Annotated in this window: 46 protein-coding genes and 2 pseudogenes (2 of these 48 cut by a window edge); 33 read left to right on the top strand and 15 right to left on the bottom strand. The window is 71.5% G+C overall.

Annotation, left to right across the window (positions count from 1 at the left end; genetic code table 11):
* The 3 genes in view from CG719_RS29170 to CG719_RS29160 are tightly spaced (at most 25 nt apart) and all read left to right on the top strand, a layout consistent with a single transcriptional unit that may run on beyond the window.
* Positions 1-890: the 3' portion of an ABC transporter permease gene (locus CG719_RS29170; RefSeq protein ID WP_199836822.1), read on the top strand. The gene continues 784 nt to the left of window position 1, outside the view; only the last 890 of its 1,674 coding nucleotides appear in the window; its start codon lies beyond the left edge, outside the window; it ends in the stop codon at positions 888-890.
* Positions 891-1,910, top strand: coding sequence for an ABC transporter ATP-binding protein (locus CG719_RS29165; protein WP_100571707.1), 1,020 nt, complete (start codon positions 891-893; stop codon positions 1,908-1,910). It begins immediately after the preceding gene.
* A gap of 25 nt (positions 1,911-1,935) precedes the next feature.
* Complete coding sequence (locus tag CG719_RS29160; RefSeq protein ID WP_100571706.1) at positions 1,936-2,730, top strand: maleylpyruvate isomerase N-terminal domain-containing protein; 795 nt, start codon at positions 1,936-1,938, stop codon at positions 2,728-2,730.
* A 57-nt stretch (positions 2,731-2,787) separates the two neighbouring features.
* Here CG719_RS29160 and CG719_RS29155 read toward each other — a convergent pair whose 3' ends face one another.
* The 6 genes from CG719_RS29155 to CG719_RS29130 form a co-directional block, all read right to left on the bottom strand.
* On the bottom strand, positions 2,788-3,543 hold the full coding sequence (locus tag CG719_RS29155; protein ID WP_100571705.1) for an LAETG motif-containing sortase-dependent surface protein: 756 nt from the start codon (positions 3,541-3,543) through the stop codon (positions 2,788-2,790).
* Between the two features lie 250 nt (positions 3,544-3,793).
* Positions 3,794-4,201 carry a VOC family protein gene (locus CG719_RS29150; protein WP_100571704.1) on the bottom strand — a complete coding sequence of 136 codons (408 nt, stop codon included), beginning with the start codon at positions 4,199-4,201 and terminating at the stop codon, positions 3,794-3,796.
* 132 nt (positions 4,202-4,333) lie between these two features.
* Positions 4,334-5,992 (bottom strand): pentapeptide repeat-containing protein, encoded by a 1,659-nt coding sequence (locus tag CG719_RS29145; protein WP_100571703.1) that lies wholly within the window; start codon positions 5,990-5,992, stop codon positions 4,334-4,336.
* Positions 5,974-6,717 (bottom strand): ABC transporter ATP-binding protein, encoded by a 744-nt coding sequence (locus tag CG719_RS29140; protein ID WP_100571702.1) that lies wholly within the window; start codon positions 6,715-6,717, stop codon positions 5,974-5,976. Before CG719_RS29140 ends, CG719_RS29145 begins: the two co-directional genes overlap by 19 nt.
* A 256-nt stretch (positions 6,718-6,973) precedes the next feature.
* The gene (locus CG719_RS29135) at positions 6,974-8,353 is read right to left on the bottom strand and encodes an aspartate aminotransferase family protein (protein ID WP_100571701.1); all 1,380 of its coding nucleotides are present in this window, start codon (positions 8,351-8,353) and stop codon (positions 6,974-6,976) included.
* Positions 8,338-8,847: an Lrp/AsnC family transcriptional regulator gene (locus tag CG719_RS29130; RefSeq protein WP_199836821.1), complete on the bottom strand. Its 510-nt coding sequence runs from the start codon at positions 8,845-8,847 to the stop codon at positions 8,338-8,340. The genes CG719_RS29135 and CG719_RS29130 overlap by 16 nt, the downstream gene beginning before the upstream one ends.
* A 181-nt stretch (positions 8,848-9,028) precedes the next feature.
* On the opposite strand from CG719_RS29130, the gene CG719_RS29125 reads away from it, so the two are divergent.
* The 3 genes from CG719_RS29125 to CG719_RS29115 all read left to right on the top strand — a co-directional run bounded on the left by CG719_RS29125 (position 9,029) and on the right by CG719_RS29115 (position 12,421).
* Positions 9,029-10,477, top strand: a complete 1,449-nt coding sequence (locus tag CG719_RS29125) for a gamma-aminobutyraldehyde dehydrogenase (protein ID WP_100571700.1) — start codon at positions 9,029-9,031, stop codon at positions 10,475-10,477.
* A 188-nt stretch (positions 10,478-10,665) separates the two neighbouring features.
* Positions 10,666-11,856, top strand: coding sequence for an ABC transporter substrate-binding protein (locus CG719_RS29120; protein ID WP_100571699.1), 1,191 nt, complete (start codon positions 10,666-10,668; stop codon positions 11,854-11,856).
* A 13-nt stretch (positions 11,857-11,869) separates the two neighbouring features.
* Complete coding sequence (locus CG719_RS29115; RefSeq protein ID WP_100571698.1) at positions 11,870-12,421, top strand: HXXEE domain-containing protein; 552 nt, start codon at positions 11,870-11,872, stop codon at positions 12,419-12,421.
* On the opposite strand, the gene CG719_RS29110 is transcribed toward CG719_RS29115, so the two are convergent.
* The 3 genes from CG719_RS29110 to CG719_RS29100 all read right to left on the bottom strand — a co-directional run bounded on the left by CG719_RS29110 (position 12,414) and on the right by CG719_RS29100 (position 15,578).
* On the bottom strand, positions 12,414-13,616 hold the full coding sequence (locus CG719_RS29110) for a serine hydrolase domain-containing protein (RefSeq protein WP_100571697.1): 1,203 nt from the start codon (positions 13,614-13,616) through the stop codon (positions 12,414-12,416). The two genes, CG719_RS29115 and CG719_RS29110, sit on opposite strands and share 8 nt — an antisense overlap.
* A 148-nt stretch (positions 13,617-13,764) precedes the next feature.
* Positions 13,765-14,463, bottom strand: coding sequence for a glycerophosphodiester phosphodiesterase (locus CG719_RS29105; protein ID WP_100571696.1), 699 nt, complete (start codon positions 14,461-14,463; stop codon positions 13,765-13,767).
* Positions 14,464-14,492: 29 nt separating this feature from the next.
* Positions 14,493-15,578, bottom strand: a complete 1,086-nt coding sequence (locus CG719_RS29100; protein ID WP_376494109.1) for an adenosine deaminase — start codon at positions 15,576-15,578, stop codon at positions 14,493-14,495.
* A 211-nt stretch (positions 15,579-15,789) separates the two neighbouring features.
* Here CG719_RS29100 and CG719_RS29095 point away from each other — a divergent pair, with 211 nt between their 5' ends.
* A complete protein-coding gene (locus tag CG719_RS29095; RefSeq protein ID WP_100571695.1) occupies positions 15,790-16,473 on the top strand; it encodes a DUF4190 domain-containing protein in 684 nt (227 codons plus the stop codon).
* 369 nt (positions 16,474-16,842) lie between these two features.
* Here CG719_RS29095 and CG719_RS29090 read toward each other — a convergent pair whose 3' ends face one another.
* On the bottom strand, positions 16,843-17,412 hold the full coding sequence (locus tag CG719_RS29090) for an NADAR family protein (RefSeq protein ID WP_100571694.1): 570 nt from the start codon (positions 17,410-17,412) through the stop codon (positions 16,843-16,845).
* 211 nt (positions 17,413-17,623) lie between these two features.
* Between CG719_RS29090 and CG719_RS29085 the strand changes: the two genes are divergently transcribed.
* The 8 genes from CG719_RS29085 (at position 17,624) to CG719_RS29050 (ending at position 27,480) form a co-directional block, all read left to right on the top strand.
* Positions 17,624-19,156, top strand: a complete 1,533-nt coding sequence (locus tag CG719_RS29085) for a gamma-aminobutyraldehyde dehydrogenase (RefSeq protein ID WP_100571693.1) — start codon at positions 17,624-17,626, stop codon at positions 19,154-19,156.
* A 50-nt stretch (positions 19,157-19,206) separates the two neighbouring features.
* Positions 19,207-20,454 carry a polyamine ABC transporter substrate-binding protein gene (locus CG719_RS29080; protein WP_100571692.1) on the top strand — a complete coding sequence of 416 codons (1,248 nt, stop codon included), beginning with the start codon at positions 19,207-19,209 and terminating at the stop codon, positions 20,452-20,454.
* A 5-nt stretch (positions 20,455-20,459) separates the two neighbouring features.
* On the top strand, positions 20,460-21,614 hold the full coding sequence (locus tag CG719_RS29075; RefSeq protein WP_100571691.1) for an ABC transporter ATP-binding protein: 1,155 nt from the start codon (positions 20,460-20,462) through the stop codon (positions 21,612-21,614).
* Complete coding sequence (locus tag CG719_RS29070) at positions 21,614-22,537, top strand: ABC transporter permease (protein WP_100571690.1); 924 nt, start codon at positions 21,614-21,616, stop codon at positions 22,535-22,537. The genes CG719_RS29075 and CG719_RS29070 overlap by 1 nt, the downstream gene beginning before the upstream one ends.
* Positions 22,538-23,338, top strand: coding sequence for an ABC transporter permease (locus CG719_RS29065; RefSeq protein ID WP_100571689.1), 801 nt, complete (start codon positions 22,538-22,540; stop codon positions 23,336-23,338).
* A gap of 49 nt (positions 23,339-23,387) precedes the next feature.
* Positions 23,388-24,815 (top strand): NAD(P)/FAD-dependent oxidoreductase, encoded by a 1,428-nt coding sequence (locus CG719_RS29060; protein ID WP_100571688.1) that lies wholly within the window; start codon positions 23,388-23,390, stop codon positions 24,813-24,815.
* A gap of 253 nt (positions 24,816-25,068) precedes the next feature.
* On the top strand, positions 25,069-26,907 hold the full coding sequence (locus tag CG719_RS29055; protein WP_442802754.1) for a chitinase: 1,839 nt from the start codon (positions 25,069-25,071) through the stop codon (positions 26,905-26,907).
* Positions 26,908-27,024: 117 nt separating this feature from the next.
* The gene (locus tag CG719_RS29050) at positions 27,025-27,480 is read left to right on the top strand and encodes a hypothetical protein (RefSeq protein ID WP_100571686.1); all 456 of its coding nucleotides are present in this window, start codon (positions 27,025-27,027) and stop codon (positions 27,478-27,480) included.
* Here CG719_RS29050 and CG719_RS29045 read toward each other — a convergent pair.
* Together CG719_RS29045 and gabT are read right to left on the bottom strand one after the other, a co-directional pair.
* On the bottom strand, positions 27,404-28,156 hold the full coding sequence (locus CG719_RS29045) for a phosphatase PAP2 family protein (RefSeq protein WP_234375810.1): 753 nt from the start codon (positions 28,154-28,156) through the stop codon (positions 27,404-27,406). The genes CG719_RS29050 and CG719_RS29045 overlap by 77 nt on opposite strands.
* A gap of 431 nt (positions 28,157-28,587) precedes the next feature.
* On the bottom strand, positions 28,588-29,922 hold the full coding sequence (gabT, locus tag CG719_RS29040; RefSeq protein WP_100571684.1) for a 4-aminobutyrate--2-oxoglutarate transaminase: 1,335 nt from the start codon (positions 29,920-29,922) through the stop codon (positions 28,588-28,590).
* A gap of 280 nt (positions 29,923-30,202) precedes the next feature.
* Here gabT and CG719_RS29035 point away from each other — a divergent pair, with 280 nt between their 5' ends.
* The 5 genes and pseudogenes from CG719_RS29035 (at position 30,203) to CG719_RS29015 (ending at position 36,971) form a co-directional block, all read left to right on the top strand.
* Positions 30,203-32,623, top strand: a complete 2,421-nt coding sequence (locus CG719_RS29035; RefSeq protein ID WP_100571683.1) for an ATP/GTP-binding protein — start codon at positions 30,203-30,205, stop codon at positions 32,621-32,623.
* A 208-nt stretch (positions 32,624-32,831) separates the two neighbouring features.
* Positions 32,832-34,502, top strand: coding sequence for a PucR family transcriptional regulator ligand-binding domain-containing protein (locus CG719_RS29030; protein ID WP_100571682.1), 1,671 nt, complete (start codon positions 32,832-32,834; stop codon positions 34,500-34,502).
* Positions 34,503-34,652: 150 nt separating this feature from the next.
* Entirely contained in the window at positions 34,653-36,098 is a 1,446-nt protein-coding gene (locus CG719_RS29025) for an aldehyde dehydrogenase family protein (protein WP_100571681.1), read from the top strand.
* A gap of 171 nt (positions 36,099-36,269) precedes the next feature.
* Positions 36,270-36,582, top strand: a pseudogene (locus CG719_RS29020) (M48 family metalloprotease); the annotation flags it as partial.
* A complete protein-coding gene (locus tag CG719_RS29015) occupies positions 36,579-36,971 on the top strand; it encodes a YccF domain-containing protein (RefSeq protein WP_100571680.1) in 393 nt (130 codons plus the stop codon). The pseudogene CG719_RS29020 and the gene CG719_RS29015, both read left to right, overlap by 4 nt.
* A 134-nt stretch (positions 36,972-37,105) precedes the next feature.
* Here CG719_RS29015 and CG719_RS37600 read toward each other — a convergent pair whose 3' ends face one another.
* Positions 37,106-37,261, bottom strand: coding sequence for a hypothetical protein (locus tag CG719_RS37600; RefSeq protein WP_159024974.1), 156 nt, complete (start codon positions 37,259-37,261; stop codon positions 37,106-37,108).
* 664 nt (positions 37,262-37,925) lie between these two features.
* Between CG719_RS37600 and CG719_RS29010 the strand changes: the two genes are divergently transcribed.
* The 3 genes from CG719_RS29010 to CG719_RS29000 all read left to right on the top strand — a co-directional run bounded on the left by CG719_RS29010 (position 37,926) and on the right by CG719_RS29000 (position 41,094).
* A complete protein-coding gene (locus CG719_RS29010; RefSeq protein WP_100571679.1) occupies positions 37,926-38,882 on the top strand; it encodes a GlxA family transcriptional regulator in 957 nt (318 codons plus the stop codon).
* Positions 38,883-38,988: 106 nt separating this feature from the next.
* On the top strand, positions 38,989-39,987 hold the full coding sequence (gap, locus tag CG719_RS29005) for a type I glyceraldehyde-3-phosphate dehydrogenase (protein WP_100571678.1): 999 nt from the start codon (positions 38,989-38,991) through the stop codon (positions 39,985-39,987).
* Between the two features lie 96 nt (positions 39,988-40,083).
* Positions 40,084-41,094, top strand: a complete 1,011-nt coding sequence (locus CG719_RS29000; RefSeq protein ID WP_100571677.1) for an NAD(P)H-dependent glycerol-3-phosphate dehydrogenase — start codon at positions 40,084-40,086, stop codon at positions 41,092-41,094.
* A gap of 271 nt (positions 41,095-41,365) precedes the next feature.
* On the opposite strand, the gene CG719_RS28995 is transcribed toward CG719_RS29000, so the two are convergent.
* On the bottom strand, positions 41,366-42,880 hold the full coding sequence (locus CG719_RS28995) for an MFS transporter (protein WP_100571676.1): 1,515 nt from the start codon (positions 42,878-42,880) through the stop codon (positions 41,366-41,368).
* Positions 42,881-43,044: 164 nt separating this feature from the next.
* Between CG719_RS28995 and CG719_RS28990 the strand changes: the two genes are divergently transcribed.
* The 4 genes and pseudogenes from CG719_RS28990 (at position 43,045) to CG719_RS28975 (ending at position 45,855) form a co-directional block, all read left to right on the top strand.
* Positions 43,045-44,019 carry an Lrp/AsnC family transcriptional regulator gene (locus CG719_RS28990; RefSeq protein ID WP_100571782.1) on the top strand — a complete coding sequence of 325 codons (975 nt, stop codon included), beginning with the start codon at positions 43,045-43,047 and terminating at the stop codon, positions 44,017-44,019.
* A gap of 238 nt (positions 44,020-44,257) precedes the next feature.
* Positions 44,258-45,138 (top strand): annotated as a pseudogene (locus CG719_RS28985) (helix-turn-helix domain-containing protein).
* Positions 45,135-45,329, top strand: a complete 195-nt coding sequence (locus tag CG719_RS28980; RefSeq protein ID WP_100571675.1) for a DUF397 domain-containing protein — start codon at positions 45,135-45,137, stop codon at positions 45,327-45,329. Before CG719_RS28985 ends, CG719_RS28980 begins: the two are co-directional and overlap by 4 nt.
* A 241-nt stretch (positions 45,330-45,570) precedes the next feature.
* The gene (locus tag CG719_RS28975; protein WP_100571674.1) at positions 45,571-45,855 is read left to right on the top strand and encodes a hypothetical protein; all 285 of its coding nucleotides are present in this window, start codon (positions 45,571-45,573) and stop codon (positions 45,853-45,855) included.
* A gap of 50 nt (positions 45,856-45,905) precedes the next feature.
* On the opposite strand, the gene CG719_RS28970 is transcribed toward CG719_RS28975, so the two are convergent.
* Positions 45,906-48,773 carry a glycoside hydrolase family 3 C-terminal domain-containing protein gene (locus CG719_RS28970; protein ID WP_100571673.1) on the bottom strand — a complete coding sequence of 956 codons (2,868 nt, stop codon included), beginning with the start codon at positions 48,771-48,773 and terminating at the stop codon, positions 45,906-45,908.
* A gap of 333 nt (positions 48,774-49,106) precedes the next feature.
* On the opposite strand from CG719_RS28970, the gene CG719_RS28965 reads away from it, so the two are divergent.
* The 6 genes in view from CG719_RS28965 to CG719_RS28940 are tightly spaced (at most 38 nt apart) and all read left to right on the top strand, a layout consistent with a single transcriptional unit that may run on beyond the window.
* Positions 49,107-50,801, top strand: coding sequence for an extracellular solute-binding protein (locus tag CG719_RS28965; protein ID WP_100571672.1), 1,695 nt, complete (start codon positions 49,107-49,109; stop codon positions 50,799-50,801).
* A gap of 28 nt (positions 50,802-50,829) precedes the next feature.
* A complete protein-coding gene (locus CG719_RS28960; protein WP_100571671.1) occupies positions 50,830-51,864 on the top strand; it encodes an ABC transporter permease in 1,035 nt (344 codons plus the stop codon).
* Positions 51,861-52,796 carry a carbohydrate ABC transporter permease gene (locus CG719_RS28955; RefSeq protein WP_100571670.1) on the top strand — a complete coding sequence of 312 codons (936 nt, stop codon included), beginning with the start codon at positions 51,861-51,863 and terminating at the stop codon, positions 52,794-52,796. Before CG719_RS28960 ends, CG719_RS28955 begins: the two co-directional genes overlap by 4 nt.
* A gap of 10 nt (positions 52,797-52,806) precedes the next feature.
* Positions 52,807-54,768 (top strand): beta-galactosidase, encoded by a 1,962-nt coding sequence (locus CG719_RS28950; protein ID WP_100571669.1) that lies wholly within the window; start codon positions 52,807-52,809, stop codon positions 54,766-54,768.
* The gene (locus tag CG719_RS28945) at positions 54,765-56,963 is read left to right on the top strand and encodes a glycosyl hydrolase family 95 catalytic domain-containing protein (protein WP_100571668.1); all 2,199 of its coding nucleotides are present in this window, start codon (positions 54,765-54,767) and stop codon (positions 56,961-56,963) included. The genes CG719_RS28950 and CG719_RS28945 overlap by 4 nt, the downstream gene beginning before the upstream one ends.
* A gap of 38 nt (positions 56,964-57,001) precedes the next feature.
* On the top strand, positions 57,002-57,671 hold the 5' portion of the coding sequence (locus CG719_RS28940; protein WP_100571667.1) for a glycoside hydrolase family 12 protein. 44 nt of this gene lie beyond the right edge of the window; the window shows 670 of its 714 coding nt (coding positions 1-670); the start codon lies at positions 57,002-57,004; its stop codon lies beyond the right edge, outside the window.

The raw sequence follows: 57,671 nt of genomic DNA, 5'->3' as shown, positions 1-57,671 counted from the left end.
CGGTGGGCGCGATCCTCGCCGTGCACGCCTGGACCGTACGGCGCCGGGAGACCGCGCTGAAGCTGGTGGACGCCTCGCTGACCGCCCGCCGGCCGCGCGGCGCCGGACAGTGGACGCTGCTGGCCGGCGTCCTCGCCACCGTCGCCGTCCTCCTCGTGCTGCCGCTCGCGGTACTGGTGCAGCGGTCGCTCGCCGCGCCCGGCTTCGGCTACTACCGGGCGCTGACGAACGCGGACGGCGGCACCTTCCTGGTCGCGCCGATCCACGCCGTCGGCACCTCCCTGAGCTACGCCGCCGCGGCGACCGCCATCGCCGTGGTGATCGGCGCGCTCGCCGCCGCCGCTCTCACCCGCCGGGACGCCGGCCGGCTCGTGCGCGGCTTCGACGCGCTGCTGATGCTGCCGCTCGGGGTCTCGGCGGTGACCGTCGGCTTCGGCTTCCTGATCGCCCTGGACCGGCCGCCGCTGGACCTCAGGCAGTCCTGGATCCTGGTCCCGCTCGCGCAGGCCCTGGTCGGCGTGCCCTTCGTCGTACGGACCATGCTGCCCGTGCTGCGCGCGGTGGACGTACGGCTGCGGGAGGCTGCGGCCGTGCTCGGGGCCTCGCCGTGGCGGGTGTGGCGGGAGGTCGACCTGCCCCTCGTACGGCGGGCGCTGCTGATCGCCGCCGGGTTCGCCTTCGCGGTGTCCCTGGGGGAGTTCGGGGCGACCGTGTTCATCGCGCGGCCCGAAAGTCCGACGCTGCCGGTCGCCGTGGCACGGCTGATCGGCCGCCCGGGCGACCTCAACTACGGCCAGGCGATGGCCCTGTCGACGATTCTGATGGTGGTGTGCGCGGTGGCGCTGCTGGTGCTCGAGCGGCTGCGCACCGACCGGAGCGGGGAGTTCTAGATGCTGCTGAGCCTCGATGCCGCGACCGTGCGCTTCGGCGGACGGGCCGTGCTGGACGCGGTCGACCTGTCGGTCGCCGAGCACGAGATCGTGTGCGTGCTCGGACCCAGCGGCAGCGGTAAGTCGACGCTGCTGCGCGCGGTGGCCGGGCTTCAGCCGCTGGACTCCGGACGGGTGCTGCTGGACGGGCGGGACCAGTCGGGGGTGCCGGTGCACCGGCGCGAGGTGGGGCTGATGTTCCAGGACCACCAGCTGTTCCCGCAGCGGGACGTGGCCGGCAACGTCGGCTTCGGACTGCGTATGCGCGGCTCGGCCAAGGGAGAACGGGACGCCCGGGTCGGGGAGTTGCTGGAGCTGGTCGGGCTGCCCGGGGCCGGGCGGCGTGCCGTGGCCGCGCTCTCCGGCGGGGAGCAGCAGCGAGTGGCCCTGGCCCGGGCGCTCGCCCCCCGGCCGCGGCTGCTGATGCTGGACGAGCCGCTCGGCCAGCTCGACCGCTCGCTGCGGGAGCGTCTCGTCGTGGAACTGCGTGACCTGTTCGGGCGGTTGGGCACGACCGTGCTCGCCGTCACGCACGACCAGGGCGAGGCCTTCGCCCTCGCCGACCGGGTCGTGGTGATGCGGGACGGCAGGATCGCCCAGTCGGGGACGCCACTTGAGGTGTGGCAGCGGCCGGCCGATGCGTTCGTGGCACGTTTCCTCGGCTTCGAGAACGTGGTGGAGGCGAGCGTGGACGGAGAGGCCGCGGTCACCCCGTGGGGCAAGGTGCCGGTGCCCGGCGGCTCGGCCCAGGGCTCCCGCACCCTCCTCGTCCGGCCCGCCGGAGTCCGCCTGGTCCCCGCCGACGAGGGCCTGCCCTGCACGGTGACCGCGCGCACCTTCAAGGGCACCCACGTCACCGTCCACCTCCAGCCCGCCAACGCCCCGCGTCTGGAGGCCGCCTGCGCCCTGCGTACGGCACCGGAGGTCGGGGACGGGGTGGCGGTGGAGTTCGACACGGCCGAAATCCTGGTGATGGAATGATCGCGCGGCACCTAGTGTGCGGAGCATGACGCTACTTGCCTACAACCGTTACTGCGACCAAATCGCCTACCAAGTCGACGAGTTGAGGTCCCTGGTCACCTCCGGGACCGACTTGTCCAGCACTGTGCCGACCTGTCCGGACTGGACACTGGAGAAGCTGGTCCGGCACGTGGGCGGCGCCCTGCGCTGGACCGAGGCGCTGGTCAGGACCCGCGCACAGGAGAACATTCCGCCCACGGAGATCCCACTGGCCGGGGGCCCCGAGGCGCAGGGCGACCCGGCCGCCCTGGACGCCTGGCTGGCGGAGACCGGCCGCATCCTCGTCGAGGCCCTCCGTGATGCCGGACCGGACACGAAGGTGTGGACCTGGGCCGGAATCCTCGACGCCGGCTTCTGGGCCCGCCGGATGACCCACGAGATCACGATCCACCGTGCCGACGCGGCGCTCACCGCGGGCCGGCCCTACGAGGTCGCCGCGGACGTGGCCGCCGACGCCGTCGACGAGTGGCTGCAGATCGTGCAGTTCATCCAGCGGAGCAACGCGCGCCCGGGCATCCAGGAGCTGCGCGGGCCGGGCCGCAGCATCCATCTGCACGCCACCGACGCCGATCCCGGGCTGAACGCCGAGTGGGTCGTCGAGCTCGCCGAGGACGGCGTCGTCTGGCGCCGCGGTCATGAGAAGGCGACCGTCGCCCTGCGCGGGCCGCTCACCTCCGTGCTGCTCGCGTTCTGTCGCCGGCTTCCCCTGGACAGCCCCGGCTTGGAGGTGCTCGGCGAGCGCGAGGCGCTGGAGTTCTGGCTGGAGCGGGCGGCCTTCTGAACGACCGTGGCCCGCCCCCGAACTCGGGGGCGGGCCACGGATGGTGTGCGCGGGGCGTCAGCGGTTGCTGTTCGCTCCACGGCGGCGCATGCCGAAGAACACGGCGCCACCGCCGACGACGACCAGGGCGGCCGCGATGCCGGCGATCATGCCGGTGTTGGAGTCGGCACCGGTCTCGGCGAGGTTGGAGTCACCGACCGCGGGCGACGGGGCGTTGGCCTCGGCGCCCGCGGGGGCGGTGGTGCTCTCCGAGGCGGACGGCGCCGAGGACGCCTCCTGCGACGGGGACTCCTCCGACTCCGGGGCGGACTCCGACGGGGCCGGCTTCTCCGTCTCCGTCTCCGTCGGAGACGGCGTGGTGGAATCGGTCGGCTCCTCGGTCGGCTCCTCGCTCGGCTTCTCGGACTTGCACGCGGTCGCCGGAGCGGTCAGGTTGCCCTTGATGTCCGCGTTGACCTTGAACCGGCTGTTCTTCGCGGTCTCGACGTGGACCCGGTAGACCGCGTTCGGCTGCCAGTCCTCGGCGAAGGTGATCGTGGTCGCACCCTGGATCGGCTTCTCACCGATCTTCTTGGCGTCGGCACCCTTGTCCTCGAGGAACACGGTGACCGTGGCCGGGGTTTTGGAGGTGTCGGTGCTCTTGACGACGATGACACCGTTCTCGCCGTCACACTTGGCTTCGGCGGAGAAGTCCTTGATGTCACAGGCGAGTGCGTTACCCGCAGCGCCGAGAGCGAGAGCGGCGGACGCGGAGGCGACACCGAGGATGCGCACGGTACGTGCGGTACGGCGGGATATGGACAAGATAGCCACTTTGCCCTTCACGGGATGCCCAATTGCGGGGGGTTTGGGGGGCGTTGGGGCGGCGACGAGGCCGAACCCACAGAAACCCCAGGAGGCTCAGATTTATAAGTGCTCCAGCGGGAGTGTCAATCCGAAAGCCTCCCACCGGCGTTGACTTTACCGCATTATTAACTAGGCAAATGTTTCAACGTGTTGGCAGACGTCGGGGCGGGTGCCGACGCACCCGCCCCGATCGTGGTGAGCCTCCGCCCCCGCGGGCTCAGCCCTGCACCGCTGCCGGGTCCATCCACATGACCTCCCAGGTGTGGCCGTCGAGGTCGTCGAAGGCGCGGCCGTACATGAAGCCGTGGTCCTGTGTCTCGCCGCTCACGGTGCCACCGGCCGCGACCGCCTTGTCCACCAGCTGGTCGACCTTCTCGCGGCTCTCCGCACTCAGACAGATCAGCACCTCGCTGGACCTGGTCGAGTCCGCGATCTCCTTCTTGGTGAAGTTGGCGTAGTGCTGCTTGCTGAGCAGCATCGCGACAATGGTGTCGCTGATGACGACGCAGGCGCAGTCGTCGGTGGAGAACTGGGGGTTGATGGTGTAGCCGAGGTCGGTGAAGAACTTCCCGGACGCGGCCACGTCGTTCGTCGCCAGGTTCACGAAGATCATCTGCTGGTACATGGCGGGTCTCTCCCATCGCGGTTCTTTGCCGTTCGCAGGGGTAGACCCGGGGCCGGCGCGGAACTCATCGGGGCCCCGGGACTTTTTTGTACGTCTTCTCCGGGCCCGGCGGCGAGCCGGTGGGCCGGTGGCTCAGGGGAGCAGCGGCAGTGCGGCGAGGTCGGCGACCACCAGGGTCAGCGGTACGAACAGGGCCAGCAGGGCGCCGCAGCGCAGGAGGGCGGCCGAGCGCAGCATCGTGACCGGCGCGCCGAGCCGCCGCAGCGCCGCGGTGGTGTCGGCACGGGACTGCCTCGCCTCGACGGCGGCGATCAGGAGGGTGGTCAGGGCGCAGCCGGTGACGAGCACCGTGCCCAGTGCCGTCAGCGGGCCGAGCGGCCGGGCGGAGCCGTCGTAGGCCGCGATCATGGCGTACGTCCCCGACGCCACCGCGCAGACCACGCCCAGCGGGCGGCCGACGCGGCCCGCCTCCGCCATCAGGACGCGTCCGGCCAGGAGCCGCAGGGCTCCCGGGCGCGCGGCCTGGAGCACACGGCCGCACAGGTGGGTGAGGCCGGGGCCGGCCAGGGCGAGGCCGAGGGCGGTCATCAGCCAGCCGACGAGCACCGTGGCGGAGTCGGCCGCAAGCCCGCCGGGCAGGGTCGGTCCCGGGGCGGCCGCGGAGTCGGCGGACTGTCCGGCGTACGCCTCCACGGCCAGCCCGGCGGCGAGCACGGCGATGCCCCAGGGGAGCCCGGAGGGCACCTGCCGCGGTGCCGGTGGCCGGTGGGGATCGGAGCCGTCACGCACACCTTCGCCCCCATGGGCGCCGGACGCCCCGGCCGGCTCCGCCCCGGCCAGGTCGGCTTCGGTCAGGCCGGCCCTGGTCGGGTCGGTCTCGGTCCGGTCGGTCTCGGCCAGGTAGGTCCCGGTCACGTCCGCGCCGGTCAGGCCGTGCCTGCTCGGGTCGGTCCGGGCGGGGTAGGTTCCGGTCGGGTCGATCCGGGTCCGGTCGGTCCCCGTCAGATCGGTCCCGGTCGGGTCGGGGCCGGTCAGGCCACTCAGGGGCAGGTCAGTACCCGTCAGGTCCGCCCCGGTCAGGTCTTCCCCGGTAGGGCCGTCCCCGGTTCGCACCGTGCTGACGGCCGTGTCCCGGGGCCGGGTCGCGCAGGCCGTCGCCGAGTCGCCCCGGCGCGTGGCGGTGCCGTCGCCGAGCCGGGCGCCGAAGCGGCCGTACGCACCGAACGTCTCCGGCGTGCCGGTGCGGCGGTACGCGCCGAAGCGGCCGAACCGGCCCGGAGGCCGGGGCGCCGAGGGCCGCGCCTCGCGGGGGTACAGCACCAGCGCGACCGCCACGGAGGCGAGGACGGGGACGACGGCCAGCAGGGTCAGCACCGCCGGCACCGGCAGCGGCTCCCCGGCCGCGAGGAACGCCTGCGCCGCGCCGACGCCGCGCAGGGACATGAAGACCAGCAGCGCGAGCAGCGAGCCGAGCCCGCAGGCCAGGGCGGTGGTGGCCGCCGAGACGGCCATCAGCCGGCCCTGGCCGAGGCCGAGCGCCGAGAGGCCGGGACGGGGACGGGTCCCCGGGTCGGTACGGGCCACCGCGACCGCGAGGTACAGCGTCGCGGCCAGGGGCAGCACGCACCAGGACAGCCGCAGTGCGGCCGCGGCCGCGTGCTCCGGGTGGCCGAGCGCGTAGCCGAGGCTGGACAGCAGCAGGAAGCCCGTGCCCGCCGACGCCGCGGCGACCGTCAGGCGGCGCAGATGGACGCCCGGGCGGGCGACGCGGATCAGACGGAGAGCGAGCACGCGGCCCGGCCTTCCGCCGTGTCGCCGACCGGGGGCAGATGCACGGTCCTCACACACCGCCCGTCGAGCACCGGCACCGTCCGGTCGGCGAGGGCCGCGGTCGCGGGGTCGTGCGTGGCGAGGACGACCGTGATGCCGTGCGAGCGCGCCGCGGTGGTGAGCGTGCGCAGCACATGGGCGCGGTCGGCGCGGTGCAGCGGGGCCGTCGGCTCGTCGGCGAACAGCACCGTGGGGAAGGGGGCGAGCGCGCGGGCGATGCAGACGCGCTGGCGTTCGGCCTGGCGCAGCCGGTGCGGGCGCATCCGCGCGAGGTCGCCGACGTCGAGGCGCTCCAGCCACTCCAGGGCGGCCGCCTTGGCCCGCCGCCGGCTGGTGCCCCGAAGCATCAGGGGCAGGGCCGTGTTCTCCCAGACGTTCAGCTCCGGTACGAGCACGGGCGCGGGGTCGACCCAGCCGAACCGGTCCCTGCGCAGCCGTTCACGGGCCAGCGGGCCGAGGCTGTGCAGGGGGACGCTGTTGAACCAGACCTCGCCGCGCCGCACCCGCGTCATGCCGGACAGGCACCGCAGCAGGGTGGTCTTGCCGCTGCCGCTCGGCCCGCTCACGGCGAGGATCTCGCCCTGCGCCACACCGAGGGAGACGCCGCCGAGAGCGGGCGAGCCGTCGTCGTGGGTGTAGTGCAGGGCCCGCGCCCAGAGCACCTCGTTCTCGGGTGGGACGTCCATGGGCGTACACCTCGGTTCTCATCGGGAATGCCGTGCCGTGTCCCCCGTACGGGCGAACGAGTTTGAAGACCTCGGGTCACGGAGCCGGTCCGACGCAGAGTGACGCGTCAACAGCACGCTAGGCAGCCCCTGTCAGGAGCCCGGACAGCACACGGCCCCGGGCCGCCGTTTCTCACTCGAACGGTCGGCACCGGGGCCGGTGATGATCAGCTGATCGCAGGTGTGCGCCTTTCGCGCGGCGGTCGGGCCGCCGCGGTCACAGCTTGGTCCACGCCTCCGTCAGGGTCGCGCGCAGGATCTGCTCGATCTCGTCGAAGGTCTCCTGGTTGGAGATCAGCGGCGGGGCGAGCTGGATGACCGGGTCGCCGCGGTCGTCGGCACGGCAGTACAGACCGTTGTCGAACAGCGCCTTGGAGAGGAAGCCGTACAGGACCCGCTCGGTCTCCTCCTCGTTGAAGGACTCCTTGGTGTGCTTGTCCTTCACCAGCTCGATGCCGTAGAAGAAGCCGTTGCCGCGGACGTCGCCGACGATCGGCAGGTCGTGCAGCTTCTGCAGGGTCGAGAGGAAGGCGCCCTCGTTGTCCAGCACGTGCTGGTTGAGGCCCTCGCGCTCGAACAGGTCGAGGTTGGCCAGGCCCACCGCGGCGGAGACCGGGTGGCCGCCGAAGGTGTAGCCGTGCAGGAAGGTGTTGTCGCCCTTGTAGAACGGCTCGGCCAGGCGGTCGGAGATGATGCACGCGCCGATCGGGGAGTAGCCCGAGGTCATGCCCTTGGCGCAGGTGATCATGTCCGGGACGTAGCCGAACTTGTCACAGGCGAACGTGGTGCCCAGGCGGCCGAAGGCGCAGATGACCTCGTCGGAGACGAGCAGCACGTCGTACTGGTCGCAGATCTCGCGCACGCGCTGGAAGTATCCGGGCGGCGGCGGGAAGCAGCCGCCGGCGTTCTGCACCGGCTCCAGGAAGACCGCGGCGACCGTGTCCGGGCCCTCGAAGAGGATCTGCTGTTCGATCTGGTCGGCGGCCCAGCGGCCGAAGGCCTCCGGGTCGTCGCCGAAGATCGGGGCGCGGTAGATGTTGGTGTTCGGCACCTTGTGCGCGCCCGGAACCAGCGGCTCGAACGGCGCCTTCAGGGCCGGCAGGCCGGTGATGGACAGGGCGCCCTGCGGGGTGCCGTGGTAGGCGACCGCGCGGGATATGACCTTGTACTTGGTGGGCTTGCCGGTCAGCTTGAAGTACTGCTTGGCGAGCTTCCAGGCGGTCTCGACCGCCTCGCCGCCGCCGGTGGTGAAGAAGACCTTGTTCAGGTCGCCCGGGGCGTGGTGCGCCAGACGCTCGGCCAGCTCGACGGCCTTGGGGTGGGCGTAGGACCAGACGGGGAAGAACGCCAGCTCCTGCGCCTGCTTGGACGCGGTCTCGGCCAGCTCCGTGCGGCCGTGACCGGCCTGGACCACGAACAGACCCGCGAGACCGTCGAGGTAGCGCCTGCCCTTGTCGTCGTAGATGTAGGTGCCCTCGCCGCGCACGATCGTCGGCACGGGGGCGTTCTCGTACGAGGACATGCGGGTGAAGTGCATCCACAGGTGATCGTACGCGGTACGGCTGAGGTCCTTGCTCACGGTTATCGGGTTCCCCACATGTAGGTCTGCTTCTTGAGCTTGAGGTAGACGAAGCTCTCGGTGGAGCGCACGCCGGGCAGCGCCCGGATGCGTTTGTTGATGACGTCCAGCAGCTGGTCGTCGTCCTCGCAGACGATCTCGGCGAGGATGTCGAACGAGCCCGCGGTCATCACCACGTACTCGACTTCCGACATGCCGGTCAGAGCGTCGGCCACGGACTCCGTGTCGCCTTCGACGTTGATCCCGACCATCGCCTGCCGGCGGAAGCCCACGGTGAGCGGGTCGGTCACGGCGACGATCTGCATCACGCCCTGGTCGAGCAGCTTCTGGACGCGCTGGCGCACGGCGGCCTCGGACAGGCCGACGGCCTTGCCGATGGCGGCGTACGGACGGCGGCCGTCCTCCTGCAACTGCTCGATGATGGCGAGGGAGACGGTGTCCAGGTTCGGGCTGCTGCCGTTCCTGGACTCGCGGGAGTCCCTCTGCTCTGCGCTTCGACTGGGCACGACCATACTCTGCACGACGTATCGACAGTTCCGCAAGGCCGGGGCGATGAAATTCGTTGTTTGCGACACCGAGACGTGCGGATTTCGCAGAACTCGCGCTGACAGGGGTGTTGAAAACGTGGCACCGCGGACTAGGGTGGGTGCCTCAGCGATGGGACATCTTGAACAGGACCAGGAGGGCCGGGCAGTGAGCACCGAGCTGGGACGGCTGCGCAAGCTCCGTAACTACATCGACGGCGAGTTCCGCGACGCCGCCGACGGACGGACCACCGAGGTGGTCAACCCCGCGACCGGCGACGCGTACGCGACCGCGCCGCTCTCCGGGCAGGCGGACGTCGACGCCGCCATGGCCGCCGCCGCCGCGGCCTTCCCGGGCTGGCGCGACACCACCCCGGCCGAGCGCCAGAAGGCTCTGCTGAAGATCGCGGACGCCTTCGAGGAGCGCGCCGAGGAACTGATCGCGGCCGAGGTGGAGAACACGGGCAAGCCCATCGGGCTGACCCGCTCCGAGGAGATCCCGCCGATGGTCGACCAGATCCGCTTCTTCGCGGGTGCGGCGCGGATGCTCGAGGGCCGCTCGGCCGGCGAGTACATGGACGGGATGACCTCGATCATCCGCCGCGAGCCGATCGGCGTCTGCGCGCAGGTCGCGCCGTGGAACTACCCGATGATGATGGCCGTGTGGAAGTTCGCCCCGGCGCTCGCCGCGGGCAACACGGTGGTGCTGAAGCCGTCGGACACCACCCCCGCCTCCACGGTCCTGATCGCCGACATCATCGGCTCGGTCCTGCCCAAGGGCGTCTTCAACGTCATCTGCGGCGACCGCGACACCGGCCGTCTGATGGTGGAGCACCCGACCCCGGCGATGGCCTCCATCACCGGCTCCGTGCGCGCCGGCATGTCGGTCGCCGAGTCGGCCTCCAAGGACCTCAAGCGGGTCCACCTGGAGCTGGGCGGCAAGGCCCCCGTCGTGGTCTTCGAGGACACCGACATCGACAAGGCCGTCGAGGACATCTCGGTCGCCGGCTTCTTCAACGCCGGCCAGGACTGCACGGCCGCCACCCGCGTCCTCGTGCACGAGTCCATCCACGACGCGTTCGTCTCCGCGCTCGCCAAGGCCGCGGCCGAGACGAAGACCGGGCAGCCGGACGACGAGGACGTCCTGTTCGGCCCGCTCAACAACCCCAACCAGCTCAAGCAGGTGGCCGGCTTCATCGAGCGGCTGCCCGCCCACGCCAAGGTCGAGGCCGGCGGCCACCAGGTCGGCGACAAGGGCTACTTCTACGCCCCGACCGTCGTCTCGGGCCTGAAGCAGGACGACGAGATCATCCAGAGGGAGGTCTTCGGCCCGGTCATCACCGTGCAGTCCTTCTCGGACGAGGACCAGGCCGTGGAGTGGGCCAACGGCGTCGAGTACGCGCTGGCCTCCTCGGTGTGGACCAAGGACCACTCCCGCGCCATGCGGATGTCCAAGAGGCTCGACTTCGGCTGCGTGTGGATCAACACCCACATCCCGCTGGTCGCCGAGATGCCGCACGGCGGCTTCAAGAAGTCCGGCTACGGCAAGGACCTGTCGGCGTACGGCTTCGAGGACTACACGCGCATCAAGCACGTCATGACGTCGCTCGACGCGTGACACGCTGACCGGGCGGTTCGCCCGCTCGCGGCCCCGGACGGAGGACGGACCGTCCGGGGCCGCGGTGTGTCCGGGGCAGGAAGCCCGGGGTGCGGCCGGGCGTTGATCGACAAGGTGTCGGATCCCTCCCGGCGTGCTCGACGCTGCGTCGATTGTCCGGCCACGGACACGGACGGCATCCTTGGTCGGTGCCCAAGACTCCGAAGACGCCCCCGCTCTCCCGCCGGTCCCTGCTGCGCGCCCTGGGCGGCACGGCCGCGCTCGGTGCGCTCGCCGGCTGCGGGGTACCCGCCGCCTACGTCCAGCCCGGTGACCGCGCCATCCCGGACGCCTCCGCCACCGATCACCGGCTGATCTGGGCGAACTGGCCGCTCTACATCGACACCGACGACAAGCACCCGAACAGGCGGCCCACGCTGGAGGCCTTCGAGAAGCGCACGGGCATCGCCGTCGACTACGTCGAGGAGATCAACGACAACGACGAGTTCTTCGGCAAGATCAGCCCGTCGCTGATGAACCATCAGGACCCGGGCCGCGATCTCGTCGTGATCAGCGACTGGCTGTGCGCGCGGTTCGTCCGGCTGGGCTGGGTGCAGGAGATGGACCGTGCCCGTCAGCCGCAGGTGGCCAAGTACCTCGACCCGCTGCTGCGCGACCCCGCCTTCGACCCGGGACGCAAGTTCACGATGCCGTACCAGTCGGGCATCACCGGCATCGCCTACAACCGCCGCAAGCTCGGCCGCGAGATCCGCCAGGTCTCCGACCTGTGGGCGAGCGACCTCAAGGGCCGCGTCACCCTGCTGTCCGGCCTGGACGAGGCGTTCGCCCTGCTGATGCAGGCCAACGGCGTGGACATCACCAAGTGGAGGACCCGCGACTTCGACAAGGTCTGCGACCAGGTGGAGCGGCAGGTCCACAAGGGCCAGATCCGCCGCTTCACCGGCAACGACTACACCAAGGACCTGGTCAGCGGGGACGTCCTGGCCTGCCAGGCCTACTCGGGCGACGTGATCCAGCTCCAGGCCGACAACCCCGACATCCGCTTCGTCGTGCCCGAGGAGGGCGCCGAACTGTGGTCGGACTCCTGGATGATCCCCAACCGGGCCGGCCACATGGCCAACGCGGAACGCCTGATCGACTACTACTACGACCCCGAGGTGGCCGCGGAACTCGCCACCTGGGTCAACTACGTCTGCCCCGTTCCGGCCGCCCAGGGCGTGCTCGCCGACTCCAAGGACAAGGACACCGCCGAACTCGCCGAGAACCCGCTGATCTTCCCCGACGCGACCATGCGCAAGCGCCTCGCCATCGCCCGCGACATGTCCTCCGAGGAACGCGTGGACTTCGCCAAGCGCTGGAACGCCATCGTGGGTCTATAGCAGACTCACCTGCGTGACACACACGCCGAGCGACCAACAGGTGGGCTCCACCGTCACGTTCGGGCTGCTGGCGGCCTGGGCCCTGCACGACGCGGAGGAGTTGGCCACCGTGCGGCGGTCGTTGCGACGCCATGTACCGGTGTTGCGGGAGCGGTTCCCCCAGGTGCCGGAGGCGGTGTGGCGACGGCTCGAATCCGTGGACACACGGGAATTCGCGGTGGCCGTGGGGCTGGTGGGCACGCTCGTCGCCGCCGCGTCCGCCGCGGGCCGGGCGACCGGCGGGCGTTCCGCCGTGTACCAGACGACGCTGAACGCCTTCGGGCTGCACGGCCTGGTCCACCTGGCCCAGGCCGCGGCGGTGCGCGGTCACACCCCGGGCTCCGCGACCTCGCCCGTCGTGGTCGTCCCCTTCACCCTCTGGGCCCGCGCCCGCCTGCGCCGCGCCGGTGTCCTGCGCCCCACGCGCCCCCGGGACCTGGCCCTCGGCCTGGCCCTCGCGGGCGGGGCCGCGCTGGCCTCGCACGCGGCGGCCCACCGGCTGCTGGGCGGACGATCCGCTACCTGAGTGCCGCCAGCGCGATGCGTTCGGCCACCGGGTTCATGGACTCGCCCTTGGCGTCGGTGGAGTTGACCGAGTAGACGAGGGTGCGGCTCAGATCGCGGGTCGCGCCGAGCACGGCGCTGTAGCCGTACCGTGCGCCGCTCTTGATCCAGTACACCCGGCCGTCGTACTCGAAGCGCTGGAGGCCCGCGCTGTAGGTGGCGCCCTCGATGCCCGCCGGGACCGTGAACATCTCCCGCAGCTGCGGCCCCGGCACGATACGGCCGCGGAACAGCGAGTGCAGGAGCCGTTCCAGGTCGGCGGTCGTGGAGATCATGTCACCGGCCGCCCAGCGGTCCGCCTGGTTCCAGTCGGTGACGTCGACGAAGCGTGTCGTGCCGTCGGCCCCGCGCACCGCCTGGTAGCCGTGATTGTGCGGGCCGCGGATCCGCGGGTCGGTGCCGGGGAAGTAGGTGTCCCGCATACCCGCGGGGCGCAGGACGAGCCGCGTGGCCTCGGAGGCGTACGAGTGACCCGTCACCTTCTCGATGAGCAGGCCGAGGATCGTGTAGTTGATGTTCAGGTAGTCCTGCCGGCAGCCAGGCCCGAACTCCGGCCCCTTGGCCGCCGCCGACGCCACCACCTGGCGTGGCGTCAGTGTGTCGAAGCGGTGCGCGTACTGCTCCTCGAAGTCGTCCCCGAAGCCGTCACCGGCCTGGATGCCACTGGTGTGGTTGAGCAGCTGCCGTACGGCGATGGGCTGGAAGTCCCTGGTGAGCAGGCCCGGAAGATACCGCTGGACCGGCGCGTCCAGGTCGACCCTGCCCTGTGCGGCGAGCCGCAGTACGACTGCCGCCGTCACCACCTTCGTCGTCGAACCGGCCCGGAACCGGGCGTCCGGGTCGGCCGGCCGGCCGCCGCGCAGATCGTGCACGCCCGCACTGCCGCGCCAGGTGCCGCCGGTGCCGCCGACGCGGACCAGGGCGGCCGTGGCGTCCGCGTCGGGCAGCGCGGCGATGGCGGCACGCAGCGCTTCGGCGTCCGGGCCGGCCGGGGCGCGGCCGGCGGCGGGGGAGTCCCGGCCGGAGAGGACGTGGCAGGCAGCCGGTGCGGGTTCGGCGGGGGCGGGTGCGGCCAGGGCCGGTGCGGCGGCGATCGGTGCGGTGACCAGGGCGAGGGCGACGGAGGCGGCCGTCAGGGCCGTTGCGCGTGAGTGCATCGGTGCTCCCGGAGGGTGTTCGGTGGGCTGGTGCCGAACATCCTTCAGGCATGCGGCGGTCTGTGGATCGTCGCCGGGGAGGGCAACCGCCCCCGAGGTGACCCGGAGCAAGTTCCGGGCCGTCTCGGGGTGTTGTGGGGGCCGGCCCCTACGGTGCCGCCGTTTGCCCGGTGCGCAGGGTGTGCAGCAGATCGACGCGATTGGTCGTGATCGAGTCGACGCCCAGGTCGAGCAGACGGCGCAGGGAGCGGCGGGTGTCGGGGGTCCAGACGGACAGCAGGTAGCCGTCTCGGTGGACGCGGGTGGCGAGGTCCCGGTCCACCAGCGTGAAGCGGTAGTTCAGCCACCGGGGCCGCACCGCGTCCAGCAGCCCGGCCCGCGGCGGCGCGAGGGTCGTCCAGGTCAGCGCGATCTCGGCGGCCGGGTCGGCGGCGCGCACCGCGAGCATGGCCTCGGCGCCCGCGCAGTAGTACACGCGGTCCCGGGCCCCGCACGCCTCGACCACGTCGACGATCCGCCGCACCGCCCGCGGGCGGGCCGGGCCCGGCAGGTCGATCATCACCCGGCCGTCGCCCGTCGCGGTGAGCGCGTCCTCCAGCGTGGGCACCAGACCGTCCGTCACGTCGCGCACCTCCGCCGCGGACAGCGCGTGCAGCGGCCGGTCATGGTCCCACAGCCGCTTCAGCGACTCGTCGTGGAGCAGCACCGGAACACCGTCCCCGGTCAGCCGTACGTCGATCTCGACCGCGTCCGCGCCCTGGTCGAACGCGGAGCGCAGCGAGCCGACGGTGTTCTCGCGGAAGCGGTAGGGGTCGCCGCGGTGTGCCACGGCGGTCACGGTCTGCATGTGCCCCATTGTGTCCCGCCGGGTCCCGCTCAGGGCGCGAGCCACCGTGCGGTGTAGGCGTCGATCTCCTCCACGACGCGTGCCTTGCCGGTCGCGTCCATGAAGGAGGCGTGCACCGCGTTCTTGGCCAGCTCGGCCAGACCCCGCTCGTCGAGGTCGAGCAGCCGGCCGGCCACGGCGTACTCGTTGTTGAGGTCCGTGCCGAACATCGGCGGGTCGTCGGAGTTGACCGTGACGAGGACCCCGGCGCGGGCGAACTCCTTGATGGGGTGCTCCTCGATGGTGCGCACCGCCCGGGTGGCGATGTTGGAGGTCGGGCAGACCTCCAGCGGGATGCGGTGCTCGGCGAGGTGGGCGAGCAGCTTCGGGTCCTGGGCGGAGCTGGTGCCGTGGCCGATGCGCTCGGCACGCAGCTCGGTCAGCGCGTCCCACACCGTCTGGGGCCCGGTGGTCTCGCCGGCGTGCGGAACGGAGCGCAGCCCGGCGGCGATCGCCCGGTCGAAGTAGGGCTTGAACTGGGGCCGCGGTACTCCGATCTCGGGCCCGCCGAGCCCGAACGAGACCAGGCCCTCCGGGCGCAGCCGGTCGTCGGTGGCGAGGCGGGCGGTCTCCTCGGCCGACTCCAGTCCGGCCTCGCCGGGGATGTCGAAGCACCAGCGCAGCACGGTCCCGAACTCTGACTCCGCCGCCTTGCGGGCGTCCTCGATCGCGTCCATGAAGGCGCGCTCGTCGATGCCCCGCCGGGTGGAGGAGAACGGCGTGATGGTGAGCTCCGCGTAGCGGACCTGCTGCCGGGCCAGGTCGCGGGCCACCTCGTAGGTCAGCAGCCGGACGTCCTCCGGGGTGCGGATCAGGTCCACGACGGACAGGTACACCTCGATGAAGTGGGCGAAGTCCGTGAAGGTGAAGTAGTCGGTCAGGGCCTCGGGGTCGGTGGGCACCTTGGAGTCGGGGTGGCGGGCGGCCAGCTCGGAGACGATCCGGGGGGAGGCGGAGCCGACGTGGTGCACGTGCAGTTCGGCCTTGGGCAGTCCGGCGATGAAGGCCTGCCGGTCACGCGGCGCCTGCGGGTCGAGCAGCGTGTGCGGGTCACGGGGTGCGTACTGGTCGGTCAAGGGTTCCCTCCCGGGAAGGGCGCCGCGGGCCCTGGGGCGCGGCGCGGGTGATCGGCTGATCGGTGAGCACCGTCATCGTAGGCGCATGCCTCGCCGCCGCCCCCGGGCCGCCTCCCGGAGCGGAGGGCGGAGCCGCCCGGTGCCCGGCGGTCCGCCCGCGCCGGCCAGGCCTTAGCATGGCGGGGCGATCGATCGAGGGGGAGACGAGGACATGACGGACGGAACGCAGGCCGGCGGTGGCGCGGGAGCCGAGGATCCATGGGCGCCGCCCGGTAACGGACCCTCTCTGGAGAAGAACCCGTCGGCCCCGGCCCAGCCTTTCGGGCCGGAGCAGCCGTCCGGCTTCCCCCCGCCCTCCGTGCACGACCAGGAGACGATGATCTCGGCGCCGGGGGCCGGCTTCCCGCCGCCCGGCTTCGGCGCCCCCACCGCGGGCTCCGTACCGCCGCCGCCCGTCGCGCCCACCGGTCCGGGCGTGCCCACCGGCCCGGTCCCGGGCGGGTACGGCTACCCCGCCTATCCGGCAGCGGGCCAGGGCTGGCCCGGCATGCCGATGCCCGCGCAGAACGGGATGGGCACCGCCGCCATGGTGCTCGGCATCCTGTCCTGCGTGATGTTCTGCGTCTACGGCATCTTCAGCGTGGTGCTCGGTGTCCTCGCCGTGGTCTTCGGCGTCAAGGGCCGCCGGAAGGCCGATCGCGGCGAGGCCAACAACCGCGGCCAGGCCCAGGCCGGCCTGATCACGGGAATCATCGGCATCGTCCTCGGCCTCGCCACGATCGCCCTGGTGATCCTCGGCGTCGTCTATGTCAACAACGTCGAGGTCTCGGACAGCTCCTACGACGAGGGCGCCCGCGTCCCCCAGCCGACCGTGACCGTTCTGACCGACCGCTGACCGGCGTCGGCCCGCACTGGGCGTGTTTCGAAAGTGCCGTCTGCCCCGCGACGCCTGGCACGCACGCTCGCTGCGTTGTCGGGATCGCCCACGTACATCCAGTACGAGGGCGACCCTCCGCCTTGCGATCGCACGCACCAGACGCCGCGGGGCCCGCCCTCCGGGCGAACGACGCCACTTTCGAAACACGCCCTAGGTGCAGGCCGATGTCACCCCGGCCCGCCCGCCGCTGCCGACCGGCCGCACGCGGCCGCCGGACTGGCCCGCGTGCTGCCGGACTGGTCCGTACGCCGCCGCCAAACTGGCCCACGCGCCACCAGACCGGCGCGTACGTCGCCACGAGCCCGGCCCGCACTCCGTGCGGGCCGGTCAGCTCGCCCGCGTACCGGCCCGCAGCCGCTCGCGTGCCTCCATCAGGGCGAAGCCCAGCAGGTTCGGTCCGCGCCAGCGCTCCGGATCGGCCGCCGCCTCGTCGCCGGCGGCCAGTCCGATCCCCCATATCCGGTCCACCGGACTGGCCTCCACCAAGACACGCTCGCCCGTGGCCAGCAGGAACTCGCGCAGCGCGGGGTGGGCGGCGAACTTGTGGACGCTGCCCTCCACCACGATACGGAACCGCTCGCGCTCCCATAGACGCTCGTCGAAGCCGCGCACGAGCCGCCCCTCCTTCTTGGCCTCGGCCGGATGCCGCGCGGCCAGCACCCGCCGCTCCGCCTCCGCGTCCCCGAACAGCCGCGCCTTGCCGGCCATCATCCAGTGCTCCGCGGTCGCGTACGGCACCGCGTCCACGGTGAACGGCGACGGCCACCACTGACTCAGACAGCTCGGTCCGACCCGGCCGCCCGGGTGCGGCCGATGTCCCCAGAAGTGCAGGTAGCGCACGCGCCTTCCCGCGCTGACTTCCCTGGTCAGAGCCTGCCAGGAGTCGATGTTCCCCATGCACGCGAGTGTGGCACGCACCACTGACACACCGTCCTGCCTTTTCCGTGCCGACTCGACACCTGGTCGACAGATTCCGTCGCGTAACCAAAAGGCAACAACGGAATCCCTTGTTGCGGCCCCTGGCCTCTGCCAGGATCGGCACTCAAATCGAGCTGGAGCTACGCCACCCGCCCTCGGCGACCGAGGAGCGACGGCGGAGGAGAGCGACATGTACAACCCGGGCACAACCCCGGACCGATTCCCGGCGCAGGACCGCTTCGCGGACGGCGCGCAGTACATCTCCGGCCGGCTGACCAAGGGCACCTCGGGCAGCAGCCACGCGGTCGTCGACCCTGCCACCGGCGACGAGGTCTTCACCTACGAGCTGGCCGGTCCCGAGGACGTCGACGCCGCGGTGGCCGCCGCGCGCGAGGCGTTCTCGGGCTGGGCGGGCGCCACGCCCGGCGACCGCTCGGACGCGCTGCACCGCTTCGCGGCCGTGCTCGCCGACCGGGCGGAGGACTTCGCCCGCGCCGAGTCCCTCCAGTGCGGCAAGCCGCTGAAGCTGACCCGCGAGTTCGACGTGCCGGGCACGATCGACAACGCCGCCTTCTTCGCGGGCGCCGCCCGGCACCTCCAGGGTCAGGCGGCCGGCGAGTTCTCCGGCGACCACACGTCCTACGTCCGCCGTGAGCCCATCGGTGTCGTCGGCTCCATCGCGCCCTGGAACTACCCGCTCCAGATGGCCGCCTGGAAGATCCTCCCGGCCGTCGCCGCGGGCAACACCATCGTGCTCAAGCCCGCCGAGCTGACCCCGCTGACCTCGCTGATGTTCGCCCAGGCCGCCACCGACGCGGGAATCCCGGACGGCGTGATCAACATCGTCACCGGCACCGGCAGGGTGGCGGGCGAGCACCTGATCGGCCACCCGGACGTGGCCATGACGTCCTTCACCGGCTCCACCGCCGTCGGCAAGCGGGTCGCCGAGATCGCCACGGCGACCGTCAAGCGCCTGCACCTGGAACTCGGCGGCAAGGCGCCCTTCGTGGTCTTCGACGACGCCGACCTGGAGGCCGCCGTCAACGGAGCGGTCGCGGGCGCGCTCATCAACACCGGGCAGGACTGCACGGCCGCCACGCGCGCGTACGTGCAGCGTCCCCTGTACGAGGAGTTCGTCGCGCGGACGGCCGCCCTGATGGAGACCGTCCGGCTGGGCGACCCGTTCGCCGCCGGCACCGACCTCGGCCCGCTGATCTCGCACGTCCAGCGCGACCGCGTCGCCGGTTTCGTCGACCGGGCGCGTGCCTACGCGCGCGTGGTCACCGGCGGTGAGGCTCCCCAGGGCGCCCTCGAGGCCGGGGCGTACTATCGCCCCACTCTCGTCGCGGACGCGGCGCAGGACAGCGAGATCGTCCAGTCGGAGATCTTCGGTCCGGTACTGGTCGTACTGCCGTTCGACAGTGATGATGAGGGGATCCGTCTGGCCAACGACACTCCGTACGGTCTGGCGGCCTCGGCGTGGAGCCGGGACGTCTACCGGGCCAACCGCGCGACGCGGGAGATCAAGGCGGGGTGCGTATGGGTCAACGACCACATTCCGATCATCAGCGAGATGCCGCACGGCGGTTATAAGCAGTCCGGCTTCGGCAAGGACATGTCCTCGTACTCGTTCGAGGAATACACGCAGATCAAGCACGTCATGTTCGACAACACGGCGGTGGCCCGCAAGGACTGGCACCGCACGATCTTCGGGGACCGATAGCAACGACCAGGCCTCGAACCAGGCCACCTTCCCGAAAGGGCACCACGCGCATGGAGCAGTACGAGCCCGACCGCCTCACCCCGGCCCAGCTGGCCGCCGTGCGGCGCAGCTTCCGCGACGGCAGGGCCGCTTTCAGCCGCCGTTCGCTGCTGCGCGCCTCAGCGGGCGGCGCGCTCACGGTCGGGGGACTCGGGGCGCTGAGCGCCTGCGGGATCCCCCCGGCCGGCCAGGCACAGGGCGGCACCTCCGCCGAGGACCACTCGGCCAAGGAGAAGGTCGTGAACTTCTCCAACTGGCCCGTGTACATCGACGTGGACAAGAGCGGCAAGCAGCACCCCACGCTCGACGAGTTCACCCGGCAGACCGGCATCAAGGTCAAGTACACCGAGGACGTCAACGACAACAACGAGTTCTTCGGGAAGGTCAAGCCGCAGCTCGCCGCCGGCCAGGACACCGGCCGCGACCTCATCGTCGTCACCGACTGGCTGGCCGCACGGCTGATCCGCCTGGGCTGGGTGCAGAAGCTGGACTCGGCGAACCTGCCGCACGCCTTCGCCAACCTGTCCGAGCAGTACCGCAGTCCGGACTGGGACCCGGGGCGCGCCTACTCCTACGCGTGGCAGGGTGTGTCGACCGTCGTCGCCTACAACAAGAAGGCGCTCGACGGCATCGAGGTCAAGTCGGTCTCCGACCTGCTGGACAACCCCAAGCTCAAGGGCCGGGTCTCGTTCCTGTCCGAGATGCGGGACACCATGGGCATGACCCTGCTCGACATGGGCAAGGACCCGGCCAAGTTCACCGACGACGACTTCGACGCGGCGATCGCCCGCCTCCAGAAGGCCGTCGACAAGGGGCAGATCCGGCGCTTCACCGGCAACGACTACACCTCCGACCTGACCAAGGGCGACATCGCCGCCTGCGTCGCCTGGGGCGGGGACATCGTCCAGCTCCAGGAGGACAGCGCCGACGTCGACTACGTCATCCCGGACGCCGGCTGGCTCACGTCCACCGACAACCTGCTGATCCCGAACAAGGCCCGGCACAAGGCCAACGCCGAGCGGCTGATCGACTTCTACTTCCAGCCGAGGCAGGCCGCGCAACTCTCCGCCTACGTCGCCTTCATGAGCCCCGTCGACGGGGCGAAGGAGGAACTTGCCAAGATCGACAAGGCGGCGGCGGAGAACCCGCTGATCATCCCCACCAAGGACATGGTGGCCAAGGCCCACTCCTTCCGCGCCCTGAGCGACAAGGAAGAGGCGGCCTACGAAGCGAAGTTCGCGAAGCTCACAGGGGCGTGACGAGAATGACGACGAAAGACAACAGCGGCGACGTCCGCCTCTCCCAGATCGGCAAGCGCTACGGCGCCTTCACCGCCGTGCACCCGCTGGACCTGACCGTGCCGCAGGGATCCTTCTTCGCCCTGCTCGGTGCCTCCGGCTGCGGCAAGACCACCACCCTGCGCATGATCGCGGGTCTGGAGGAGCCCACGCAGGGCACCGTGCACCTCGGCGACCAGGACGTGACGCACCTGCCGCCGTACAAACGCCCGGTGAACACGGTCTTCCAGTCCTACGCCCTCTTCCCGCACCTCGACATCTTCGAGAACGTCGCCTTCGGTCTGCGCCGGCGCGGCATCAAGTCGGTGAAGAAGCAGGTCGAGGAGATGCTCGACCTCGTGCAGCTGGGCGAGCAGGCCCGCAAGAAGCCGCACCAGCTCTCCGGCGGCCAGCAGCAGCGCGTCGCGGTCGCCCGCGCGCTGATCAACCACCCCAAGGTGCTGCTGCTGGACGAGCCGCTCGGCGCCCTGGACCTGAAGCTGCGCCGGCAGATGCAGCTGGAGCTCAAGCGCATCCAGACCGAGGTCGGCATCACCTTCATCCACGTCACGCACGACCAGGAGGAGGCCATGACCATGGCCGACACGGTCGCCGTGATGAACGGCGGACGGGTGGAGCAGCTCGGTTCGCCCACCGACCTCTACGAGAACCCGCAGACCACGTTCGTCGCGAACTTCCTCGGCACCTCCAACTTGATAGAGGCCGAGGTCGACTCCCGCAGCGGCGAGGAGGTCGTCCTGAAGGCGGGCGGCGGCAAGCTCTCGCTGCCCCAGGCACGATGTTCCGCCCCGGCGGCGACCGGCGGAAAGGTGCTCGTGGGCGTCCGCCCGGAGAAGATATCGCTGACCCACGCCGACGACGCGGGCGAGATACCCGACGGCCGCAACCGCATCACCGGCCGGATCTCCGAGTCGAGCTTCATCGGCGTCTCCACGCAGTACGTGATCGACAGCCCCGTCTGCCCCGGCTTCGAGGTCTACGCCCAGAACATCGACCGCGACGCCCGCCTGGTGCCCGGCGCCGAGGTCGTCCTGCACTGGAACCCGGCCCACACCTTCGGTCTGGACGCCACGCAGGACATCGACGCGGGCGTCGAGAGTGTCGAGGAGGACGCAGCCTGATGGCCGCCGTCACCGAGGCGCCCTCGCCGCCCGCCGCCCAGCAGACGAGACCGCCGCGCAGGCGGGGCCGCCTCACGCCGTACTGGCTGCTGCTGCCCGGCATGCTGTGGCTGGTCGTCTTCTTCGCGCTGCCGATGATCTACCAGGCGTCCACGTCCGTGCAGACCGGCTCCCTGGAGCACGGCTACGAGGTCACCTGGCACTTCGCGACCTACTGGGACGCGCTGTCCCAGTACTGGCCGCAGTTCGTCCGCTCGGTCCTGTACGCGGCCTCCGCGACGATCCTGTGCCTGTTGCTCGGCTACCCGCTGGCGTATCTCATCGCCTTCCGCGCGGGCCGCTGGCGCAACCTGATCATGATCCTGGTGATCGCGCCGTTCTTCACCAGCTTCCTGATCCGGACCCTGGCCTGGAAGACGATCCTCGCCGACGGCGGCCCGGTCGTGGGCGCCCTCAACGCGCTGCACGTCCTGGACGTCACCAACTGGCTCGGCTGGACCGCCGGCGACCGGGTGCTCGCCACCCCGATGGCGGTGGTGTGCGGTCTGACGTACAACTTCCTGCCGTTCATGATCCTTCCGCTGTACACCTCGCTGGAGCGCATCGACGGGCGGCTGCACGAGGCGGCGGGCGACCTGTACGCCCGGCCGTTCACCACCTTCCGCAAGGTCACCTTCCCGCTGTCGATGCCGGGCGTGGTCTCCGGCACGCTGCTGACCTTCATCCCGGCGGCCGGCGACTACGTCAACGCGGACCTGCTCGGCTCCACCGACACCCGCATGGTCGGCAACGTCATCCAGACGCAGTTCCTGAGGATCCTGGACTATCCGACGGCGGCGGCCCTGTCCTTCATCCTCATGGCCGCGATCCTCGCCATGATCACCATCTACATCCGCAAGTCCGGCACGGAGGATCTGGTTTAAATGGCCTTCGTCAACTGGCTCAAGCGCCACCTCGTCGTCCTCGCCGGACTGCTGACGCTCGGATACCTGCTCCTGCCGAACGTCATCGTCACGGTTTTCTCCTTCAACAAGCCGAAGGGCCGCTTCAACTACCAGTGGCAGGCGTTTTCCATGGACGCCTGGAAGGACCCGTGCGGTGTCGCCGACATGTGCGGATCACTGTCGATCAGCCTCCAGATCGCCGTCTGGGCCACGATCGGCGCCACCGCCCTCGGCACGATGATCGCCTTCGCGCTGGTCCGCTACCGCTTCCGCGCGCGGGGCACCGTGAGCTCGCTGATCTTCCTGCCGATGGCGATGCCCGAGGTGGTCATGGCGGCCTCGCTGCTCACCCTGTTCCTCAACATGGGCGCGCAGCTCGGCTTCTGGACCATCCTGATCTCGCACATCATGTTCTGCCTCAGCTTCGTCGTCGTCGCCGTCAAGGCGCGCGTGATGTCGATGGACCCGAGGCTGGAGCAGGCCGCGCAGGACCTGTACGCCGGACCGGTGCAGACCTTCCTCCGGGTCACCCTGCCGATCGCGGCCCCCGGTATCGCCGCGGGCGCGATGCTCGCCTTCGCCTTGTCGTTCGACGACTTCATCATCACGAACTTCAACGCGGGCTCGACCGTGACCTTCCCGATGTTCGTCTGGGGCTCGGCACAGCGCGGCACACCCGTCCAGATCAACGTCATCGGTACGGCCATGTTCGTCATCGCCGTGCTGCTCGTCCTGGTCTCCATGGCCATCGGCAACCGCCGGGCCAGGCAGAAGGCCTGACACCCGCCCCACCGCACCAGCGAAATTGACTCTGTAGGGAGTTGAAATCATGGCCCGTAGCGCCATGAGCCGTGAAAACGACTGGACCACATCCCTCTCCGAGGCCCAGCCGGTCCCGTACTGGCTGGACGACCCCGGCAGGCCCCGCCCGGAGCCGGCGCTGACCGGTGCCGAGACCTGCGACCTGCTGGTGGTCGGGGGTGGTTACAGCGGACTGTGGACCGCGCTGATCGCCAAGGAGCGCGACCCCGACACGGACGTGGTGCTGGTGGAGGGCCGCGAGGTGGGCTGGGCCGCCTCCGGCCGCAACGGCGGCTTCTGCGCCGCCTCCCTCACCCACGGACTGGCCAACGGACTGGCCCGCTGGCCGGAGGAGATCCACAAGCTGGAGGAGCTGGGCGCCCGCAACCTCGACGCCATCGAGGAGACGGTCGCCCGCCACTCCATCGACTGCGAGTTCGAGCGCACCGGCGAACTCGACGTCGCCACCGAGCCGTACCAGGCCAGCGAACTGAAGGACTGGTACGAGGAGATGCGGCAGCAGGGCCTGGCCGAGGGCCAGGAGTTCCTCGACCGTGACGCGGTGCGCGAGCAGGTCGCCTCGCCGACTTTCGAGGCCGGCCTGTGGGACCGCCGGGGCGTCGCCATGCTCCACCCGGCCAAGCTCGCCTGGGGCCTGAAGCAGGCGTGCGTGCGCCTCGGCGTGCGCGTCTACGAGCGCACCCCCGCCCTGACCCTGAGGCCGTACGGCGCCGGGATGTCCGTGCGCACGCCCTACGGCCGGATCAGGGCCCGCCGGGTCGCGCTCGGCACCAACGTCTTCCCCAGCCTGGTCAAGCGGGTGCGCTCGTACACCGTCCCGGTCTACGACTACGCCCTGATGACCGAGCCGCTCAGCGCCGAGCGGATGGCGTCGATCGGCTGGAAGAACCGCCAGGGACTCGGGGACGAGGCGAACCAGTTCCACTATTTCCGGCTGTCGGCCGACAACCGCATCCTGTGGGGCGGCTACGACGCGATCTACCCGTACGGCGGCCGGGTGCGCGCGGAGTACGACGACCGTCCCGAGACCTACGCCAAGCTGGCCGGCCACTTCTTCACCTGCTTCCCGCAGCTCGAGGGCGTCCGCTTCACCCACGCCTGGGGCGGGGCGATCGACACCTGCTCGCGTTTCTCGGCGTTCTTCGGCACCGCCCACCAGGGGAAGGTCGCCTACGCGGCCGGCTACACGGGCCTCGGCGTGGGCGCGACCCGCTTCGGCGCCGAGGTGATGCTCGACCTGCTGGCGGGTGAGCGGACCGAGCGCACCGAGCTGGAGATGGTCCGCAAGAAGCCTCTGCCGTTCCCGCCCGAGCCGTTCGCCTGGACCGGCATCGCGCTCACCAAGTGGTCCCTGGCCCGCGCCGACGAGCACGGGGGCCGGCGCAACCTGTGGCTGCGGACGATGGACCGCCTCGGGCTGGGCTTCGACAGCTGAGACCCGAGACCCGAGACCCGAGACCCGAGGCCTGAGGCCTGAGATCCGAGGCTCGAACCCCGAGCCCGAGGCCTGAGAGGAGACCTCCCTTTCCCTCACGACGCGCCACGCGTCCACGGGAGAGGGAGGTCTTCTCATGCCCGCCGACGCCACAGGTCTTGACAACCGAATTGGTCTGGACCAAATTGGGCGCGCTCCACCGTCCCCAATCCCCCCATGTCCGGAGGCAGTTGTGGATCGCGACATACTGAGACTGGCCGGTCCAGCCGGACCGGCCAAGCGCCGAGTGCTCGCCGGGCTGACGGCCGGCCTCCTCGCCCTGCCCGGCGTCACCGCGCTCACGACGACCGCGCGAGCGGCCGACGCGGACGTCCTGCGCAACGGCGGCTTCGAGGCGGGCCTCGACGGCTGGACCTGCTCAGGATCCTCCGGGACCACGGTGAAGTCACCTGTCCGCAGCGGTAGTTCGGCGCTCCAGGCGACCCCGGCCGGCAGCGACAACGCCCAGTGCGCACAGACGGTGTCGGTCCAGCCGAACTCCCAGTACACGCTGACCGGTTACGTCCGCGGCTCCTACGTCTACCTGGGCGCGAGCGGCACCGGCACCACCGACGTCTCCACCTGGACCCAGTCCGCCCCCGACTGGCAGCAGCTCACCACCGCCTTCCGCACCGGCGCGCAGACCACCAAGGTCACGGTCTACACGCACGGCTGGTACGGCACGGGCGCCTACTACGCCGACGACCTCTCGCTCACCGGACCGGGCGGGAGCACCGGCCAGCAGCCGCCCGCCGCGCCGTCCGGCCTGAAGACGGGCACCGTCACCTCGACCAGCGTGGCCCTGTCCTGGTCCCCCGTCTCCGACGCCACCGGCTACGCGGTCTACCGCGACGGCACGAAGGCCCAGACGGTCACCGGCACGTCCGCCACGATCACCGGCCTGACGCCCTCGACCTCGTACGGCTTCCAGGTCGCGGCGGTGAACTCCGCGGGCGAGTCCGCGAAGTCGGCGACGGTGACGGCGAAGACGGACGCGGACGCGGGCGGCCCGGGCGGCGGCACGGACGGCCTCCCGGCGCACGCCCTGGTCGGCTATCTGCACGCGAGCTTCGCCAACGGCTCCGGCTACACCCGCATGGCCGACGTGCCCAACAGCTGGGACGTCATCGACCTGGCCTTCGGCGAGCCGACGTCGGTCACCTCGGGCGACATCCGCTTCAACCGCTGCCCGGTCACCGAGTGCCCGAACGTCGAGAGCGACGCCGAGTTCAAGGCGGCCATCAAGGCCAAGCAGGCGGCAGGCAAGAAGATCCTGATCTCCATCGGCGGCCAGAACGGCCAGGTGCAGCTGTCCACGACGGCGGCCAGGGACACGTTCGTCTCGTCCGTCTCGAAGATCATCGACACCTACGGCCTCGACGGTCTCGACATCGACTTCGAGGGCCACTCCCTGTCCCTCAACGCGAACGACACGGACTTCAGGAACCCGACCACCCCCGTGGTCGTCAACCTGATCTCGGCCCTGAAGACCCTGAAGGCGAAGTACGGCGCCAAGTTCGTCCTGACCATGGCCCCGGAGACCTTCTTCGTGCAGATGGGCCACCAGTACTACGGCACGGGCAAGTGGGGCGGCCAGGACCCGAGGTGCGGCGCCTACCTCCCGGTGATCCACGCCCTGCGCGACGCCCTGACCCTGCTCCACGTCCAGGACTACAACTCGGGGCCGATCATGGGTCTGGACGGCCAGTACCACTCCATGGGCGGCGCGGACTTCCACATCGCCATGACCGACATGCTGCTGACCGGCTTCCCGGTGGCCGGTGACGCGTCGAACGTCTTCCCGCCGCTGCGACCCGACCAGGTCGCCATCGGCATGCCGGCGTCCGTCAACGCGGGCAACGGCTACGTCGCCCCGTCCGAGGTCACCAAGGCCCTGGACTGCCTGACCAGGAAGACGAACTGCGGCTCGTACACCACCCACGGCACCTGGCCGGCCCTGCGCGGACTGATGACGTGGTCGGTCAACTGGGACCGGTTCGGGAACTGGCAGTTCCAGAACACCTTCGACGCCTACTTCGGCCGCGGCCGCTGACCCGTGAGCCGGTTCACTCCATCGAGGGACGGTAACCCGCGTAATGCCTGATGGGCGACCTCCCTCTCTCCCTCGTGACGCGACCCGCGTCCACGAGAAAGAGAGGGAGGTCTTCTCATGACTGGGGGGAAAACGGAGGTCGCCTGGCTGGCGTCGGTCGCGCCGGACCCGGAGGCCTGCCGCTGGGAGTGGGAACGCAACCCGCGGGGGGTCGCCCTGCTGCCCGCGGGCAAGGCCTGGGACGTCCTGATCCTGCCCGGGGCGCTCGGCTACCCGACACTGGACGTCCTGACCCGCTTCCTCGACCGGCCGGGGCCGGTGCTGGCCGACTTCGGGGACGAGCGACTGGGCTTCTTCGTGCCGCCCGGCACCGCGGCCCGCTGGCTCGGCACCGGTATCCGCGGCGCCGGGCTCGGCACCTGGATCGTCGTCCCGTACCCGGGACGCGTCACCGGCAGGCTGCGCTGGCTGGTCACACCGGACGGCTCGGGCACCCTCACCGATCCGGCGCTGCTGGAGCTGGCGATGCACGAGGCGGCCGCGGCCGTGGCCCTCGAGGAGGAAGGCCGCTGATCAGCAGCCACAGCGCGGAGAGCAGCACGACCGCCAGGCACCAACTCGCCACGACATCCAGTGGCCAGTGGTAGCCCCGCCGCACGAGCCCGAAGGAGGCGCCGGACACGAGCGCGGCGAACAGCGCGACAACGGTCCGGCGGGCGGCGGCCGTGCGCAGCCAGGTCAGAAGCACGAGCGCCGCGGCACCGTAGGCGACGGCGGCGGTGGCCGCGTGCCCCGACGGGAAGTAGCCGGTACCCGGCGGCATGACCGCGGTGCCGGGGCGGGCCGTCCAGGCCTTCAACGGCACGACGAGCGCCGGGAGAAGGGCCATCGGCACGGCTGCCGCGAGGGGCACGAGCCACCAGCGCCCCGCGCCGGCGGCGCGGCCCCGCCAGGCGGTGTACCCGCCCACGGCCACGAGAACCGGCACGGCGACCTGCGCGTTGCCGAGATCGGCGAGCAGTGCGGAAACCCGGTCCGGATGGAGCAGAACACGACCGACCGCCCGGTCCGTGCGCAGGAGCGGGCCGTCGGCGACGACCTGCCAGGTGATCAGCGCGAAGACCGCGGCCGAGAACCCGACGAGGACGACGAGAACGAAGAGGACCCGCCCCGGCCGCTGCGGTCCGGAGCGCCGTGCGTCCCGCCGGGCGGGCGCACGCTCGAGGTCCTGGTTCCGCGAAGTCGACACGGCACACAGGATCGCAGGTCCAGCCGGCCTGCCTTCAACCCGGCAGGGCGGCGGAGCCGCGTACGCCGAAGGGCCGGCGCAAGGGGGGATGTGCGCCGGCCCGACGGAGACGGCCGGCCCATCTGTCTGCGACCGTCCGGAACGGAAGGCCGCGCGCCCCGGGGGGTTTGGGGCGGGCGACTGTCCGATCATTGAGGAGAACCGGAACCCGTGGGTTCCGGGTGTGTGCGCGAGGCACGACCAGGTCGAAGCTGGGGAGGCTACGGCCTGAGGCCGCCCACAGTCCCCTGTGGACGGGTGTATCTCTCATCCGGGAAGAACTTACGGCAGCCGGTGGGCGGGGGACAGCAGGAACGGCGTCCTGCCATCCACCTCGCACACCTTCTTCACACGCTCTGCCGCCGGCTGCGTCAGGCGTGCGTATTCGCCGCTCAGATGCGCGCGAACGCCTGCTCGATGATGTCGAGGCCCTCGTTCAGCAGGGACTCGTCGATGACGAGCGGGGGGAGGAAGCGCAGCACGTTGCCGTAGGTGCCGCAGCTCAGCACCAGCAGGCCCTCGGCGTGGCAGGCCTTGGTGAGCGCTGCCGTCGCCTCCGGGTTCGGCTCCTTGGTGTCACGGTCCTTGACCAGCTCGATCGCGATCATCGCGCCGCGGCCGCGGACGTCGCCGATGATGTCGAACTTGTCCTGCATCGCGGTGAGGCGGGCCTTCATGACCTCCTCGATCCGCTTCGCCCTGGCGTTGAGGTCGAGCTCCTTCATGGTCTCGATCGCGCCGAGCGCGCCCGCGCAGGCCACCGGGTTGCCGCCGTAGGTGCCGCCGAGGCCGCCCGCGTGAGCGGCGTCCATGATCTCGGCGCGGCCGGTGACGGCGGCCAGCGGCAGACCGCCGGCGATGCCCTTGGCGGTGGTGATCAGGTCCGGGACGATGCCCTCGTCCTCGCAGGCGAACCACTGGCCGGTGCGGCAGAAGCCGGCCTGGATCTCGTCGGCGACGAAGACGATGCCGTTGTCGGCGGCGAACTGGCGGATCGCGGGCAGGAAGCCCTTGGCCGGCTCGATGAAGCCGCCCTCGCCGAGCAGCGGCTCGATGATGATCGCGGCCACGTTGTCCGCGCCGACCTGCTTGGTGATCTGGTCGATGGCCTGCTTGGCGGCCTCGGGGCCGGCGTTCTCCGGGCCGGTCGGCCAGCGGTAGCCGTAGGCCACCGGCACCCGGTAGACCTCGGGCGCGAAGGGGCCGAAGCCGTGCTTGTACGGCATGTTCTTCGCGGTCAGCGCCATGGTGAGGTTGGTGCGGCCGTGGTAGCCGTGGTCGAAGACGACGACGGCCTGGCGCTTGGTGTAGGCGCGGGCGATCTTGACGGCGTTCTCGACGGCCTCGGCGCCCGAGTTGAACAGCGCGGACTTCTTGGCGTGGTCACCCGGCGTGAGCTCGGCCAGCGCCTCGGCGACGGCCACGTAGCCCTCGTACGGCGTGACCATGAAACACGTGTGGGTGAAGTCGGCGAGCTGCGCGGAGGCACGGCGTACGACGGCCTCGGCGGAGGCGCCGACCGAGGTCACCGCGATGCCGGAGCCGAAGTCGATGAGGCGGTTGCCGTCGACGTCCTCGATGATGCCGCCGCCGGCACGCGTGACGAAGACCGGCAGCGTGGAGCCGACGCCCTGCGCGACCACTGCGGTCCGGCGGGCCTGCAGCTCCTGCGACTTCGGGCCGGGGATGGCGGTGACGACGCGGCGCTCCTGCTCAAGTGCGGTCATGGGGGCTCCCTGATGAGATCTTGCGTACGGCGGCGTTTTTCGGACGCTTTTCCTTCTTTTCTCGCAGGTTAGGACGGCGGGCACAGGCTGGGCATGCTCCATGTGGGCGTTGTCGTCGCCCGCGGTTGTCCGCGGTGGACATAGGAGGGCCGCGGGCCGGAAAACGCGGGCGCCGGCGCCGTGACCTGCGGCGCGCCGCGCAATCGGTGAACTCCCCATGCGCGGGCGTTAGATTGACTCGCTGACGGTGGACACAGCGGCTGGCCAGGGGGCAAGGGCGATGGACGACGGGACGCAGGACGCCCGGGGTACGCACGCGAACCCCGTGCCACGCCCGGCGATGCCACAGGAGGCTCCCGCGACGCCGCCCCGGCCGCGCATGCCCCCGGCTGCCGCCCCCGGCGCCCAGGAGCAGCATCCCCGAGGGGGACCCGCGCACGGGCAGCGGTCCGCCGTCGCCGAGTGGCTCGACACCCCCCGCCCGGCCGCCGCGCCCGGCGTCTGGCGCTTCGGCCACCGCCCGCCCAAACCTGCCAGGACACCGGACCGGCTGCCCTCGATCACGATCGTCGGACTGCTGATCCCGCTGGTCGTGGCGCTGCTCGTGTGGTCGCTGTGGCGGCAGGGCGCGCTGCCGTACCAGTGGGCGCCGCTGAAGCTGTTCACCCCGGGCGACTGGTGGTGGGGCGGCACCGTGTCCCCCAAGGAACCGCAGGGCCGCGAGGCGATGGTGGTCTACGACGGTGTGTTCTTCGCCGTGCTCGTCTTCGCCGCCGCACGGCTGGGCAGCTGGCCCGACGTCGTACGGCACTTCGTGGGCCGCCGCCCGCAGCCCGCGCGGGCCCTGTCCGCCGCCGCCGGCGCCCTGATCGCGCTCAGCCTGGTCTTCCCCGGCGCCTTCCCGGGCGTCGGCTGGGATCCGGTGCCGGTCGTCGACCCCCTGTTCTCCCTGATCGTCCTCGTGTCGGGCGGTTACGGCCTGTTCGCCTCCCCGTTGTTCACCGACGCGCTGTACGCGCTCATCACCCTGCTGGTCGTCTGGCCGTTCGCCCGGGTCGGCGGCTGGTGGGCGTACGCCGGGGAGGTCGCCGCGCGCCGCCGGGCGGCCGCGGCCCCCGCCGCCCCGCCCGCGGCGGACCTGCCGCGCTCGCAGTGGCCCGGGCCGCGCGAGGCCGGGCAGTACAAGGCGGCCGACCTGCTGGCTGCCGAGGTGGCCGCCGACCGCATGAACGATGTCGACTGCGCCCGGATCGAGCGGGAGTGGGAGGCGGCCCGGCGGGAGGCGCGCGCGGCCGCCTTCGCCGACACCGTGCTGCGGGAGGGCGCCGCCGCCTGGACCCACCCCTCCGGGGAGCGCGACCTGCCGGGCCGCACCGCGCGCCACGACCTGCTGGAAGGCCAGGTGCGCATCGGACGGTGGACGGGGGAGCGGACCCCGCACGACTACGAGGGCGCCGGGGCCGCCCTCGGCACCGGGACACTCGGCACCTCGCTGCTGCTGGTGGGCCCGCCCGGCTCAGGGAAGACCCGGCACGTCACCGCCCCGGTCACCGAGGCGCTCACCCTCCGGGCGCTGACCGGCGGATGCGCGGTCGTCGCCGTCTGCGCCGCCGGGACCCCGCTCGGCCCGGACTCCGCGTACGACGTGGTGGTCCGGATCGGCGACCCCGCCTCCGTCCACGACCTCGACCCGTACGCCGGGTCCGACGACCCCGACGAGGCCGCCGCCTTCCTCGCCGAGGCCCTGGCCGGCGACCTCGACACCGTCGGCGGGCAGAGCGCCGCCACCGCGCTCGCCCAGTTGCTCGGCCCCTACCGCGCGGTGCACGGGCACTTCCCGCCGCTGCCGGTGCTGCGCGAACTGCTGGAGGGCGACCCGGGCGCGCTGGCGTCCCTGCGGGCGGCGCTGCCGGCGGACGAGCACGCCGTGCTGCGGCGCGAACTCGACGCCCGGATGCGGCAGGCCGGCTCCGCGGCCGACGCCGGACGGGCCCTCGCGGACCGGCTCGCGCTCCTGGACCGGCCGGTCTTCGCCGAGTTCTTCGGCGCGGCGGGGCCCGGCGGCCGGCCCTTCTCGCTGCGCGCGGTGGCCCACCACCCGCTGCGGGTCCGCGTCGACCTGCCCGAACACGGGCACGAGGAGGCGTCCCGGCTGATCACCCGGCTGGTCCTGGCCCAGTTCCACACCGTCGTACGGGACACCCGGCGCCCCCACTTCGCCTGTCTGGTCCTCGACGACGCCACCGGGGCCGTCACCGCCGAGTCGGTGCGCCGCGTCCAGGGGCTGCGCTCCCAGAACGCCGGCGTCGTCCTCGCGCTCCGCTCGGTCGCCGACGTGCCCGAGGCGCTGCACGGCCCGCTGCTCGCGGCCGTCGGCTGCCGTATGGCGCTGGCCGGTGTCACCACCTGGGACGGCAGCCGGTTCGCGCAGGCCTGGGGGACCGAGTGGGTGGAGACCAAGGAGGTGGCCAAGCACACCGTCTTCGCCCACCAGCCGATGACCCGCGCCATCCACGCCCTGCGCAAGCTGGTGACCGGACGGGCCGTGACCACGGACGCCGTGACGACCCGGCAGGTGGAGCGGGAGCGCTGGTCCGCCTCCCAGCTGGCCCACGAGGTACCACCCGGACACGCGGTGCTGTCGCTGACCGACGTACGGGGCGAGCACGCGCCGCCGCTGCTGGTGGACCTGCGGGGCTGACCGGACCGGGGCGGAGCGAGGCGGCGGGCGTCCGTACGGACGTGACGCGTTCACCGTACGGTGAGGCAGAATCGGCATAGGCCGTTCATACGTGACGTCCAAAAGATCACAATGATCATCCGACCTCCATGGAAGTTCCGGAGAACTTCCGGAAAAACCGCCGCCCGCAGGACCTCCGCCGCCGCACCTCTGCCGACCAGAAGGCCCCATGCCCCCGACGCTCGCCTCGCTCGTGCACCACTCCGCGCTCAAGCTGACCGTGCGCGCGGCCGGGGACCGCCTGGACGTACCCGTCCGCTGGGCCCACGTCAGCGAGCTCGCCGACCCCGTGCCGTACATGGAGGGCGGGGAGCTACTGCTGATCACCGCGCTCAAGCTGGACGCGGAGGACCCCGAGGCCATGCGCCGCTATGTGAAGCGGCTGGCCACGGCCGGGGTCGTCGGGCTCGGCTTCGCCGTCGGGGTCAACTACGAGGAGATCCCCGCGGCGCTCGTCGACGCCGCCGAGGAGGAGGGGCTGCCACTGCTCGAAGTGCCCCGCCGCACCCCGTTCCTCGCCATCAGCAAGGCCGTCTCGGCGGCCATCGCGGCCGACCAGTACCGGGCGGTCACGGCCGGCTTCGCCGCCCAGCGGGAACTGACCAGGCAGGCCCTGAACGCCGGACCGGAGGGACTGCTCGCCGCGCTCGCGGCCCAGGTGGACGGCTGGACGGCGCTCTACGACGCCTCGGGAGCCGTCGTCGCCGCGGCACCCGAATGGGCCGCACGCCGCGCCGAACGGCTCACGGCGGACATCGAACGGCTGCGCGACCGGGCGGCCCCGGCGTCCGCCGTGGTCGGCGGACCCGAGACCGAGGACCGCGTCGAACTCCACTCCATCGGCACCGGACGCCGCCCGCGTGCCGCGCTCGCCGTCGGCACGGCCGCCACCCTCGGCACCGCCGAGCGGTACGCCGTCCACTCCGCCGTGGCCCTCCTGACCCTCACCACGGAACGCTCACGCTCGCTGCACGCCGCCGAGCAGCGGATCGGCGCCGCCGTGCTGCGCATGCTGCTCGCCGGTCAGCCCGACCACGCCCGCGCGGTGGCCGGTGACCTGTACGCCGGCCTCCTGGACGCCCCCTTCCGCGTGATCGTCGCCGAGTCCGCCTCGGCCTCCGCCGCTCGGGCCCACGCCGGCGCACACGCGCGTGTGCGGCCCGCGGCGCCCTCCCAGGCCGCCGTACTGGCCGCCGCCGACCCCGGCGCCGACCCGCTCACCGCGCTGGCCGAGGTCGTCGAGGCGGCCGCCGCCCGGTCGGGGGAGGCGGTCCTGGTGGTCCCCGACGGGGAGCGCCTGGTGGTGCTGGCCGCCGACGGGGGAGCGGCCGTGGCGGTGTGCGGCCAGTACGCGGCGGCGCTGGAGGCGGCGCGGGCGGAGGCCGTGCGCGAGCAGTCGGGCGGAGGGGACGAGGACGAACTGGTCGTCGGGCTGTCCGGACCGGCCGGGCCCATCGCGGCCGCCGCCGCGTACAAGCAGGCCGAACAGGCGCTCTCGGTGGCACGGCGGCGCGGACGGGTGCTCGTCGAGCACGAGCAGCTCGCCTCCGGATCGGTGCTGCCGCTGCTGGCGGACGACGCGGTCCGGGCGTTCGCGGACGGGCTGCTGCGCGCGCTGTACGAGCACGACGCGACCGGACGCGGCGACCTGGTGGCCTCGCTGCGGGCGTGGCTGTCCCGGCACGGCCAGTGGGACGCGGCCGCCGCCGACCTCGGCGTCCACCGGCACACCCTGAGGTACCGGATGCGCAGGGTCGAGGAGATCCTCGGCCGCTCCCTGGACGACCCGGACGTGCGGATGGAGCTGTGGCTGGCACTGAAGGCCACGTCCACGGAGTAGGCACCCCGCTCTTCGGCGCTCGTACGCCAATCCGGCGCACCCGCGCCCCGCACTGCTACGACTCGGACAAACGACCCCGGGCCGCCCCAGCCCTACCGTGGACGACGAAAGCCAAGTACATCTCCTACGCGGAAGGGCCGGGACTCCTTGATGACTTCCACCCACGCCTTCTGGCTCGCCGGCCGCCAGGTCACCGGCGAGGACACCTTCGACGTCACCAACCCGTGGGACGGGCGCCTGGTCGGCAAGGTCGGCGTGCCGACCGACGCCCAGGTCGAGGAGGCCGTGGCCGCCGCGTACGCAGTGCGGGACGAGTTCGCCGCCACCCCGGCGCACGTGCGGGCCGCCGCCCTCGACCACGTCAGCAAGCGGCTGGTCGAGCGCACCGAGGAGATCGCGCAGCTCATCTCCGCCGAGAACGGCAAGCCGATCAAGTGGGCGCGCGGTGAGGTCGGCCGTGCCGTGTCCGTGTTCCGGTTCGCCGCGGAGGAGGCCCGCCGGTTCAACGGCGGCGACGCCCAGCGCCTGGACACCGACGCCGGCGGCCAGGGCCGCCTCGCCCTCACCCGCCGCTTCCCCAAGGGCGTCGTCCTCGGCATCGCGCCGTTCAACTTCCCGCTGAACCTGTGCGCCCACAAGGTCGCCCCGGCCATCGCCGCCGGCGCGCCGATCATCCTCAAGCCCGCCCCGGCCACCCCGCTGTCCGGGCTGATCCTCGGCGAGCTGCTGGCCGAGACCGAGCTGCCGGCCGGCTCCTGGTCGATCCTCCCGGTCGCCAACGACAAGATGCCGGCCCTCGTCCAGGACGAGCGCCTGCCGGTCATCTCCTTCACCGGTTCCGAGAAGGTCGGCTACGCGATCATGGACTCGGTGCCGCGCAAGCACTGCACCCTGGAGCTCGGCGGCAACGGCGCGGCCGTCGTCCTCGCCGACTGGGCGAGCGACGAGGACCTGGACTGGGCCGCGGGCCGCATCGCGACCTTCTCCAACTACCAGGGCGGCCAGTCCTGCATCTCCGTGCAGCGCGTGATCGCCGACGCCGCGGTCTACGACCGCCTGCTGCCGCGCATCGTCGCCGCCGTCGAGGCCCAGGTCACCGGTGACCCCTCCGACCCGAAGACCGATGTCGGCCCGCTGGTCAGCGAGGACGCCGCCAAGCGCGTGGAGTCCTGGGTGCAGGAGGCCGTCGAGGCCGGCGCCACCCTGCACACCGGCGGCAAGCGCGACGGAGCCTCGTACGCCCCGACCGTCCTCACCGATGTGCCCTCCGAGGTGACGATCTCCTGCGAGGAGGTCTTCGGTCCGGTCCTGAGCGTGCAGAAGGTGAACGGCGAGGCCGAGGCCTTCGCCGCCGTCAACGACTCCAAGTACGGCCTCCAGGCAGGCGTGTTCACCCACGACCTTCAGACCGCCTTCCGCGCCCACCGCGCCCTGGAGGTCGGCGGCGTGGTCGTCGGCGACGCTCCCTCCTACCGCGCCGACCAGATGCCGTACGGCGGCGTCAAGCAGTCCGGCGTGGGCCGCGAGGGCGTCAAGTTCGCGATGGAGGACTACACCTACGAGCGCGTCCTGGTCCTGACGGGCCTCGCCCTGTAGTCCCGACGGCCCACCAACGACGACGGCCGGAGCCCGCTGTGCGGGGGCTCCGGCCGTCGTCGTACACCTGCCCACTGACCTGCTGAAACGGTCGAATCATGGCTGATTCCTGGGAGTTCACAGGCAGTGGCGAGGTTGCTCGGGTCGTCACGCCCGCCGAGGGCGACGGGCGTGATCATGATCCTCGGCCCGCTCGCCGCCTCCCTCATCCACCTGGCCATCAGCCGTTCCAGGGAGTACGAGGCGGACGTGTCCGGCGCCCGGCACCGGCGACCCACTTGCCCTCGCCGGTGCCCCGCGCAAACTGGAGATGGGGACCCAGCAACTCCCGCCGCCCCCGCAGCCGCGCATCGAGACCGCGAGCCACATGGTGATCGCGAACCCGTTCCGCCCTGGTCAGGGGGTGTCGAAGATGTTCTCCACGTACCCGCCGACGGCGGAGCGCATCGCCCGACTCGAGCAGATGGCAGGTCGTCACCAGTGAAGACAATCCTCAACGTCATTTGGCTGGTCCTGAGCGGCTTCTGGCTGTTCCTCGGTTACTTCCTCGCGGGCGTGCTGCTGTGCATCACGATCATCGGCATCCCGTTCGGCATCGCGGCGTTCCGTATCGCTGTCTACGCCCTGTGGCCCTTCGGATACACCACGGTCGAGCGCCGCGGCGCGGGTGCCCCCTCCTTCATCGGCAACGTCCTGTGGCTGGTCCTCGCGGGCTGGTGGCTGGCCCTCGAGCACATCGCCGTCGCCATCGCGCTGGCTGTCACGATCATCGGCATTCCGTTCGCCATCGCCAACCTCAAGATGATTCCGGTCGCGCTGTTCCCGCTGGGCCGGGAAATCGTCCCCACGGACCAGCCGTTCGCGACGCGCTGACGGACAGGGCGCGCCAGGCGACCTGAGGGCTGTCGCGTCGCCGTCCACCGTCGTACGCCGTATGAGGCCATGCCCGTCGCCGGTACCCCGCTGCCCACGGCCACCGAGAGCCAGGACAGGGGCGAACGCCGGCATCAGGCATCGGACGAGGCCCAGGGCCGGCACCGCGCGCCGGGGGGAGCGGGGTCGAGGGTCCGGGCGGAGGCGTTGGTGATCGCGTAGTAGGCCAGGACGCCGAAGGAGGAGGCCGATCGTGCCCCGGGTGTGGCCCCTCTTTCGTTCTGGGTCACCGACGGGTGTTCGACGGCGAGTGGGGGTACCCGGAGCTGCGGGAGATGCCGTTCCACTGGCTGGAGCCACAGGGCAGGCGTTCCGGAAGAAGGCGACCGCAGTGAACTTCGTAGAACTCGCCGAAGACCCCGTTACCGACCTCATCGTGTGGTTCGCCATCATGGGCGCGATTCTGTTGGTGGCTCTTGCGACCATGCTGGTGAAAACCAGGCACCGTTGACAGAGCCGCATTTGCGCAGGCCGGCGGATCCCTCCGATAGCCCGTCTCGCCATCTTTCCCGGTCCTGCGGTCGTTACGCTTGTCGACCACAGGGTGTCGAAGCGGGAGGTATCGGGATGGCTGGGACGAACGCGCTGGTGTGGGTCTCCCAATCCCTGATGGCGGCTTTCGCCGCTGGTCGGACCGTAAGGCGGAGCACGTCCTGGTCGACGCCATCGAACACGACGAGCGGACGCCGTCCCGAGGCGGCCCCGGGCGGGCTGACGCGGGTTGAAGCGTGGAGGTTTCCGCAGTTCGGAGGGAAACTGCAGGTCAGAGCACGTGCAAGGGGCTTTCTGTGCGGGGGCTCCGGCCGTCGTCGCACCATGAGCGCGGGTTCGGTCCCGGATCGGGCGGAGGCGGGCGAAGGGGGGACGGGCGGTGGCCCCACGTAGCCTCTTCCTGTGTCAGCCTCCCGCCTGCATCGCGTCGCCGTCCTTGTGCTCGAGGGGGCGAAGCCGCTCGATGTCGGAATTCCCGCGCAGGTCTTCACGACCCGCGCGAGCATGCCGTACGAGGTGCGGATGTGCGGGGCGACACCCGGTCTCGTGGCCGGCGGCGACGGCCTCGCGTACTACGTCGCCCACGGCCTCGACGCGCTCGAGTGGGCCGACATCGTCTTCGTCCCCGGCTACCGGTTCCCGGACCGCGACGACCCGCCGCAGGCCGTCGTCGACGCGCTGATCGCCGCCCACGACCGGGGCGCGAGGCTCGCCGCCATCTCGACGGGCGCCTTCGCGCTCGCTGCCACGGGCCTCCTCGACGGCAGGCGCGCCACGACGCACTGGCACTACACGCGGGCACTCGTGGCCAGGCATCCGCTCGTCCAGGTCGACGAGAACGTGCTGTTCGTCGACGAGGGCAGCGTGCTCACCTCGGCCGGCGCCGCCTCCGGCATCGACCTGTGCCTGCACATCCTGCGCGGCGACCTCGGAGTGGCCGCGTCCAACCATGCGGCCCGGCGTCTGGTCGCCGCCCCCTACCGCAGCGGAGGCCAGGCCCAGTACGTGCCGCGCAGCGTGCCCGAGCCACTCGGCGAGCGGTTCGCCGACACCCGTGAGTGGGCGCTGCACCGGCTCGGCGAGCCCCTCACCCTCGACGTACTGGCGCGGCAGGCCGGGGTCTCGCCGCGCACCTTCTCCCGGCGCTTCGTCGAGGAGACCGGCTACACGCCGATGCAGTGGGTGATGCGCGCCCGCATCGACCTGGCCCGCGAACTGCTCGAGCGCTCGCAGCGCAGCGTCGAACAGATCGCCGCCGACGTCGGGCTCGGCACCGGCGCGAACCTGCGCCTGCACTTCCAGCGCATCCTCGGCACCACACCGAGCGAGTACCGGCGCACGTTCACCCGGGGCGAGTGACCCGCCCGCCACCCATGGCGGGATCCTTTTGAACCATGGCGATCCCGCCACTGTCAGTGGCGCGAGCCGCGGGCGAGGCTGGTGGCGAAGGGAAGGGACATCACTCATGACTCGCATCGCCATCAACGGATTCGGCCGCATCGGACGCAATGTGCTGCGCGCACTGCTGGAGCGCGACAGCACCCTCGAGATCGTCGCCGTCAACGACCTGACGGAGCCCGCCACTCTCGCGCGGCTGCTCGCCTACGACAGCACGGCCGGCCGACTCGGGCGCCCGGTGACCGTCGACGGCGACGCCCTCGTCGTCGACGGCCGTCGGATTACGGTGCTGGCCGAGCGCGAACCGGCGCAGTTGCCGTGGGCCGAACTCGGAGTCGACGTCGTCCTGGAGGCCACCGGCCGCTTCACCTCGGCCAAGGCCGCACGCGCCCACCTCGACGCGGGCGCGAAGAAGGTACTCGTCAGCGCGCCGTCTGACGGCGCCGACGTCACGCTCGCGTTCGGGGTCAACAGCGACGCCTACGACCCGGCCGTGCACACGATCGTCTCGAATGCCTCCTGCACCACCAACGCGCTCGCGCCGCTGGCCGCGGTCCTCGACGAACTCGCCGGTATCGAGCACGGGTTCATGACGACGGTGCACGCGTACACGCAGGAGCAGAACCTGCAGGACGGTCCGCACCGCGACGCGCGTCGCGCCCGGGCCGCCGGCGTCAACATCGTGCCGACCACGACCGGCGCCGCCAAGGCGATCGGCCTGGTGCTGCCGAACCTCGACGGCAAGCTGTCGGGCGACTCGATCCGCGTACCGGTGCCGGTGGGCTCGATCGTCGAACTCAACACGACCGTCGCCCGCGACGTGACGCGCGACGACGTGCTGGCGGCGTACCGCGCCGCGGCGGAGGGGCCGCTCGCCGGCATCCTCGAGTACTCGGACGACCCGCTCGTGTCGTCCGACATCACGGGCAATCCCGCCTCGTCGATCTTCGACTCGGCCCTCACCCGCGTCGAAGGCCGCCACGTCAAGGTGGTCGCGTGGTACGACAACGAGTGGGGCTTCTCGAACCGCGTGATCGACACACTCGAGTTCCTCACCACCCGCTGACCGGACGCCTCACCCGGCCAAGCCCGGCGTCGTCGATACGATGGCCCGACCCGGCGCCCTGTCGACAGCGCCGACCCCGGTGAGAGGACCACCCCAGTGAGCCAGCCCCGCGCCCGTGCGGCGGTGTTATCGGCCGGCTCCTGGGGTACGGCCGTCGCCAAGATCATGGCTGACGCCGGCAGCGACGTGATGGTGCACGCCCGGCGCGGCGAGATCGCCGACGCGATCAACACCCGCCACCGCAACCCCGCCTACTTCCCGGACGTCGACCTGCCCGTCTCCCTGACGGCCACGACCGATCCGGCCGCGGCCCTGGACGGCGCGGACTACCTCGTGTTGTCCATCCCCGCGCAGACGCTGCGGGCCAACCTCGCCGTGTGGGCTCCGGACATCGGGCCCGACACCGTGATCGTGTCGCTGATGAAGGGCATCGAGCGGGACACCGGGCTGCGGGCGAGCCAGGTCATCGCCGAGGTGACCGGTGTGAGCGAGGACCGGGTCGCGGTGCTGTCGGGGCCGAACCTCGCTCGCGAGATCATGGACGGCCGGCCCGCCGCCGCGACCGTCGCCTGCCCCGACGAGGACGCCGCGCGCCGCTTCCAGACGGCGTGTCACACCCGGTACTTCCGGCCCTACACCAGCACCGACGTGATCGGCTGCGAGCTGGGCGGCGCGGTGAAGAACGTCATCGCCCTGGCGGTCGGCACAGCCTCGGGCATGGGCCTGGGAGACAACGCCGTGGCGCTGCTCATCACCCGTGGCCTGGCGGAGATCACCCGACTGGCCACGGCCATGGGCGCCCACCCGGTCACCCTCGCCGGTCTGTCCGGCCTGGGCGACCTGGTGGCCAGCTGTACCTCCCCGCTCGCCCGCAACCGCACCTTCGGCGTCCACCTCGGTCACGGCCTGAGCGTCGAGGAGGCGATGGCAGCCACCAGGCAGACCACCGAGGGCGTCAAGTCCGCCGAAGCGGTCCTCGACCTGGCCCGCGCCCATGACGTCGAGATGCCGATCACGGAAGTGATCTCCGCACTGCTCAACGACAAGGTCACCCTCGACGAGGCCGCGGCCGCGCTGATGCAACGGCCCTCCAAGCCCGAGCGCTGACCGCAGGGCGGCCCCGCTCGCGGGCCGTTTGCCCGCACCTTTTCGCTGTCGCGGTCACCTTGGTCGTGCGGATGGTCACCCGCCGCCTGCCTGCCCGTCAGCTTGACGCGGGGCAGCTTCCGGTCAACCTGGCGGCCGGCGCGGGCTTGTGGAGCCCAGGAGCGGGAACGAGCTGGTCGGGCCCCTACGCGTTTACGTGTTCCCGTGCCGTCCAAGGCGGCCGTGCTCATCATTTGGGGCCTGGCCATGGGCCGCCGCCATCGCTGCAGGACTACGTCAGCGGGCGTCGCTGGCGTCCTGCGCCGGACCGATTGGGGCGCGCGATCATCGCCCAGACGGCCGGCGCGGTCGCGGCGAGCAGCGCCCCGGCCGTCCCCAGTGCGTGCTGCGCGCTGAGGCCCGCGGCCTGCCCGGCGCCGTCGCCGGTCAGGTAGACGCCGCCGACGACGGCTACGCCGAGCGTGCCGCCGAGTTGCTGGACGGCGTTGAGGAGCCCCGCCGCCGAGCCGGTCTCCTGCGGGGAGACGCGGCTCAACGCGACGGTGAAGAACGGCGGGGTGAACAGGCCCACACCGAGGCCGGCCAGGGCGAGGGCGAACAGCAGGCCGAGCGGGAAGTGGCCGGCGGGCGCCGTCCGGTAGACGAGGGCTGCGGCGGCAAGGCCGGCGGCGAGGGTGGCGATGCCGGCGTGCAGGACACGGGTGCCGTAGCGGGGGACGAGGTGGCTGCCGGCGGCCCAGGAGGCGACGGCCAGGCCGGCTGACCATGGCAGCAGGGTGAGACCGGCGGTCAGCGGGCCGGTGTGCAGGCCCAGTTCCAGATGCAGCACCACGGTGATCACGACGCCGCTCATGACAGCGAAGAACAGGGTGGAGCTGGCCAGTGCGGCGGGGAAGACGCGGCCGCGCAGCAGGGAAGGTTCGACCAGCGGGGTGCGGCCGGCTGCGGCCGCGCGGCGCTGGTGGGCGGTGAACACGATCAGCACGATCGCGCCGAGCCCGGCGGCGACCCACGCGGTGGCCCCCGGCGCGCCGGTGCCGACGGCGAGCGGGCATACCAGCAGCGCAGTGCCGGTCATGGCCAGGGCGGTGCCGGTGGGGTCGAGGCGAGGGCGTACGGGGGCGCGGTCCTCGCGCAGGCGCGGGGTGATGGCCAGGACGACGGCCGCGAGTGGCAGGTTGACCAGGAACACCGCGCGCCAGGAGGTGCCGAGCAGGTCGGCGTGGGTGAGGACACCGCCCACGACGGGGCCGAGGACTGCGGACAGGCCCATGACCGGGCCGATCGCGCCCAGTGCCTTGGGGAGTTCGTCGCCGTCGAACATGGCTCGGATCAGTCCGAAGGTCTGGGGAATGATCAGGGCGGCTGCGGCGCCCTGCGCCGCGCGCATGCCGATGAGGGCGGTGGTGGTGGGGGTGAGCGCGCAGGCCAGCGAGGTGAGGGCGAACGCGGTGACGCCGATCCGGAAGACGCGGCGGCGGCCGGCGATGTCTCCCAGGCGGGCGGCAGTGAGCAGGCCGAGGGCGAAGGCAAGGGTGTAGGCGGCGCTGTACCAGGGGATCGCGGCGGCGGGGCCGCCGAGGTCGGCGCGGATGACGGGGCCGGCGACCTGGACGATGGTGGCGTCGAGGAGGTTCATGGCCTCGGCGGTGAGCAGCGCGACCAGGGCGGTCCACCGCCAGCGGTACGCGGCGGGGGCCGGCTGGTCGGGCTCGGCCGGGGTGTCGTGGGCGGCGCGGGCGGCGGCGCCAGCCGTGCCGACGGGCGTGATGGGGCGCTCGGTCATGGGGTCCCCCGTGGGTGGTGGTGTGGTGTGCGGATCTGCCGCCTGCCGGACCGGCGTTCTGGCATCCCGCCTGACCACCACCCTGACCCCGCTCGCACATCCGGTTCCATTTCTGGCTGCCAGATCGACGATTCCATCCATCGCGATCCGCTATTTTGATGAACATGCTCGCGGTGGATGCCCTCGATCGCGGCCTGATCCACGCCCTCCATGTGGATGCGCGCGCCCCGTTCACCCTCATCGCCGACGTCCTCGGCTCCTCGACCCAGACCGTGGCACGGCGCTACCGCCGCCTGCACGCCGAAGGCGGCCTGCGCGTAGTCGCCTTGCCGACCCCGCGCAGCGCCCGCAGGCACCAGTGGCTTCTCCGTCTGACCGCCGCCACCCGCACCGCCCACGACATCGCGGTCGCGTTGGCCCGCCGCTCCGACACCTCGTGGGTCCGGCTGACCTCCGGCGGCACCGAGATCGTCGCGATCATCCACACCGCGCCCAGCGGCCCGGACGCCCACTCCCTCCTGCTGCGCGACATCCCGCGCACCGCCGGCATCACCGCGGTCTCCGCGCACTACCTGCTGCACACCTACCTGGGCGGGCCCACCGCGTGGCGCGGCCGGGTCAGCACGCTCACCCCCGAACAGGAGGCCCAGCTGCGCGCCCACGGCGTCCCGGCCGGCGTCAAGGACGATGATCCGTACACCCTCACCGACGCCGACCTGCGCCTGCTGGCCGCGCTGCGCGAGGACGCCCGGGCCGGCTACGCGGACCTGGCCACCGCGACCGGCTCCACGCCGTCCACCGTCACCCGTCGCCTGACCGAACTGCGCTCGCGCGGCGCGCTGTTCTTCGACGTCGACATCGAACCGGCCGTCCTCGGCGCCACCGTGTCCGCGCTGCTGTGGGTGCAGGTCGCCCCCAGTCGTGTCGACGAGGTCGCCACCGCGTTGGCCGCCCACGACGAACTCGCCGTCGTCGCCGCCACCACCGGCCCCACCAATCTGATCGCCCACGCTCTGTGCCGCGACGCGGAGGACCTGCACCACTATCTGACCCGTCGCGTCGCCTTGGACGCCATCACCCGCATCGAGACCGCACCGGTCCTGCGCACCTACAAGGCCGCCGCCACCCTGCGCGGCTGACGAGCGGAAGCTACGCGCACAGCTCAGCCTCTGGGAACGCCGTCTTCACGCCCCTGGGCACCCTGGGCCGCGAGGGCCAGCTGCTTCGCGGCTTCCAATGTTCGATATGTCATGAGATGCCGACAGGCGAGTGTTGTACGCGTTGCGGGGCCGCGCGTGTGCGGAGCGGGGCGTGTCGGTGGGGATGGGTTGCGCGTTGCTCATTTTGGACCGGACGGGCGGAGACGGGCGGGGCGCGATGAGTGAAGTGGTGCGGCAGTCGGACGGGGCTGACGGAGACGGGGTGCCCGGGCGGGATGTGGAGCCGGGGGTGCCGCTGGAGCCGGGGACGGGCATTTTGCGAGTGTTCGGGCGGCAGTTGAAGAGATTTCGGCTGCGGGCAGGGCCGGAGCGTGCCGAGTTCGGGGCGCGCACCGGGTATTCGGTGTCCACGATCGCCTCGTACGAGCAGGGGAGGCGGGGCCGCCGCCTCGGTTCATCGACGTGGCGGACGAGTTGCTGAACGCGGGCGGCGTCCTGCTGGAGATGAAGGAAGAGGTGGCGCGGGCCCAGTACCCGGCGTTCTTCCGGGATGCGGCGCGGTTGGAGGCCGACGCAGTCGAACTGCACGTGTATGACAATCACTTGATCAACGGGCTCTTGCAGACGGAGGAGTATGCCCGGGCCGTGTTCAAAATGCGCCGACCGCTCTTGAGTGAGGAGACGATCGAGCAGTGGGTGGCGGCCAGGATGTTGAGGCAGGAGATCCTCTCGCGGTGGCCCGCCCCGCTGATGAGCTTTGTCATCGAGGAGGCCGTGCTGCGCCGCCCCGTCGGTGGCGCCGACGTCCATCGAGGGCAACTGGAACAGATCCTGCTTGTCGGGCAGAACCGCAACGTCGAGATCCAGGTCATGCCGCTCCAGCGGGAAGAACACGCGGGCCTCGCAGGCCCGTTCACCCTGATCGAGACGACGACGGGACGACGGATCGCATACGCGGAGGTCCAGAAGAGCAGCTATCTCTACACGGAGCGGACACCTGTTCGGGATCTGGAGGCGCAGTATGGGATCATCCGGGCCCAGGCTCTTACTCCACGGGAGTCGACGGCTTTCATCGAGGGATTGCTGGGAGAGCTATGAAGAGCGCATCGCGACTGAGTTGGGTCAAGAGCACTTACAGCAGCGGTGAGGGCGGCCAGTGCGTCGAGGTGGCCCTCGGCGCTCCCACCGTCCACGTCCGGGATTCCAAGGACACCGCCCGCCCTACGCTGGCCGTCGGTCAGGACGCCTGGGCGATGTTCGTGGCGCACGCCGTCGACCGGATCGGCTGAGTCGCAGTCGTGCGACGGTACCTCCTCGGCTGAGGGAGTCCAGAAGATCGGGCGATCAGGCGGCCCGGGTGAATGGGATGGGTTCTCGGTGTTCAACTTGGTGGCCGGAGCGGTGATTGCCGTCGGGGCGGTCCTGCACGGGTGCCTCCTGACCCGCAGGGTCTGGCGTGATCCCGACTTCGCCCGGCGTCTGACCGGGAGGATGGCCGGTCTTCCCCATGGCCTTGAGGGACGCCGGGGAGTGGTGCGGTCCTCCGCGCTGGTCACGCTCCAGTTGGGCTTCATCGGATGCGTCTTCGTCACCGGTGGTCTGGAGGACATGCGGCAGGACGGGGCGGGCGAGGACGTGCTGCTCGTCCTCGTCCTGCTCTCGGTCGGCCTCTGGCTGCTGGCCTTCGCGGTGAACCTCTCGATCGTCTGGTTCAACGTCCCGAAGTGGAGCGTCCCACCGCACATGCGGGGTGACACAGGAGTGAAGACCGAGGCGCTGCGCAGCCGCTGGGCCAGGCTGAACAGGAAGCGCTGACCGAGGTCCGCCCGGGAAGCCGCAAGTGGTGCGGGACGGGCGTGGCCGGCTCAAGCGGTGAAACCGACCCGGGCCAGGCGCAGTGGGCCGTGGAGCCTCAGTCGCAGGTCGTGGACGCCTGGGGCGGTGGCCGGGGTGGTGAGTGTGGTGTAGGCGTACGGGCCCGGTGTGGGAGTGTCCAGAGTGACGACAGCTAGTGTCGGGCCGCCGTCGAGGGACAGTTCGACCGTGCCCTCGCCCGCCACCTCCACGCTCACTCCCGTCACGCCGGTGCCGAAGTCGCAGTCGCGGTAGAGGAGTTCGCCCGGCCTGCCGGGAACCGGCGTTACCGCGTCGCCCGTCGTCCTCGTCCGGTCGACGATCTCGATGCCCGACTGCTCGTCGAAGTCGGCGGCGTCCAGGCCCCGTTCCAGGACCGGGCGCGGGGTGCCGGGCTCCCCGTCGAGGGTGAGGGTGGTGCGGAGGCGGATGTCCTGGCTTGAGGCGCCGACGAGGAGGTCGTACGGGCCCGGCTCCAGGCGCCACCCGCTCCGGGACACGTCCCAGAACTCCAGGCGGGAGAGCGGGACTTCGAAGGTCAGGGCCGTCCTCTCGCCGGGTGCGAGCGTGATCCGGCGGTGGGCGGCCAGTTCGCGGCGCGGGCGTGGGACCGACGGGTTCGCGGCGCGGGTGTAGAGCTGGGCGACCTCGTCCGCGGTGACGCCCCCGGTGTTGGTGACCGTGAAGGACACGCGCACCGTGTCCCGCTCGACCCGGACGGCCAGGTCGCCGTATCCGAACGACGTGTACGACAGCCCGTGTCCGAAGGGGAACAGCGGGGTGCCCTCGTAGTACAGGTACGTCTGGCGGCTGCCGATCACGTCGTAGTCGAGCAGGTCCGGCAGGTCGGAGTCGTCCTCGTACCAGGTCTGCGGGAGCCGGCCGGCGGGGGAGGAGTCACCGGCCAGCACCCGGGCCAGGGCGGTACCCGCCGCCTGGCCGCCATGGGCGGTCCACAGCACCGCCCGCGGGGGCGCGGGGTCGACCGCGTACGGGTACGACGAGACCAGCACCAGCGCCGTGTCCCGGTTCGCGGTGCGGGCCGCGCGCAGCAGCCGCTCCTGGTGCTCCGGCAGTCGCAGGGTCGTACGGTCCTGTGTCTCCCGGCCGCCGATGTGCGGGTCGTTGCCCGCCACCACCAGCACCACGTCGGCCCGGCCGGCCGCGCGGGCCACCGCCTCCTCCCCGCGCTCGGACACGACCAGTTCGAAGACCTCCGCGGTGTCCGAGCCGTCCGTCCCGGTCTCCCCGGCGACCCTCACGCCGTCGGCGGTGACACGGACGTGACGACCGGTCCCGAGGTGGCGCAGGAGGTGCCCGCCGTCGTGCGGTTCGAGGCGGAACGTCTCCTGGACCACCCAGCCGCCGGGCTGGTCGGTCGAGGCGCGCACGTAGCCGTCGTCGGCCACCGAGAGGTAGTGACCGTCCGGCGCGCGCAGGGTCAGGACGCCCTCGCCCCAGTCCATGAGGGCCAGTTCGGTGCCGTCGGGGTCGGTGGTGAGCGGCGGCAGGTCGGTACGGCCGGCCAGCAGGGCCGGGTCCAGCGCCCCCTCCGCGCCGCGCCCCTGACCTTCGGCCTTCGCGTTCACCGCGACGGGCGGCACGTGCAGGAAGCGGCCGTCGGCCGTGCGCAGCCGCACCCGGTCCACGCCCTCCGCGAACTCGACGCGCTCGGCGCCGAACCGCTCGTACAGACCCTCCAGGGGTGTGGACCGGCGCAGCAGCGTTCCGCTGTACCAGTCGAGCTTGCACTCGTCGGCGAGCGGGCCGACGACGGCGACGCGGGTGCCGGGGGCCAGGGGCAGCAGCCCGTCGTTGCTCAGCAGCACGACCGCCTGCTCGGCGGCCTCCAGCGCGAGCGCCCGGTGCTCGGGGGTGTCGAACTCCCCGGTGCCGGCGTGCGGATCCTCCCCCGGGTCGAACTCGCCGAGCCGGAAGCGCACCGAGAGCTGCCGTCGCACGGCCGTGTCGACGTCGGCCTCGGTCAGCAGGCCCTGCTCCAGGGCGCCCCGCACCCGCGCCACGATCTTCGCCGGATCCGTGCCGTGGTCGGTGAAGCTGTCCACGCCGGCCAGGAGCGCGGCCGCGGTGGCCTCCTCGTGCGTGGCGAAGTAGTGCTCGGAGTCGACCAGGTTGGAGGGCGCGCCCGCGTCCGAGCAGACCAGCAGATCGTCGTCGGCCCAGGTGCGCAGGTGCTCGCGCAGGTACGGCGAGACGTGGTTGGGGCGGCCGTTGACCAGGTTGTAGGCGGGCATCACACCGGCCACCGCGCCCGCCGCCACCGCCTCACGGAAGGCCCGCAGGTCGTACTCGTGCAGGACGCGCGGGCGCACCGACGAGGACGTGGTGTCCCGGCGGGTCTCGTTGTTGTGGGCCAGCCAGTGCTTGAGGACCGGTGCCGTGCGCCAGTACGTCGGATGGCCGCCGCGCAGGCCGCGGGTGTAGGCGACGGCGATCGCCGACGTCAGCCCCGGATCCTCCGAGTAGCCCTCCTCGTTGCGGCCCCACAGCGGGTGGCGCAGCAGATTCACCACCGGTGCCCAGACGTTGAGGCCGACGCGGTCGTCGCGGGCGCGCATCGCCCGTACCTCGTGGGAGACCGCCTCGCCGATCCGGCGCACCAGGTCGTCGTTCCAGGTCGCGCCGAGCCCGACGGCCTGCGGGAAGACCGTCGCCGGGCCCATCCAGGCCACCCCGTGCAGTGCCTCCTGACCGGTGCGGAACGCGGCGATGCCCAGTCGCGCGACGGCGGGTGCGAACTGGTGCAGGAAGGAGACCTTCTCGTCGAGGGTCAGCCGCGCCAGCAGATCGTCGACGCGCTTCGCGAACGGCAGCCGCGCATCGCGGAACGGTGGCGTGTGAGGCGTTCGTACGGTCACGTGGGGGTCCCCTAGCGCTGGAACGGCAAGCCTCTTTCGAAGCGCTTCGATGCTCAGGTGCCTCAGGGGCGGGTGTCAAGACGGTCCGGGGCAACAAGTCCGGTTCCTGCCCCCGCACCTCAAGGGGCGTATGCGACCCGTGCCGTGCGTCGCCCCTCGGAGCAATCTTGGATCCGACCCTTGTGCACCCCCAGGTGTTCACCTAACCTCGCAGCAACATCGAAGCGCTTCGACTCAGTTCGACCTCCCCGTATCGATACATCGATACATAGAGACACCGCAGCCGACGGCCCCACCGCCGGGTGTCCTGGTGCGCCACGAAGGGTTGACGCAATGACGCCGAACGCCGCCCCCGCCTCCGCCGGCCCGAGCCGGAGAAGCTTCCTCGCCTCCACGGCGGTCGCCGCCGCAGCGGTGGCGGGAGGGATGCCGCTGCTCACCGCCTGCGACAGCGGCGACAGCGGCTCGCGCGGTGGCACCACGTCGGGCAAGGACGCCAAAAAGCTGCTGCCGTCCTACGTGGCGAACAACGTCGTCACGCCCGACATCCCAGCCAAGAACGGCTCCGCCGTCGGCTTCACGCGCCCGCTCGACCTCGCCGGCCTCAGGACCTCCGTGCCGAAGAAGCTCGGCAAGAGCGGCGAGGTCAGCGTCATGTCGCCCTTCTGGGGCTCCCCTCCCAAGCAGGACAACGCCTACTACCGGGCGATGAACGACCTCATCGGCGTCGACGTCGTCTGGCAGAACCAGGACGGCAACACCTACGACCAGAAGCTCGGAGCCGTCCTCGCCTCCAGCAGCATCCCGGACGTCGTGGTGGTCCCCGGCTGGAACATGGGCGGCAAGATACCCAGCGCGATCACCAGCAAGTTCGCCGACCTGGGCCCCTACCTGTCCGGGGACGCGGTCAAGGAGTACCCGAACCTCGCGGCGATCCCGACGGACGCCTGGCAGCGTTCCATCTTCGGCGGGAAACTGCGCGGCCTGCCCATGCCGGCCTCGTACGTGACGAACATCGTGCCCCTCTACCGCCAGGACCTGTTCGACAAGGAGGGCTACGAACTCCCGGGCTCGGCGGACGAGTTCCTGGCGCTGGCCAAGGAGATCACCAACGCCCGGGCCAAGCGGTGGGCCTGCGGCGACATGAAGTGGACCGCGTTCAACGCCTTCGGTGTGCTCTCCGGCGGCGAGAAGCCGCTGGGCTGGGACCTCGTCGACGGCAAGCTCGTCAACCGCGTCGAGACCCAGGAGTACCTGGAGGCGCTGGAGTGGACCCGCAAGCTCTTCGCCGCCGGATGCGTCCACCCCGACTTCGAGCTGGGCAAGAGCGCCTCCACCGACCCGGGCCCCAAGTTCGCCGCCGGCGAGTTCCTGATCTACAACAACGACATCTCGCAGTGGTACAGCCGGACGGCCGAACAGGCCTCCCAGAACCCTGCCTTCAAGGTCTCCGGCATGGACATATTCGGCCACGACGGCGGCCGGCCCACCCTGTGGGCCACCCAGCCCGCCAACATCTTCGCCTTCGTCAGCAAGAAGGCGTCCGAGTCCGTGATCCGTGACGCGCTGGCCGTCGCCAACGTCACCGCCGCCCCGTACGGCACCAAGGAGTACATGCTCACCAACTACGGCGTCGAGGGCACGCACTACACCCTGAAGGACGGGGTGCCCGTCAAGAACGACAAGGGCAACAACGAGGTCATCAACGCCTACATCATGATCGCGAGTCCCGCTCCGACCCTCGCCCACCCGGACTTCCCGGACGTCACCCGGGCGCAGGTCGAGTGGCAGCAGCGGATGGGCGGCTTCACCAGGAAGTCCGCCTTCTACGGCATGCAGATCACCGAGCCCTCCCGCTGGACCAACCTGTCCAACGACTTCGAACAGCTGGAGGACGACATCGTCCGCGGCCACAAGAAGATCGGCGACATGCAGCAGGCCGTCTCCGACTGGAAGAGCAAGGGCGGCGGCAAACTGCGCGACTGGTACAAGAAGATCCTCGACGAGAACGGCTCGGCGGCAGGCTGACCGGGGCGCTGAGGCAAGGAGACCGGCCGTGTCCCACAGCACGGTGCCTCGGAGCAGGACCGAGGCCGACACGACGGCGAGGACCGCGAAGGCGTCCGGCGGCGCCACCGGAACGCGGAAAGCTCCGCACGCGGGGAGGCTGAGCCTGCGGATCAGGTTGAGACGCGACCGCGTGCTGCTCCTGATGACGCTCCCGGCCGTCGTCCTCGTCCTGCTCTTCAACTACATACCGATTCTCGGCAACGTCGTCGCCTTCCAGGACTACGACCCCTACATCAGCGACAACGGCGTCGTCTCCATCCTGCACAGCCCCTGGGTGGGCCTGGAGAACTTCCGGGCGATCTTCGCGGACTCGGCGTTCTGGAACGCGGTGCAGAACACCCTGGTGCTGTTCTTCCTCCAGCTCGTGCTGTACTTCCCCATCCCGATCCTGCTCGCGCTGCTCATCAACAGCGTGGTCAGGCCCCGGGTGCGGGCGGTCGCGCAGGCCGTGCTGTACCTGCCGCACTTCTTCTCCTGGGTGCTGGTCATCGCCGTCTTCCAGCAACTGCTCGGCGGCGCCGGACTGCTGTCCCAACTGCTGCGGCAGCACGGCTACGACGGCCTCGACATCATGACCGACCCGACCACCTTCAAGTTCCTCGTCACCGCGCAGAGCGTGTGGAAGGACGCCGGCTGGGGGATCATCGTCTTCCTCGCCGCGCTCGCCTCGGTGAGCCGCGACCTGTACGAGGCCGCCGCGATGGACGGCGCCGGACGATGGCGCCGCATCTGGCACGTCACGCTGCCCGCGCTGCGCCCGGTCATCGCACTGCTCCTCGTGCTGCGCGTCGGTGACGCCCTCACCGTCGGCTTCGAGCAGATCCTGCTGCAGCGCGACGGCGTCGGCCCCGGCGCGGCCGAGGTCCTGGACACCTTCGTGTGGTGGAACGGCGTGCGCAACCAGGACTTCGGCTACGCGGCCGCCGCCGGCCTGATCAAGGGCGTGGTCAGCCTCGGACTGGTCCTCGCCGCGAACAAGGTCGCCCATCTCATGGGCGAGCAGGGGGTGTACCGGAAGTGACCGCCGTGATCGACAAGCCCGTACGGGAACGCCGCGGATGGGCGGCACCGGCCCGGCCGGTGTGGGAGGAGAAGCCCACCGGGGCCGGCCTGGCGGGCAAGGGACTGGTTCTCGCCCTGGCCTGCCTGGCGATCCTCTTCCCGCTGTGGATCGTCGTCGTCACCAGCCTCTCCTCGCGCAGGACCATCGACGAGGCGGGCGGTCTGGTCATGGTGCCCCACGGCATCACCTTCGTCGCCTACCGGGAACTGCTCGGCGGCGGCCAGGTCACCCGCGCCGCGGTCGTCAGCATCCTGGTCACCCTGGTCGGCACGCTGTTCTCGATGACCGTGTCCGTGCTCTGCGCCTACGGCCTGTCCCGCACCGGCTCGCTCGCGCACCGCTGGATCCTGATGACGCTGCTGGCCACGATGTTCTTCAGCGCCGGTCTCATCCCGACCTACCTGCTGGTGCAGACCCTCGGACTGACCGACACCTACCTCGCGCTGATCCTGCCCAGCGCCGTCAGCGTGTTCAACATCCTCGTGCTGCGCGGCTTCTTCATGAACATCTCGCCGGAACTCATCGACAGCGCCCGCATCGACGGCGCCGGCGACCTGCGCATCCTGTGGCAGATCGTGATGCCGCTGTCCCGCGCGGTGCTCGCCGTGATCACGCTCTTCTACGCGGTCGGCTACTGGAGCGCGTGGTTCAACGCGTCCCTCTACCTCAACGACCAGAACATGCTGCCGCTGCAGAACGTCATGATCCAGCTCGTCCAGAAGCAGCAGGCCCCCGTGGGCCTCGCCCAGTCCATCAAGACCGGCCAACTCTCCGGGCTCGCCGTGCAGATGGCGGTCATGGTGATGGCACTGCTGCCCGTGGCCGTGCTGTCGCCGTTCGTCCAGAAGCACTTCAGGAAGGGGATGCTCACGGGGGCCGTCAAGGGATAGGAGCACTGTGATGTACACGATCGCCGACCGCCGCATCCTCTTCGGCGGCGACTACAACCCCGAGCAGTGGCCCGAGGAGACCTGGCACGAGGACGTCCGGCTGATGAAGGACGCCGGGGTCAACTCCGTCACCCTCGGTGTCTTCTCCTGGTCGAAGCTCGAACCCCACCCTGGCGCACGGGAGTTCGGCTGGCTCGACACGGTGATGGACCTCATGGCGGCCAACGGTGTCGGAGTCGTCCTCGCCACCCCCACCTCCTCGCCACCGCCCTGGATGGGCCGCCTGCACCCCGACACCCTGCCCCGCGACGAGGACGGCCACACCGAGTGGTGGGGCGGCCGGCAGCACTTCTCGCACTCCAGCGCCACCTACCGCCGCTACGCCGCCGCCATCACCGAGGACCTGGCCGCCCGCTACGCGGGCCACCCCGCCCTCACCATGTGGCACATCAACAACGAGTACTGCACCCACGACTACGGCGACGAGGCCGCCGCCGCCTTCCGCCGCTGGCTGCGCACGAAGTACGGCACCCTCGACGCCCTCAACACCGCCTGGGGAACAGCGTTCTGGAGCCAGGGCTACGACAGCTGGGACGGCGTCCTGCCCCCGCGCCGCGCCCACTACCTGAAGAACCCCGCACAGATCCTGGACTTCCGCCGCTTCACCTCCGACATGCTCCTGGAGTGCTACCGCGCCGAACGCGACATCGTCCGCCGGCACACCTCGCACCTTCCGGTCACCACCAACTTCATGCCGCTGTGGTCCGGTCAGGACGGCTGGCGCTGGGCCGCGGAGGAGGACGTCGTCTCCGTCGACCTCTACCCCGACCCGCGCGACCCCCTCGGCGCCCAGTACGGCGCGCTCGTCCAGGACCTCACCCGCTCCCAGGCCCGCGGCCCCTGGATGCTCATGGAACAGGCGGCCGGCCCGGTCAACTGGCGTGGCGTCAACCACCCCAAGCCGTCCGGACTCAACCGCCTGTGGTCCCTGCAGGCGGTGGCCCACGGCTCCGACGCCGTCTGCTACTTCCAGTGGCGCCAGTCCCGGCAGGGCGCGGAGAAGTTCCACTCCGCGATGGTCGGCCACGCCGGCGAGGAGGGCCGCACGTTCCAGGAGATCAAGCGCATCGGCGCCGAACTGGACCGGATCGGCGCCGAGGTGTCCGGCACCCACGGCAGCCGCGACATCGCGGTCCTCCACGACTGGCACTCCTGGTGGGCCTGCGAACAGGACGGCCGCCCGTCCACGCACGTCGAGTACCCCGAGATTCTGCGCGCCTGGCACCGCGCCCTGTGGGAAGCCCACCTCACCACCGACTTCGCCCACCCCGGACACGACCTCACCGCCTACCGGCTCGTCGTCGTCCCCCAGCTCTACCTGCTCACCGACTCGGCGATCGACAACCTCCTGGCGTACGTGGCAAGCGGCGGCACCCTCGTGTGCGGCTTCCTCACCGGGGTCGCCGACGAGGACGACCGCGTTCGCCCCGGCGGCATGGACCCCCGGCTGCGCGAGCTGTTCGGCATCCGCACGCTGCACCAGTGGTGGCCGCTGGAGACGGGGGAGAGCGTCGCGTGCGCGGACGGGCTGCGCGGGACGCTGTGGTCGGAGGAGATCGAGGCCGCCGGCATCGCCGACGAGACGGTCCCGTACCAGGGCGGCGAGCTCGACGGGCTGCCCGCCGTGCTGCGCCGGGGCCGCGCCTGGTACGTCTCCACGCTTCCCGAGCCCGGGGCGCTGCGCGCCCTGCTCACCCGCGTCGCCGCCGGCGCGGGCGTCCGCCCCGTGCTGGACGGACTGCCCGCCGGGGTCGAGGCCGTCCGGCGCGGCGAGCTGCTGTTCCTGCTCAACCACGGGCGCGAGCCGGTCACCGTCGATGTGCCGGGCACCCACCGCGACCTGCTCACCGGGGAGGCCGTGACCGGCCGCACGACGCTCGGACGGTACGGAGCGGCGGTGCTGAAGCCGTGAGGGGCGGACCGCGGCACGGAACCTGGGAACCCCTCCCGGCCGCCCGCTGGGAGGACGCCTTCCTCAGCGGCAACGGCCACCACGGCGCCCTGGTGTTCGGCGACCCGGACGACGACAGCGTGATCGTCACCCACCACACCCTCGTCCGCCCCAACGGCGCCGAGCACGCCCGGCCCCCACTCCTCGCCGGCGAACTGCCCGCCCTCCAGGACCGGTTGCTCGCCGGTGACCGCACCGCCGCCGAGTCCTTCACGGACGGCCGCCCGTTGCAGTGGGTGCAGCCCTTCCACCCGGCCTTCCGGATCCGGCTGAGCCGCCCGTCCCGTGCCCGCCGGGGCTACCGCCGCTCGGTCGACTTCACCAGCGGCGAGACGACGGCGGTGTGCGGGGACTGGAGCAGCCGCGTCTTCGTCTCCCGCGCCGACGACGTGATCGTCCAGCACGTCACCGCGCCCGGCCCCACGCTCGACGTCCGCCTGGACCACCGGCTGCCCGGCGCGCCGCCCGGCCTGCGCATCGGAGACGGGGCGCTGCTCACCGCCGAGGGCGCCGTACTGAGCCTGCACGCCCGCTACCCCGGCAGCGACCGCGGCTACACCGGCGTGACGCTGATCGCCGTCACCGGCGGCACCACGGTCCTCACCCCGCCCGGAGTGCGCGTCACCGGCGCGGACTCGGTGCTGCTGCTCACCCGGGTACGCCGGCACACCGGTGAGCCGGCGGTGACCGAGGAGGCGGGGACCCTGCTCGACCTGCTCACGGGACGGACGTACGACGACCTCCTCGACCGCCATCTGCCCGCACACCGCACCGCCTACCACCGTGTCACCCTCGACCTGCACGGCGAACCCGCCGAACGCGCCCTGCCGGGCTCGGAGCTGCTGAAGCGTTCCGGCAGCGCGGCCCTGGCGGAGCGGCTGTTCGCGGCCGGCCGCTACCACCTGCTCTCCGCCAGCGGCCTGCTCCCGCCCCGGCTCACCGGACTGTGGACCGGCGACTGGGACACGGCCTGGTCCGGCGCGTTCACCACGGACGCCAACCTCAACCTCCAGACCGCCTCCGCCCCCGCGGCCGGTCTCCCCGAGGTCGTCGAGGCCCTGGCCCGGCTCGTCGAGGCACAACTGCCCGATTGGCGGGACAACGCCCGTGCGATCTTCGGCACCCGAGGGGCCGTCGCCCCCGCGCACACCGACGGCGAGTCCGGCCACACCTACCACTTCAGCCGTGAGTACCCGCTGCACCTGTGGACCGCGGGAGCCGACTGGCTGCTCAAGCCGCTCGTCGACCTCGACGAGACGCGCGGTGCCCAGGACCCCCGCACCGCCGCCGCGCTCGCCGAGACCGCCCGGTTCTACGAGGACTTCCTCACCCGCACCGACGAGCACGGCCACCTCGTGGTCGTCCCCTCCTACTCGCCCGAGAACCGCCCCGCCGACGCGAGCTGGGGCACGCTCAACGCGGCCATGGACCTCTCCGCCGCCCGGCACGCCCTGCAGACGGCCGCCGCCTACCACCCCGGCACCCCCGACGCCGACCGCTGGCAGGCCCTCGCCGACCGCCTCCCGCCGCACCGGATCAACGCCGACGGCGCCCTCGCCGAATGGGCGTGGCCCGGCCTCGCGGACACCTACGACCACCGCCACCTCAGCCACCTCTACGCCGTCTGGCCGCTGGACGAGATCGACCCCCACGACACCCCGGACCTGGCCGCCGCCGCCCACCGCGCCCTCGTACTGCGCGGCGCGGAGAACGACTCGGCCCACGGCCACCTCCACCACGCCCTGATCGCGGCCCGCCTCGGTGACGGCGACCGCGCCGCCCGCGCCCTCGCGAACGTGCTGGACGGCGACTACTTCCACGCCTCCCTGATGAGCGCCCACTATCCGAACCGGAACGTCTACAACGCCGACGCCGCCCACGCCCTGCCGGCCGTGCTGATCGAGACACTGGTGCGCTCCACCCCGGACCGGCTGGTCCTGCTGCCCGCGCCCCCGCCCGCGTACCCGGAGGGCGAACTGCGCGGCATCCGCACCCGGTTCGGGGCCGAGGTCGACCTGGCGTGGAGCCCTGACGCGGCCACCGCGCTGCTGCGCCCCACCCGCACCCTCCGCATCGACCTGAGGACTCCCTCCGGCGCACGACCGCTCGACCTGGTCGCCGGAGAGGTCCACGCCCTCGACCTGAGGACGTGGTGACCCCCGCAACTCCCCCCACCCATGGAAGGGACACCACCATGGCAACACGCACACGGAGCGGACTTCGCACGGCGCTGCTCGCGCCCGCCCTCGCCCTCGGCGCCACCGTCGGCCTCGCCTCCGCCCCCGCCCAGGCCGCCGTCTGGAACTCCTGCGACCAGTGGGGCAACACCACGCTGAACGGCTACACGCTCTACAACAACATCTGGGGCTCCGGGGCCGGCAGCCAGTGCATCTGGGCCAACTCCGGCACCAACTGGGGCGTATCGGCGAACCACCCCAACACGGGTGGCATCAAGTCCTACCCGAACGCCAAGAAGGTGGTCAACAAGTCGGTCTCCTCGCTCGCCTCGCTCACCAGCAGCTACAACGTCACCGTCCCGTCCTCCGGCGCGTACAACACGTCGTACGACATCTGGGACACCGGCTACAAGTACGAGATCATGCTCTGGGTCAACAAGACCGGCGCCGTCGGCCCGCTCGGCAGCTCCCAGGGCAGCCTCACCCTCGGCGGCTCGACCTGGACCGTCTACAAGGGCAACAACGGCTCGAACGACGTGTTCTCGTTCATCCGCAGCTCCAACTCCAGCTCCGGCACGGTGAACATCCTGCCCATCCTGAAGTGGATCAAGGACACCAAGGGCTGGTTCGGCAACGTGACCATCGGGGACGTGCAGTTCGGCTACGAGATCACGTCGTCGTCCGGCG

Source organism: Streptomyces sp. CB01373 (assembly GCF_002803075.1).
Classification (GTDB): domain Bacteria; phylum Actinomycetota; class Actinomycetes; order Streptomycetales; family Streptomycetaceae; genus Streptomyces.
This window is presented reverse-complemented; position numbering and strand designations above follow the sequence as displayed.

Coding starts and splice junctions, on each gene's coding strand:
- CG719_RS29130 (WP_199836821.1), bottom strand. CDS start 8,847: ATGGTCGTGCCCAGTCGAAGCGCAGAGCAGAGGGACTCCCGCGAGTCC.
- CG719_RS28990 (WP_100571782.1), top strand. CDS start 43,045: ATGCTCGCGGTGGATGCCCTCGATCGCGGCCTGATCCACGCCCTCCAT.
- CG719_RS29165 (WP_100571707.1), top strand. CDS start 891: ATGCTGCTGAGCCTCGATGCCGCGACCGTGCGCTTCGGCGGACGGGCC.
- CG719_RS29035 (WP_100571683.1), top strand. CDS start 30,203: ATGGACGACGGGACGCAGGACGCCCGGGGTACGCACGCGAACCCCGTG.
- CG719_RS29080 (WP_100571692.1), top strand. CDS start 19,207: ATGGAGCAGTACGAGCCCGACCGCCTCACCCCGGCCCAGCTGGCCGCC.
- CG719_RS29105 (WP_100571696.1), bottom strand. CDS start 14,463: ATGCAGACCGTGACCGCCGTGGCACACCGCGGCGACCCCTACCGCTTC.
- CG719_RS29030 (WP_100571682.1), top strand. CDS start 32,832: ATGCCCCCGACGCTCGCCTCGCTCGTGCACCACTCCGCGCTCAAGCTG.
- gap (WP_100571678.1), top strand. CDS start 38,989: ATGACTCGCATCGCCATCAACGGATTCGGCCGCATCGGACGCAATGTG.
- CG719_RS29140 (WP_100571702.1), bottom strand. CDS start 6,717: ATGGACGTCCCACCCGAGAACGAGGTGCTCTGGGCGCGGGCCCTGCAC.
- CG719_RS29085 (WP_100571693.1), top strand. CDS start 17,624: ATGTACAACCCGGGCACAACCCCGGACCGATTCCCGGCGCAGGACCGC.
- CG719_RS29150 (WP_100571704.1), bottom strand. CDS start 4,201: ATGTACCAGCAGATGATCTTCGTGAACCTGGCGACGAACGACGTGGCC.
- CG719_RS29110 (WP_100571697.1), bottom strand. CDS start 13,616: ATGCACTCACGCGCAACGGCCCTGACGGCCGCCTCCGTCGCCCTCGCC.
- gabT (WP_100571684.1), bottom strand. CDS start 29,922: ATGACCGCACTTGAGCAGGAGCGCCGCGTCGTCACCGCCATCCCCGGC.
- CG719_RS29075 (WP_100571691.1), top strand. CDS start 20,460: ATGACGACGAAAGACAACAGCGGCGACGTCCGCCTCTCCCAGATCGGC.
- CG719_RS29050 (WP_100571686.1), top strand. CDS start 27,025: ATGACTGGGGGGAAAACGGAGGTCGCCTGGCTGGCGTCGGTCGCGCCG.
- CG719_RS29070 (WP_100571690.1), top strand. CDS start 21,614: ATGGCCGCCGTCACCGAGGCGCCCTCGCCGCCCGCCGCCCAGCAGACG.
- CG719_RS29090 (WP_100571694.1), bottom strand. CDS start 17,412: ATGGGGAACATCGACTCCTGGCAGGCTCTGACCAGGGAAGTCAGCGCG.
- CG719_RS29065 (WP_100571689.1), top strand. CDS start 22,538: ATGGCCTTCGTCAACTGGCTCAAGCGCCACCTCGTCGTCCTCGCCGGA.
- CG719_RS29025 (WP_100571681.1), top strand. CDS start 34,653: ATGACTTCCACCCACGCCTTCTGGCTCGCCGGCCGCCAGGTCACCGGC.
- CG719_RS28980 (WP_100571675.1), top strand. CDS start 45,135: ATGAAGAGCGCATCGCGACTGAGTTGGGTCAAGAGCACTTACAGCAGC.
- CG719_RS29060 (WP_100571688.1), top strand. CDS start 23,388: ATGGCCCGTAGCGCCATGAGCCGTGAAAACGACTGGACCACATCCCTC.
- CG719_RS28950 (WP_100571669.1), top strand. CDS start 52,807: ATGTACACGATCGCCGACCGCCGCATCCTCTTCGGCGGCGACTACAAC.
- CG719_RS28965 (WP_100571672.1), top strand. CDS start 49,107: ATGACGCCGAACGCCGCCCCCGCCTCCGCCGGCCCGAGCCGGAGAAGC.
- CG719_RS29160 (WP_100571706.1), top strand. CDS start 1,936: ATGACGCTACTTGCCTACAACCGTTACTGCGACCAAATCGCCTACCAA.
- CG719_RS29095 (WP_100571695.1), top strand. CDS start 15,790: ATGACGGACGGAACGCAGGCCGGCGGTGGCGCGGGAGCCGAGGATCCA.
- CG719_RS28995 (WP_100571676.1), bottom strand. CDS start 42,880: ATGACCGAGCGCCCCATCACGCCCGTCGGCACGGCTGGCGCCGCCGCC.